The organism is Myxococcus sp. MxC21-1 (assembly GCF_032612255.1).
GTDB classification, from domain to species: domain Bacteria; phylum Myxococcota; class Myxococcia; order Myxococcales; family Myxococcaceae; genus Myxococcus; species Myxococcus virescens.
In genome coordinates this window covers 6897396-6954521 of sequence record NZ_CP123278.1, presented here as the reverse complement: position 1 = coordinate 6954521, position 57126 = coordinate 6897396, and the positions used below count along the sequence as shown (strand labels likewise).

45 protein-coding genes and 9 pseudogenes (2 of these 54 running past the window's edge) are annotated in these 57126 nt (G+C 69.9%); 35 read left to right on the top strand and 19 right to left on the bottom strand.

The window, feature by feature from the left end; translation table 11 throughout:
* Window positions 1–409 (top strand): annotated as a pseudogene (locus QEG98_RS30910) (phospho-sugar mutase); it begins 1318 nt to the left of the window's first position.
* A gap of 65 nt (window positions 410–474) precedes the next feature.
* Window positions 475–1116, top strand: a complete 642-nt coding sequence (locus QEG98_RS30905; protein ID WP_316563849.1) for a hypothetical protein — start codon at window positions 475–477, stop codon at window positions 1114–1116.
* Here the strand turns inward: QEG98_RS30905 and QEG98_RS30900 are convergent, their stop codons facing one another.
* From QEG98_RS30900 to QEG98_RS30880, 5 genes and pseudogenes are all read right to left on the bottom strand, one after another.
* Window positions 1117–2286 carry a sensor histidine kinase gene (locus QEG98_RS30900; protein WP_090490276.1) on the bottom strand — a complete coding sequence of 390 codons (1170 nt, stop codon included), beginning with the start codon at window positions 2284–2286 and terminating at the stop codon, window positions 1117–1119.
* Between the two features lie 348 nt (window positions 2287–2634).
* Entirely contained in the window at window positions 2635–3564 is a 930-nt protein-coding gene (locus tag QEG98_RS30895) for an ABC transporter permease (RefSeq protein WP_090490275.1), read from the bottom strand.
* A pseudogene (locus QEG98_RS30890) lies at window positions 3557–4671 on the bottom strand (ABC transporter permease). Before QEG98_RS30890 ends, QEG98_RS30895 begins: the two are co-directional and overlap by 8 nt.
* On the bottom strand, window positions 4664–6118 hold the full coding sequence (locus QEG98_RS30885) for an ABC transporter ATP-binding protein (RefSeq protein ID WP_316563848.1): 1455 nt from the start codon (window positions 6116–6118) through the stop codon (window positions 4664–4666). The pseudogene QEG98_RS30890 and the gene QEG98_RS30885 overlap by 8 nt, the downstream one beginning before the upstream one ends.
* 65 nt (window positions 6119–6183) lie before the next feature.
* Complete coding sequence (locus QEG98_RS30880) at window positions 6184–7374, bottom strand: BMP family protein (protein WP_141621745.1); 1191 nt, start codon at window positions 7372–7374, stop codon at window positions 6184–6186.
* A gap of 74 nt (window positions 7375–7448) precedes the next feature.
* Between QEG98_RS30880 and QEG98_RS30875 the strand changes: the two are divergent.
* Window positions 7449–8752: pseudogene (locus QEG98_RS30875) on the top strand (thymidine phosphorylase).
* 68 nt (window positions 8753–8820) lie between these two features.
* Here the strand turns inward: QEG98_RS30875 and QEG98_RS30870 are convergent.
* Window positions 8821–9507, bottom strand: a complete 687-nt coding sequence (locus QEG98_RS30870) for a DUF4328 domain-containing protein (protein WP_316563847.1) — start codon at window positions 9505–9507, stop codon at window positions 8821–8823.
* A gap of 349 nt (window positions 9508–9856) precedes the next feature.
* On the opposite strand from QEG98_RS30870, the gene QEG98_RS30865 reads away from it, so the two are divergent.
* From QEG98_RS30865 to QEG98_RS30850, 4 genes are all read left to right on the top strand, one after another.
* Window positions 9857–10267, top strand: a complete 411-nt coding sequence (locus QEG98_RS30865) for an SET domain-containing protein-lysine N-methyltransferase (RefSeq protein WP_090490269.1) — start codon at window positions 9857–9859, stop codon at window positions 10265–10267.
* Window positions 10268–10565: 298 nt separating this feature from the next.
* Window positions 10566–10931: a TIGR02266 family protein gene (locus QEG98_RS30860; protein ID WP_228560323.1), complete on the top strand. Its 366-nt coding sequence runs from the start codon at window positions 10566–10568 to the stop codon at window positions 10929–10931.
* Between the two features lie 34 nt (window positions 10932–10965).
* Window positions 10966–11370 (top strand): cytidine deaminase, encoded by a 405-nt coding sequence (locus QEG98_RS30855; RefSeq protein WP_011555658.1) that lies wholly within the window; start codon window positions 10966–10968, stop codon window positions 11368–11370.
* Window positions 11371–11390: 20 nt separating this feature from the next.
* Window positions 11391–12737 (top strand): 5'-deoxyadenosine deaminase, encoded by a 1347-nt coding sequence (locus QEG98_RS30850; RefSeq protein WP_141254986.1) that lies wholly within the window; start codon window positions 11391–11393, stop codon window positions 12735–12737.
* Between the two features lie 3 nt (window positions 12738–12740).
* Here QEG98_RS30850 and QEG98_RS30845 read toward each other — a convergent pair whose 3' ends face one another.
* Entirely contained in the window at window positions 12741–14108 is a 1368-nt protein-coding gene (locus tag QEG98_RS30845) for a HAMP domain-containing sensor histidine kinase (protein ID WP_316563846.1), read from the bottom strand.
* Between the two features lie 261 nt (window positions 14109–14369).
* Between QEG98_RS30845 and QEG98_RS30840 the strand changes: the two genes are divergently transcribed.
* The 11 genes and pseudogenes from QEG98_RS30840 to QEG98_RS30790 all read left to right on the top strand — a co-directional run bounded on the left by QEG98_RS30840 (window position 14370) and on the right by QEG98_RS30790 (window position 28245).
* Window positions 14370–15107: a PspA/IM30 family protein gene (locus QEG98_RS30840; RefSeq protein WP_011555655.1), complete on the top strand. Its 738-nt coding sequence runs from the start codon at window positions 14370–14372 to the stop codon at window positions 15105–15107.
* 10 nt (window positions 15108–15117) lie between these two features.
* Window positions 15118–16303: pseudogene (locus QEG98_RS30835) on the top strand (ABC transporter substrate-binding protein).
* A gap of 15 nt (window positions 16304–16318) precedes the next feature.
* A complete protein-coding gene (locus QEG98_RS30830) occupies window positions 16319–17122 on the top strand; it encodes a hypothetical protein (RefSeq protein ID WP_011555653.1) in 804 nt (267 codons plus the stop codon).
* A 121-nt stretch (window positions 17123–17243) separates the two neighbouring features.
* Window positions 17244–18898 (top strand): annotated as a pseudogene (locus tag QEG98_RS30825) (hypothetical protein).
* Entirely contained in the window at window positions 18895–19596 is a 702-nt protein-coding gene (locus tag QEG98_RS30820; RefSeq protein WP_316563845.1) for an ABC transporter ATP-binding protein, read from the top strand. Before QEG98_RS30825 ends, QEG98_RS30820 begins: the two are co-directional and overlap by 4 nt.
* Window positions 19593–20875, top strand: a pseudogene (locus QEG98_RS30815) (ABC transporter permease). Before QEG98_RS30820 ends, QEG98_RS30815 begins: the two are co-directional and overlap by 4 nt.
* Complete coding sequence (locus QEG98_RS30810) at window positions 20872–21651, top strand: hypothetical protein (protein ID WP_090490262.1); 780 nt, start codon at window positions 20872–20874, stop codon at window positions 21649–21651. The pseudogene QEG98_RS30815 and the gene QEG98_RS30810 overlap by 4 nt, the downstream one beginning before the upstream one ends.
* Window positions 21652–21751: 100 nt before the next feature.
* Window positions 21752–24274, top strand: coding sequence for a protein kinase domain-containing protein (locus QEG98_RS30805; protein ID WP_316563844.1), 2523 nt, complete (start codon window positions 21752–21754; stop codon window positions 24272–24274).
* A 75-nt stretch (window positions 24275–24349) separates the two neighbouring features.
* The gene (locus QEG98_RS30800) at window positions 24350–26107 is read left to right on the top strand and encodes an ATP-binding protein (protein ID WP_090490260.1); all 1758 of its coding nucleotides are present in this window, start codon (window positions 24350–24352) and stop codon (window positions 26105–26107) included.
* 119 nt (window positions 26108–26226) lie between these two features.
* Entirely contained in the window at window positions 26227–26724 is a 498-nt protein-coding gene (locus QEG98_RS30795) for a gamma-glutamylcyclotransferase (RefSeq protein WP_410477866.1), read from the top strand.
* A 69-nt stretch (window positions 26725–26793) separates the two neighbouring features.
* Window positions 26794–28245 (top strand): DNA/RNA non-specific endonuclease, encoded by a 1452-nt coding sequence (locus QEG98_RS30790; protein ID WP_316563843.1) that lies wholly within the window; start codon window positions 26794–26796, stop codon window positions 28243–28245.
* Between the two features lie 46 nt (window positions 28246–28291).
* On the opposite strand, the gene QEG98_RS30785 is transcribed toward QEG98_RS30790, so the two are convergent.
* The 4 genes and pseudogenes from QEG98_RS30785 to QEG98_RS30770 all read right to left on the bottom strand — a co-directional run bounded on the left by QEG98_RS30785 (window position 28292) and on the right by QEG98_RS30770 (window position 33556).
* The gene (locus QEG98_RS30785; RefSeq protein ID WP_316563842.1) at window positions 28292–29284 is read right to left on the bottom strand and encodes a L,D-transpeptidase family protein; all 993 of its coding nucleotides are present in this window, start codon (window positions 29282–29284) and stop codon (window positions 28292–28294) included.
* Window positions 29285–29348: 64 nt separating this feature from the next.
* Window positions 29349–31463, bottom strand: coding sequence for a LysM peptidoglycan-binding domain-containing protein (locus QEG98_RS30780; protein WP_316563841.1), 2115 nt, complete (start codon window positions 31461–31463; stop codon window positions 29349–29351).
* A 151-nt stretch (window positions 31464–31614) separates the two neighbouring features.
* A pseudogene (locus tag QEG98_RS30775) lies at window positions 31615–33167 on the bottom strand (multiheme c-type cytochrome).
* A gap of 5 nt (window positions 33168–33172) precedes the next feature.
* Window positions 33173–33556: a PleD family two-component system response regulator gene (locus QEG98_RS30770; RefSeq protein ID WP_002634498.1), complete on the bottom strand. Its 384-nt coding sequence runs from the start codon at window positions 33554–33556 to the stop codon at window positions 33173–33175.
* A gap of 182 nt (window positions 33557–33738) precedes the next feature.
* Between QEG98_RS30770 and QEG98_RS30765 the strand changes: the two genes are divergently transcribed.
* The 8 genes and pseudogenes from QEG98_RS30765 to QEG98_RS30730 all read left to right on the top strand — a co-directional run bounded on the left by QEG98_RS30765 (window position 33739) and on the right by QEG98_RS30730 (window position 42597).
* Window positions 33739–35397 carry a mechanosensitive ion channel family protein gene (locus QEG98_RS30765; protein ID WP_316563840.1) on the top strand — a complete coding sequence of 553 codons (1659 nt, stop codon included), beginning with the start codon at window positions 33739–33741 and terminating at the stop codon, window positions 35395–35397.
* A gap of 121 nt (window positions 35398–35518) precedes the next feature.
* A complete protein-coding gene (locus QEG98_RS30760; protein WP_090490253.1) occupies window positions 35519–36085 on the top strand; it encodes a hypothetical protein in 567 nt (188 codons plus the stop codon).
* A 15-nt stretch (window positions 36086–36100) separates the two neighbouring features.
* On the top strand, window positions 36101–36928 hold the full coding sequence (locus QEG98_RS30755) for a hypothetical protein (RefSeq protein ID WP_090490252.1): 828 nt from the start codon (window positions 36101–36103) through the stop codon (window positions 36926–36928).
* Window positions 36929–36942: 14 nt separating this feature from the next.
* Window positions 36943–37551, top strand: coding sequence for a penicillin-binding protein activator LpoB (gene lpoB / locus QEG98_RS30750; protein ID WP_090490447.1), 609 nt, complete (start codon window positions 36943–36945; stop codon window positions 37549–37551).
* Between the two features lie 15 nt (window positions 37552–37566).
* Window positions 37567–38823: a COG3014 family protein gene (locus QEG98_RS30745; protein WP_090490251.1), complete on the top strand. Its 1257-nt coding sequence runs from the start codon at window positions 37567–37569 to the stop codon at window positions 38821–38823.
* A 30-nt stretch (window positions 38824–38853) separates the two neighbouring features.
* The gene (locus QEG98_RS30740) at window positions 38854–39642 is read left to right on the top strand and encodes a ZIP family metal transporter (protein WP_090490250.1); all 789 of its coding nucleotides are present in this window, start codon (window positions 38854–38856) and stop codon (window positions 39640–39642) included.
* Between the two features lie 9 nt (window positions 39643–39651).
* Window positions 39652–40536 (top strand): class I SAM-dependent methyltransferase, encoded by an 885-nt coding sequence (locus QEG98_RS30735; RefSeq protein ID WP_141592631.1) that lies wholly within the window; start codon window positions 39652–39654, stop codon window positions 40534–40536.
* Window positions 40537–40874: 338 nt separating this feature from the next.
* Window positions 40875–42597 (top strand): annotated as a pseudogene (locus tag QEG98_RS30730) (sigma-54-dependent transcriptional regulator).
* Window positions 42598–42615: 18 nt separating this feature from the next.
* On the opposite strand, the pseudogene QEG98_RS30725 reads toward QEG98_RS30730, so the two are convergent.
* From QEG98_RS30725 to QEG98_RS30705, 5 genes and pseudogenes are all read right to left on the bottom strand, one after another.
* A pseudogene (locus QEG98_RS30725) lies at window positions 42616–43292 on the bottom strand (heme oxygenase (biliverdin-producing)).
* 122 nt (window positions 43293–43414) lie between these two features.
* Entirely contained in the window at window positions 43415–43669 is a 255-nt protein-coding gene (locus QEG98_RS30720; RefSeq protein ID WP_316563839.1) for a hypothetical protein, read from the bottom strand.
* A 5-nt stretch (window positions 43670–43674) separates the two neighbouring features.
* The gene (locus tag QEG98_RS30715; RefSeq protein ID WP_316563838.1) at window positions 43675–44295 is read right to left on the bottom strand and encodes a GDYXXLXY domain-containing protein; all 621 of its coding nucleotides are present in this window, start codon (window positions 44293–44295) and stop codon (window positions 43675–43677) included.
* Window positions 44295–45392 (bottom strand): DUF4401 domain-containing protein, encoded by a 1098-nt coding sequence (locus tag QEG98_RS30710; RefSeq protein WP_316563837.1) that lies wholly within the window; start codon window positions 45390–45392, stop codon window positions 44295–44297. The genes QEG98_RS30715 and QEG98_RS30710 overlap by 1 nt, the downstream gene beginning before the upstream one ends.
* A gap of 1 nt (window position 45393) precedes the next feature.
* A complete protein-coding gene (locus QEG98_RS30705; RefSeq protein WP_316563836.1) occupies window positions 45394–46248 on the bottom strand; it encodes a DUF2157 domain-containing protein in 855 nt (284 codons plus the stop codon).
* A gap of 294 nt (window positions 46249–46542) precedes the next feature.
* Between QEG98_RS30705 and QEG98_RS30700 the strand changes: the two genes are divergently transcribed.
* Both QEG98_RS30700 and QEG98_RS30695 read left to right on the top strand, forming a co-directional pair.
* The gene (locus QEG98_RS30700) at window positions 46543–47235 is read left to right on the top strand and encodes a fimbrial protein (protein ID WP_316563835.1); all 693 of its coding nucleotides are present in this window, start codon (window positions 46543–46545) and stop codon (window positions 47233–47235) included.
* Window positions 47236–47408: 173 nt separating this feature from the next.
* A complete protein-coding gene (locus tag QEG98_RS30695; protein ID WP_316563834.1) occupies window positions 47409–48560 on the top strand; it encodes a hypothetical protein in 1152 nt (383 codons plus the stop codon).
* 432 nt (window positions 48561–48992) lie between these two features.
* Here QEG98_RS30695 and QEG98_RS30690 read toward each other — a convergent pair whose 3' ends face one another.
* Window positions 48993–50342, bottom strand: coding sequence for a sigma 54-interacting transcriptional regulator (locus QEG98_RS30690; RefSeq protein ID WP_316567990.1), 1350 nt, complete (start codon window positions 50340–50342; stop codon window positions 48993–48995).
* 465 nt (window positions 50343–50807) lie between these two features.
* Here QEG98_RS30690 and QEG98_RS30685 point away from each other — a divergent pair, with 465 nt between their 5' ends.
* From QEG98_RS30685 to trxA, 3 genes are all read left to right on the top strand, one after another.
* The gene (locus QEG98_RS30685; RefSeq protein WP_316563833.1) at window positions 50808–51464 is read left to right on the top strand and encodes a hypothetical protein; all 657 of its coding nucleotides are present in this window, start codon (window positions 50808–50810) and stop codon (window positions 51462–51464) included.
* Entirely contained in the window at window positions 51398–51760 is a 363-nt protein-coding gene (locus tag QEG98_RS30680; RefSeq protein WP_316563832.1) for a hypothetical protein, read from the top strand. The genes QEG98_RS30685 and QEG98_RS30680 overlap by 67 nt, the downstream gene beginning before the upstream one ends.
* A gap of 141 nt (window positions 51761–51901) precedes the next feature.
* Complete coding sequence (trxA, locus tag QEG98_RS30675; RefSeq protein ID WP_316563831.1) at window positions 51902–52288, top strand: thioredoxin; 387 nt, start codon at window positions 51902–51904, stop codon at window positions 52286–52288.
* A 73-nt stretch (window positions 52289–52361) separates the two neighbouring features.
* On the opposite strand, the gene QEG98_RS30670 is transcribed toward trxA, so the two are convergent.
* Together QEG98_RS30670 and QEG98_RS30665 are read right to left on the bottom strand one after the other, a co-directional pair.
* Entirely contained in the window at window positions 52362–52709 is a 348-nt protein-coding gene (locus tag QEG98_RS30670; RefSeq protein ID WP_316563830.1) for a hypothetical protein, read from the bottom strand.
* A 151-nt stretch (window positions 52710–52860) separates the two neighbouring features.
* Window positions 52861–53751, bottom strand: a complete 891-nt coding sequence (locus QEG98_RS30665) for an alpha/beta fold hydrolase (protein WP_316563829.1) — start codon at window positions 53749–53751, stop codon at window positions 52861–52863.
* Between the two features lie 195 nt (window positions 53752–53946).
* Between QEG98_RS30665 and QEG98_RS30660 the strand changes: the two genes are divergently transcribed.
* The 4 genes in view from QEG98_RS30660 to QEG98_RS30645 are tightly spaced (at most 30 nt apart) and all read left to right on the top strand, a layout consistent with a single transcriptional unit that may run on beyond the window.
* Window positions 53947–54936, top strand: coding sequence for an AAA family ATPase (locus QEG98_RS30660; RefSeq protein ID WP_316563828.1), 990 nt, complete (start codon window positions 53947–53949; stop codon window positions 54934–54936).
* Between the two features lie 30 nt (window positions 54937–54966).
* Complete coding sequence (locus QEG98_RS30655) at window positions 54967–55848, top strand: DUF58 domain-containing protein (protein ID WP_090490236.1); 882 nt, start codon at window positions 54967–54969, stop codon at window positions 55846–55848.
* A complete protein-coding gene (locus tag QEG98_RS30650) occupies window positions 55845–56855 on the top strand; it encodes a hypothetical protein (protein WP_316563827.1) in 1011 nt (336 codons plus the stop codon). Before QEG98_RS30655 ends, QEG98_RS30650 begins: the two co-directional genes overlap by 4 nt.
* Window positions 56830–57126, top strand: the 5' end (the start) of a protein-coding gene (locus QEG98_RS30645) for a vWA domain-containing protein (RefSeq protein ID WP_011555616.1). 714 nt of this gene lie beyond the right edge of the window; the window shows 297 of its 1011 coding nt (coding positions 1–297); its start codon is at window positions 56830–56832; the stop codon falls past the right edge of the window. Before QEG98_RS30650 ends, QEG98_RS30645 begins: the two co-directional genes overlap by 26 nt.

The following is a 57126-nucleotide window of genomic DNA, read 5'->3' as shown; positions in this document are numbered from 1 at the left end:
CTACCTGGAGGAGATTCAGCGCGCGCATGGCCTGTACGTGGGCGCGCAGCGCAACTTCACGTTCCCCGGCGCGGCGGGCGCGCAGGTCATCCGCGGCATCATGGACGCGTTCCGCGCCTCGCCTCCGAAGGACATTGGCGGTGACGCCGTCCGCGCGGTGAGTGACTACAAGAAGGGCGAGCGGGGCCTGCCTCCGTCCAACGTCGTCGCGCTCGAGTTGGAGAGCGGCGGCCGCGTCACGCTGCGCCCCTCTGGCACCGAGCCGAAAATCAAATATTACTTCGAGCTGAAGGAGACGCTCGCGGACGGTGAGCCCCTGGCTCAGGCCCGTGCGCGCGCCGAGTCCCGGCTGGCCCGCTTCATCGATGCTTTCCTCGGCCTCGCGCGTGAGCGCGGGCAGCCGGCATGAGTCTAGAGACGCAGCACCGCACCCACCGCCCGCCCTCCTCGGCGGCCCTCGCAGAAAGGTACCGTGTGAAGCGACTGCTCCCCGGAGTCCTCCTCGCTTGCTTCCTGGCCCTCCCGGCCACCGCGCTGGCGCAACGCGGTCAGGGTTGGTCTGTCCTCGCCGGTGAAACGCTGGGAGGGGGCAACACCGCCTTCCATGGCCAGATTGGCTGGCCCGGCATCTCCCTGGGCCTGCTGCACGGTGGCTCGGAGCGCTTCGACATCGGCGGCAAGTTCAGCTTCAACTGGGGCCGCGAGGGCTGGGTCCGCTACACGGACCCGGGCATCAAGCTCCAGGCGTGGATGCGGTTGCAGCTCGTCAAGGAGCGCAACTTCTCGCTGGCGCTCACGTTCCAGCCGGGCCCGTTCTTCTACTTCAACCGGCATGACACCGACGTGGGCCTGGCGCTGCCCCTGGGTCTGGTGGTGGGCATCCCCGCCGGCAGCGCCGTCATGGTGAACCTGGGCCTGGACATCCCCTTCCACGTCTACTTCGGCGAGGGAATCGGTCCGGTGTTCCCCATCCTCGTGGGCGGCGGCCTGGAGTACTTCGTCAACCGCCAGCTGGGCGTCACCTTCAACGTCCGGCTGGGGCCCGCCGTCATCCCGGACATCGACGACACCGAGTTCACGCTGGAAGCGCTCTTCGGCGTCGCCTACCGCTTCTAGCTACCAGGACGACGTCTGCTCGGGCAGCTCCACCGTGAAGGTGCTGCCCAGGTTGACGCGGCTGTGAACCGTCACCGCGCCGCCCATGGCTTCCACCAGGGTGCGCGCGACGGTGAGGCCCAGCCCGGCGCCCTTCTCGGGCGCCTTCGTCGTGTAGTAGGGCTCGAAGACGGCCTGCAGCTCGTCCTCGAAGATGCCGATGCCCGTGTCCTTCACGTACAGGCGCGGGCCGAAGTCCCCGAAGATGTCCGGAAGCTCCACGCCCACATGGATGCGACGCGGGCGGTCCGTCACGTCCTCCACCGCGTCCACCGCGTTGGCCAGCAGCTCCACCAGCACCTGCTCCAGCTGACGGCGGTTGAAGACGACGGCGATGGCCTCGTCCGGCAGCTGCACCTTCACCTCGGCGGTGCCGAGGCGGCCGGCGTCACGCATCCGCTCCACCACCGCGGGGACGAGGTCGCGCAGGTCGAAGCGCTGGATGTCCTTCGGATTGGTGGTGCCCAGCGACAGCAGGTGCTGGCCGTGCAGGCGCATCTGCTCGCCGGCCACGCCCAGCTTCTTGAGCTCGTCTGCGTCCGGCGGCAGGCCCTGCAGCGCGCGCGTGCGAACGTGCTCCAGCGCCCGCTGGAGGCCTTCGCCCACGCGGCCCAGGTTCTGTGCCACGTCCGCGGCCAGCGTGCCCACGCGGGCCAGCCGCTCCATCTCCACCCAGCGGACGCGCGGGTCCTGCAGCGCTTCGGCGCGCTGGCCACCGCGCTCGCGGTGCGCCTTGAGTTCCAGCAGCGTGTGGATGCGGACCTTCAGCTCCAGCGGGTCCAGGGGCTCGGTGATGAGCAGGTCATCCACGCCCGCCTCCAGCACCTCGCGGCGCGTCTCCCGGTCCGCGCTGGGCGTCAGCATGAGCACGGGGAGGGCCGGGCTTCCCAGCGCGTCCTGAAGGCGCCGGTACGTCGCGAGGCCGTCCGTGCCAGGACGCTCCACGTCGAGCAGCACCAGGTCCGCGGACTGGTGGGCCGCCGCGGCCGCCGCAGCCGCCAGCCCGCTCGCGGTCAGCACGTCATAACCCGCCGGCGCGAGGATGGAGCACAGCCGCTCCATGCCGCCCGACTCCACGTCCACGGCCAGAACTCGGGGCCGATACGTCGCGGTCTCCGTCGTCTCCAGCATCACGCCACCCCTACATGGTGACCAGGTGAGCTTCACCCGGGTGTTCCAGGCCGTCCTACGGACCCCTCTCGCCCTGGATGGAGCTCCTCCGGGCACCTGCGTCCAGTCCGGTACGTGATCCGATACCGCGCTGTGTCTATGCGAGGCTCATGCCGCGCTTCGTCCTGGCGCGTCGGAGCCGCCCATTGCACCACCAACGGTGGAAGCCCTGTAACGTCAGGGGGTTGAATCGTTGCGACACTGGAGAAAGTTAGCTCAACTGGAATCCGGCCAACGAAAGACGAGGTCGCTCCTGACCCGAAATCGGTTTTCACCCGGGTGCGAAATGACCTCCTTGCGCGCGAAGTGTCAGCGCGACTCTTGCTCGTACGGCGTGCCGAGCGCGGCGGGGGCGCTGCTGCGTTGGCCCTGGAGGGTCAGCACCACCAAGGTGAGCAGATAGGGGAGGGCCAGGAGGACGCCTTGGGGGATCAGCTCGACCAGTCCGGGGGCGCTCGACACCAGGCCGATGCGCAGCGCGTTACCGAAGGCGAAGAAGGTGGCGGCGAGGAAGGCGCCCACGGGCGTCCACCGGCCGAACACCATGGCGGCCAGGGCCATGAAGCCCAGGCCCGCGGGGGTGTGCTGCTCGAAGCGGTCCAGCACGGCGGTGGACAGCACCGCGCCGCCCAGGCCCGCCAGCAGCCCGCTGCCCAGCACCGCGCCCCAGCGCAGCCCCGGTACCGACAGGCCCAGCGTCGCCACGGCCTGGGGCTTGTCGCCCACCGCGCGCAGCCGCAGGCCCAGGGGCGTGCGGGTCAGCAGGCCCTGGAAGGCGAAGGGCAGCAGCAGCGCCAGGTACGTGGGCGCCGAGTGCCCGGACAGCGCGCCCAGCACCGGCACGGAGCCGAGCCCGGGGATGTTCCAGCGGGTGAGCTGCTGGATGGGCGGGGTGCCGTTGGGGCCGTAGAGCGACTCCAGCAGGAAGGTGCCGCCGGCCAGGGCCACCAGGTTGAGGGCGATGCCGGACACCACCTGGTCCGAGCGCCAGCGGATGCTCAAGAATCCATGCACGCCGGCCAGGGCCGCGCCCGCGAGCATGCCCATGACGACGGCCAGGGGCGTGGGCATCGTCAGCGCCGCCACCGCCGCGCAGAAGGCGCCCACGCGCATCATCCCCTCCATGCCCACGGCAATCACGCCCGCGCGCTCGGAGAGCACCGCGCCCAGGGCGGCGAAGATGAGCGCTGGCGCCGCGTCCAAGGTGGAGAACAGCAGCGAGTGGAGGACATCAAGCACGGGGCACCTCCGCCGACGCCGCGGGCGCCACGTTCCGCCGGCGCAGCAGCGCCAGCCACACCATGCGCCCGGCGACGAAGAGCAGCGCGAGGCCCTGGATGAGCTCGGGGAAGCTCTTGTGCACGCCGAGCAGCTGCATGCGCGTTCCGCCCGCGCGCAGCACGCCGAAGAAGAGCGCGGAGACGGTGGCGCCCAGCGGGTGGTTGTTGCCGATGAGCGCGATGGCGATGCCGTCGAACCCGTAGGGCGCGCCCAGTGTGCCGGGGTAGCGCCCCTCCGTCCCCAGCACCAGCACCGCGCCCGCCAGCCCCGCCATGGCCCCCGCGAGCGCCATGGCCGGCCCATGCGCCGGGCCACGGGGATGCCCGCGGCGCGCGCGGCCTCGGCGCCCAGGCCCACCGCGCGCGTCTCGAAGCCGGAGCGCGTGCGCGTCAGCCACACCCACACCGCCAGCGCCGCGGCGAGCGCCAGCGGGAAGCCCAGGTTGAGCCGCGAGCCTTCCCCCAGCAGCCGGGGCAGCACCGCGGTGGCCTGGATTTCGGCGGTGCCGGTGATGGACTGGCCGCCTTCGGCCGCGCCGCGCAGCGGGCCCACCACCAGCCAGTTGTCCACCAGGCTCAGCGCCACCCAGTTGAGCATGATGGTGGAGATGACCTCGTGCACGCCCCGGTAGATGCGCAGCAGCCCGGCGATGCCCGCCCACGCCGCGCCCGCGAGCGCCGCGCCCAGCAGGGCCGCGGGCACGTGCAGCACGCCGGGCAGTGACACCTGGGCGCCCACCACCGCGGCGGCCAGCGCGCCCAGCAGCATCTGCCCCTGCGCGCCGATGTTGAACAGGCCCACCTTGAACGCCACCGCCACGGACAGGCCGGTGAGGGTGAGAATCGCGGCCTTCATCGCGGACTCGCCCAGCGGGCGGGTGATGACGGTGGCCGCGGCGCCGTCCAGGTACGCGGGCCAGTTGCCGATGCCACCCCACAGCATCTGCAGATAGGCATCCGTCGCGGTGCCCGGCTCCATGGTGAGCGCGATGAGCGCCCAGCACACGCCCAGCGCCAGCAGCACGGAGAGCACCGACGGCAGCATCTGTCTCACGCGCTCAGGCATGGCCCGGCTCCGTGGTCCCCAGCATGCGCCGTCCCAGCTCGCGTTCATCGAACTCGTGACGGAGGAAGTGGCCCGTCACACGGCCTTCGAAGAAGACATAGACGCGGTCCGACAGGGCCAGCACCTCTTCCAAATCGAGTGACACCAGCAGCACGCCCGTGCCCTGGTCGCGCGCCTCGCGCAGCTTCGCGTGGACCTGCGCCACCGCGCCAACGTCCAGCCCGCGCGTGGGTTGCACCACCACCAGCAACCGGGGCCGCGCATCCAGCTCGCGCGCTACCACCACCTTCTGCTGATTGCCCCCGGACAGGGCCCGCAGGGCGACCTCCGGGTCGGGAGGCCGCACGTCGTAGGCCACGGTCAGCTCGCGCGTGCGCTCGCGGCGGCCCTTGAAATCAATCCACGGGCCCTTCGCGAAGGGCGGCCGCGTGTGCCGGCCCAGGGCCACGTTCTCCTCCACGCTGAGCGCCTTCACCACCGCGCGGTGGAGCCGGTCCTCGGGGATGTGTCCCACGCCGCGCGTCCGCGCCTGGGCCGGCGTGAGGCCGCTCAAGGGGCCTCCCAGGAGCGCGCCGCCCCCAGACGTCAGCGGGCGCAGGCCGGTGAGGACCTCCGCCAGCTCGCGCTGTCCGTTGCCGTCCACGCCCGCGATGCCGACGATTTCACCCGCGCGCACCTCCAGGTCCACGCCGCGCAGGGCAGGGCGCCCGTTGTCGCCGGTGGCCTGGAGCCCTCGTACGTCCAGCAGCGACTCGCCGGGGGCCTGGGACACGGCCGGGGTGGAAGTGGCGGCCGGAGCGCGCTGTCCTTCACCCACCATGAGCGCGGCGAGCTGTTCGGCCGTGGTGTCGGCGGCGCGGACCTCCGCCACGCAGCGGCCCCGGCGCATGACGGCGATGCGGTCCGCCACGCCGAGCACCTCCTTCAGCTTGTGGCTGATGAGCACCACGGTGTGGCCCTGCGCGACCAGTCCGCGCATGACCCGGGCCAGCTCGTCGGATTCCTGCGGCGTGAGGACGGCGGTGGGCTCGTCGAGGATGAGCACCTGGGCGCCGCGGTGCAGCGCCTTGACGATCTCCACCTTCTGCTGCGAGCCCACGCTGAGCGTGTCCACCCGCGCCCGGGGCTCCAATTGGAAGCCGAAGCGGGCGCAGGTGGCGGACACCTCCTGCACCGCGCGCTCCAGGTCCAGCAGTCCGTTGCGGGTGGGCTCGCGGCCCAGCACCACGTTCTCCGCCACCGACAGCGTGGGCACGAGCATGAAGTGCTGGTGCACCATGCCAATGCCCCGCGCAATCGCGTCCCGGGGGCTCTTGAAGCGCACGGGCTGGCCGTCCAGCGACAGCACGCCCGCGTCCGGCTGGTAGAGCCCGTAGAGGACGTTCATCAGGCTGGACTTGCCCGCGCCATTCTCGCCCACCACGGCGAGCAGCTCGCCACGGCGCACGTCCAGCGACGCGTCCGCCAGCGAGACGCACGTGCCGAAGGCCTTGTGGATGTTCTGGAGGGAAATCAGGGGGCGGCAGCCTGGAAGGAGGCGAGGTCCGCCGGGACGGCAGGGACCTGGAGCGTCCCGGAGATGATGCGCTGACGCAGGGCCTCCACCTTCTGGAGCGCCTCCGCCTTGCCGGGGAAGTCCACCCGCACCTCCGCCATGCCCACGCCGTTCTCTTTGAGGCCGAGCACCTGCTCACCCGCGGAGAACGTGCCGTCCACCAGGTCCTTCGCCGCCTGATACACGGCCAGGTCGGAGTACTTCATCATCGACGTGAGGATGGCGTCCGGCGCCACGTGCGACTGGTCGGAGTCCACGCCAATGGCGTACACGCTCTTGCCCGCGGCGCGCGCTTCCTTCACCGCCTGGATGACACCGATGCCGTCCGCGCCCGCGGCGTGGAAGAGGACGTCCGCGCCCTTGGAGATGAGGTCCTGCGCCACCTGCTTGCCGGCGGCCATGTTGTTGAAGCTGCCCGTGTAGACGGACATGAGCGCCTGGGATGCCTGGGCGTTGGTCGTCTTCACGCCCGCGCGGTAGCCCACCTCGAAGCGCTGGATGAGGGGGACCTCGATGCCGCCCACGAAGCCCACCTTGTTCGTCTTCGTCACCAGCCCGGCCAGCGCGCCCACGAGGAAGCTGCCCTCCTGCTCCTTGAAGAGGACGGTGCGCACGTTGGGCAGCTTCATGGCCTTGCCCTGCGCGTCCAGCACCTGACTGTCGATGAGCAGGAACTGGGCCTTTGGGTTTTCCTGGGCGGAGGTGCGCACCGCGTTGGCCAGCATGTAGCCATTGCCCACGGTGAGCCGGGCGCCCTGGTCCACCAGGAGCTGGAGATTGGGGACGTAGTCCTCCTGGGCCTTGCTCTGCAGGACGATGGGCTGGATGGCCAGCGCCTTGAAGCTGGCGGCGTCCGCGCTCAGGTGGGGCGGCAGGGACTGGCGGACCTCATCGGGGGTGGCGTCCACATACTTGCCGCCCTCGTAGCGCTTGCCCGCGGCCCACAGTTCCAGGCCGCGGAGCGCCGCGTCATTGAAGGAGTGGTCTCCGCGCCCGCCCACGTCGATGACGAGCCCCACGGGGAGGGCCTTCTTTTCCGTCTTCCCAGCGGCGGGGGGTTGGGCGCCGGAGGGGGGCGCTTCTTCCTTCTGCTTGGAACACGCGCACAGGAGGGCGGTGAGGGCAAGGACGTGGAGGCGGAGCATCATGAGGCGTCTATCTACCAGATGCCCGCCCTTTCCCGGAGTGCATGAAGGGGGGGTTCCTGCTATGGGCTCGCCTCGTGCAACCCTACGAACTCATCAAGGCCAAGCGGGATGGCGGCCGGCTGGAACCGGCGGACATCCGTGCGTTCATCGAGGCGTATACGGCGGGGACGGTGGCGGACTACCAGATGGCGGCCATGTGCATGGCCATCTTCTTCCGGGGCATGGACTCCCGGGAGCTGGGCGCCTGGGCCCGCGCCATGCTGGAGTCCGGTGAGGTGCTGGACCTGTCCGACACGCCGGGTGTGAAGGTGGACAAGCATTCGACGGGCGGGGTGGGTGACAAGGTCTCCCTCAGCCTGGCGCCGCTGGCCGCCGCGTGCGGAGTCCCGGTGCCCATGATTTCGGGCCGGGGCCTGGGGCACACGGGTGGGACGCTGGACAAGCTGGAGTCCATCCCCGGCTTCAACGTCAACCTGCCGACGTCGGAGTACCGGCGGCTGGTGCGCGAGGTGAACTGCTGCCTGATTGGCCAGACGGCGCAGGTGGCCCCGGCGGACAAGAAGCTCTATGCGCTGCGGGACGTGACGGCGACGGTGGACTGCATCCCGCTGATCGCGTCCTCCATCATGAGCAAGAAGCTGGCGGAGGGCATCGACGCGCTGGTGCTGGACGTGAAGGTGGGCAGTGGCGCCTTCATGAAGCGCGACGAGGACGCGCGCACGCTGGCGAAGACGATGATTGGCCTGGGCGCGGAGATGGGGAAGAAGGTCGTGGCCCTGCTCTCCGACATGGACCAGCCGCTGGGCCGCAAGGTGGGCAACGCGCTGGAGGTCATCGAGGCGGTGGACATGCTCCGCGGCAACGCGCCGGAGGACTACACCGAGGTGACGTATGCCCTCACGGCGGAGATGCTGGTGCTGGGCAAGAAGGCCGCCACGGTGGAGGAGGCGCGCGAGAAGCTGCGCAAGGTGGTGGAGGACGGCAGCGCGGTGCGCAAGCTGAAGGAGATTGTCCAGGTGCAGGGCGGAGACCCGCGCTCCATCGACGACTACTCCCTGCTGCCCCAGGCGAAGGCCACCGTGGACGTGGTGGCGCCCCGGGACGGCTTCGTCACCGGCATCGACACGGAGGGCGTGGGCCGGCGGCGGTGGCGCTGGGCGCGGGCCGGCAGCGGACGGACAGCAAGATCGACCCGGCCGTGGGCTTCACGCTGCTGAAGAAGTCGGGCGAGTCCGTGAAGCAGGGCGAGCCCTTGGTGCGCGTCCATTACAACGACGCGGCCCCGTTGGAGAACGTGAAGGCGCGCCTCTTGGCCGCGTACCGGTTCGGCGACGTGGCCCCCGTGGCCCGGCCGCTCATCCGCGAGCGGGTGGAGTAGGGCGCCGAGCCGGGTGGTGACTTGGGAGCCCCCGCCAATGCCGTGGCATGGCGTGGGGCTTCGTGTTTTCAGGCGCTGGTGCGCGCGTCCGCTCGGGCGATGATGGCGTCCAGGCCCGCGCGGCGGCTCACGAGCATCGACTCGATGTCCTTGATGACGCGGATGCAGAGCACCGCCGCCAGGACATTGAGGGCCTCCGCGATCATCCCGGCGATGAGCAGGACGGGGATGATCTTCGGGATGCTCTCAATCATGTTGAACATCGACGCGCTGGCGTTGCTCGTTCCATTGCTGATGAGCCAGGCGGCCCACCACCCCAGCAGCAGGACCTTCCGGGCAGGGGCGCCCCCCAGGTTCAGCCACAGGTCGCGCATGACCGCATACGGCTTGACCAGGTTGTAGATGGGGATGAACCAGACCACCATGGCCCAGCGGGGCTCCTCGGTACTGACGCCGGTGGCCCGGGCGACTTTCACGCTCAGGTACTGCCACCGGAGGAAGCTGATGGCGGTGACGATGCTCACGATGGAGCTGGCCAGGACGAGCTGGGCATTCAGGGCGTCGAAGGTCTCCGCGTTCTCCTGCGAGGGCGTGAAGCCGCCCTCCAGGCCCAGATAGAGCCAGACATGGAGAAGCCCTGTGAGCGCGGCCACCGCGACGCCGGTGTAGAGGCCACCCAGCGTCCACTTCGCCCGGCCTGTCGTGTGAGGCAGCGACTGGAGCTGCCTCGCATGACACGGGACGCAGACGCCCACCTGCGGTTGGGCGCATTGCTTACAGAGGAATCGGCCGCACCGCTCACACGTCCCCGTGGACGGTTCGCCATCATGGTCAGGGCAGACGGGGGCTGTTTCGGGAACGGCGGATTCGGTCAGCATGGTGTTGTCAGGGCAAGGGCAGGCCGCCGCGCACGCAACGCGCGTTGGGACGTGTGGGGGGCGGGCGGGGAGGAACTTCGGACGCGCACTCTAGCGGCCTGACGCACCGCCGCACAGAGGTGGTCCGGACCCGCCCCGGCACCGGGGGCATGGCGGCAACTTGTGGCTTCACCCCGCACCGGGAAGGCGCCATCCTTCTGCCCTGAGCCATGCGGGGCAGGGGGCCATGAACCAGGGCGCGGCGCTGTACATCCATCCGGGCGTGAAGGTCCGTCCGTGCGAGTGGGGCTACGGCGTCTTCACGGACGCCTTCATCAAGGCGGGCGACCTCATCGAGGAATGCCACTACCTCAAGCTGCCGCGCGCCCTCTCGCAGAACCCCCAGCTCCAGGACTACGTCTTCCTGCTCCAATGGGCGAAGCACGAGGTGCCCCGCGAGGGGGAGTGGGTGGCGCTCGTGCTGGGGTACGGGATGATCTACAACCACGCCCGAGAGCCCAACACGTCCTATCACCGCGAGGCGACCCGGGACGTCTTCTGCTACCACGCGCTGCGGGACATCCACCCCGGCGAGCAGCTCTGCATCAGCTACGGCGAGGACTGGTGGGCGTCCCGGGATCAGGGGGTCCCAGCCTGAGCGCGACCCCAGGTCTCACGGGGCCAGCACCGGGCGGGGGGCGCCGGCAATCCGCCAGATGGCCCCGCCTGGAACGATGGGGGCCCCAATTTTTCCCAGCCTCGCGGGCCGGTGTTCCCCCGTATGATGGACGGGTGACGGGGCGTCGTGACAAGGCGGGGCGGGTTGTCGGAGGGGGGAACGTCGCCTCGGACGAGACGGCGGCACGCGTCTACGGTATGGGCTCGCGGGCCAGGACCCACGTGGGTTTCCAATGACGGGCGGTGGCGCGAGCATGAGCGGCAGGGAGGTAACGGCGATGGCCGAGAGGAACGACTCGATGAGCGACAAGGCCGAGGACCGACGGGATTCGCCCCGGGTCCCCATGCGCCTGAAGGTGCGCCGGGAAGGCAGCTCGGGGGACTTCGAGCAGCATGAGGGAGACCTGTCCCTGGGCGGCTGCGCCTGGCAGGGCTCCGGTTGGGAGCAGGGGACGCGCGTGGAAGTGCGCTTCCGGCTGCCCATCCTTCCCGATGAGGTGGAAGCGAAGGGCGAGGTGCTCCAGGCCGCGCCGGGCGCCAACGGTCCGGCGGCGCGGGTCCGCTTCGTGGACCTGCCGGTGGAGTCCGAGCTGGCCATCGCGCGCCACCTGGATGATGTGCAGAGCGGCACGGCCCGCTCGTAACGGACTTCAAGCCAGCTTCGTGTAGGAGGGCGTCATGGCGGACGAGATTCCCTGGGAGCGCCTGTTCGAGGAAGCCGCGCGCGTGCGAGCGCGCGCCCACGTGCCCTATTCGCGGTTCCCCGTAGGGGCCGCCGTCCTCTTTGCGGACGGCGCCGTGGTGGCCGGCTGCAACGTGGAGAACGCCACCTACGGGCTCACCGTCTGCGCGGAGCGCAATGCCTTCGCGGCGGCCGTGGCGCAGGGGCACACCCAGCCGGTGGCCGTGGCCATCGTCGTGGACACCCCCGAGCCCTGTCCTCCGTGTGGCATGTGCCGCCAGGTCATGGCCGAGTTTGGCGGGCAGGAGCTGCCCGTGCGCAGCCGGACGCCTCAGGGCGGCGAGGCGCGCTACACCCTGGGAGGCCTGCTGCCGCATGCCTTCACCAAAGACTTCTTCTAGCGAGAGAGCCTGAGCACGCCGTGGATTTGCTCCTGACTGGTGGCACGGTTGTAACGATGAACCGCGAGCGCGAGGTGCTCGTGGATGCGGACGTCCTCGTCCAGGATGGTCGCATTGCCAAGGTGGGCCGGGGCCTCAAGCCTCGCGGCACCCGGCGGGTGGTGGACGTGACGGGAAAGGTGGTGCTGCCGGGCCTCATCCACGGCCACCTCCACGCTTGTCAGACGCTCTTCCGTGGCCGCGCGGACGGGCTGGAGTTGCTGGACTGGCTCCGCGAGCGCATCTGGCCCTTCGAGGCCTCGCACGACGCCGCGTCCATGCGGGCCTCGGCGGACCTGACCTTCGCGGAGCTCATCCGCTCGGGCGCCACGGCGGCGCTCGATATGGGCAGCGTGTACCACTACGACGCCGTCTTCGAGTCGGCGCGGGACTCCGGCTTCCGGCTGGTGGGCGGCAAGGCGATGATGGACGCGGGTGCGGGCGTCCCCGCGGGCCTGCGCGAAAGCACCGAGGAGTCGCTGCGGGAGAGCCTGGCGTTGAAGGAGCGCTGGCACGGCACGCACGGCGGCCGGCTGCGCTACGCCTTCGCCCCGCGCTTCGTGCTGTCCTGCACCCCGGAGCTGCTGCGCGAGGTGGCGCGGCTGGCCAAGGAGCACGGGCTGCGCATCCACACTCACGCCAGTGAGAACGCGAAGGAGACGGACGCGGTCCGCCAGTACACCGGCGGCGAGGACAACGTGGCCTTCTTCCACACGGTGGGGATGTCCGGCCCGCACGTGACGATGGCCCACTGCGTGTGGCTGTCCCAGGAGGAGCAGGACATCCTGCGCGACACCCGCACGGTGGTGTGCCACTGCCCCGGCTCCAACCTCAAGCTGGCGTCGGGCATCGCCAAGGTGCCGGAGCTGCTGGAGGCCGGCGTGGCGGTGGCGCTGGGCGCGGACGGCGCGCCCTGCAACAACACGCTCGACATCTTCTACGAGATGAAGCTCGCCGCGGTGATGCACAACCCGCGCGTGGGGCCGTGCGCGATGACGCCCATGCGCGTGCTGGAGATGGCCACGCTGCACGGCGCCCGGGCGCTGGGCCTGGAGGACGAGGTGGGCTCGCTGGAGCCCGGCAAGCGCGCCGACATCACCGTGGTGGACGTCAGCGGCCTGCATGCGGGCCCCACGCCGGAGGACGTGCTGGTGCCGCTGGTGCACTCCGCGCGGGGCAGCGACGTGGCGCACGTCTTCATCGACGGCCAGCCGGTGCTGCGTGATGGGGTGCTCACCACGTTGGACGCGCCCTCCGTCCTGGCGAACGCGAACGCGCAGGTGGCGCGCATCCTCAAGCGCCGCCAGAAGAAGGCGCGCAGCGGCTGAGGCTCAGGCCGGCAGCCGCAGCACGAAGGACGTGGACCAGCCGGGCGCGTCCTCCACCGCCAACCGCCCGCCGTGGGCCTCCGCGGCGAGCCGGCAGAAGTAGAGCCCCAGGCCGTAGCCTCGGCGGCTGTCCCGCTCCGCGTCGGCCTGCTCGTACTTGTCGAAGATGCGCCTGCGCGCCTCTTCGGAGATGGGCGGGCCGTCGTTGCGCACCGCGAGCCAGCGGCCGTTCACATCCGCGCCGGCTTCCAGGCGCACCCTCCCGCCCGACGGGGCGTAGCGCAGGGCATTGGTGGTGAGGTTCTCCAGGACGCGGACCAGCAGGTCGGCGTCGCCCTCCAGCTCCAGTTGGACGGGGACCTCCGCGTCCAGGGTGAGCTTGCGCGCGCGGGCCACGCTCTCCAGGGAGCGGCGCACGTCTTCCACGATGCGCGTGGCGGGGAAGGTGGTCCGCTGCGGCTCCAGCCGGCCTTCCTCCAGGCGGGGCACGTCCAGGAGGTCGGAAATCATCCGGTCCAGCCGCGCGGTGACGGCCAGCCCTGTGCGGACGGACTCGCCGAGGATGCCCTGCTGGGGCACCTCCTGCTCCATCCACGACAAGGACAGCGTCAGCGCCGACAGGGGCGAGCGCAGGTCGTGGACCAGGAACTCGGTCAGCTGCTCCTTGTCCCGTTGCAGCCGCTGCAGTTCGGCGTTCTGGGCCTGGGCGTCCGCCAGCATGCGCTCAATCGTGCGGCGCGCCTCCTCCACTTCCTGGAAGCGGCGGGCCTCCAGCGCCCGGTCCACTTCCAGGCGGGAGAGCGTCACCGCCAGGTTGCGCAGCCGCCCGGTGCCGTAGTGGCTCACCACGGCCACCAGCACCAGCGCCACCACGGCGATGGCCACCGCGCCCCAGCCCACGTCCGCCTGCCGCATGAGCGCCGCCTGGGCCACGGCGGACAACAGTGCGGTGCCGTAGACGACGGTGCCTCGCATGCCCAGCCCGCTCAGGGCGACGACGAGCGCGAACAGGCCCAGGCTGAAGCCCGCCACACCCGCGGGAAAGGGCGAGACGGGCAGGGCCGTGGACTGAAGCCAGTACACGAGCCCCACGTCCACCAGGGACTGCACCGCGCCCAGGCCCCGGGCCACGCGCCGCTGGCGGAGCATGAACAGCACGCCGGCGACCGAGGCGTAGAGCCCCAACGCCGGTGGGTACATCCCCCAGTCCCGGCCTCCGGCCAGCCACAGGGTGGTGCTGATGGCCAGGAACAGGGCCGCGCCGACGAGCCGCACCGCCGCGCCCGCGCCGACGACGCTCCTCCGCTGGGCGTCCATGGCCCGGGACATCGTCTCTTCGAGCGGGCCGGGCACGGGAGGTGGAGACGTCACGGGGCGTGGTTTTTCCCTGCTTCCTTCGTGGCTTGCAAGCCCCGCTGCCTATCGTGCGGAAGCGGACGGACGGGCGGGCGTAGCGCGGGCGGGCTCCATTTTCCGACGTGGATCCGTCACGTCACGCTTTTGGAAACGCCGCAATCGCCTTAGGTAGAAGCGCGTAAGTACTGAGAAGACATTGGGACTGTGTCTGCTTGCTCGCCCCGGGGATCGTGTAAGGTGGCTGCAAGTAGGTCTGGACGGAGGTAGACCGCCGATATGTGGCAACGATTCAAGAGAGCAATGCGTAGCTTCGCCGGGTTCTTCGTCTCCTCCATCGAGGACCCGGAGTTGATTCTCGAGCAGAACGTCCGTGACCTGAACGACCAGGTCCCGAAGATGAACGAGTCCATCGCCATGGTCCGGGCGAACGTGACGCTGCTGGAGAAGGAGAACGCCAAGTACCAGGACGACGTGCGCTCGCTGACGGCCAAGGTGAAGGCCGCCATCCAGGCGGGCCGTGACGACCTGGCCGCGCAGTACGCCTCCAAGCTCCAGATTGAGAAGGACGCGCTGGCCCGCAACGAGCAGCAGCTGGCCACGGCCCGCCAGGCGTACGAGAAGGCCCTGTCGGTGAAGAAGGCGTTCATGCGCGAGAAGGAGCGCAAGACGCAGGAGGCCATGAACGCCATCCGCGAGGCGCGCCGCGCCAAGTGGCAGGCCAAGGTGGCCGACACGATGGAGTCCTTCACCGTGGCGGGCATCGACTCGACCCACGATGAGATGCTGCGCAAGGTGCAGGAGAAGTCCGCCATCAACGAGGCCCGCATGCAGATGGCCCTCGAGTCGGTGGACCACACCGCGGCGTCCATCGAGGAAGAGGCCGAGAAGATCCAGGCCAACGAGCTGGTGAAGCAGTTCAAGATGGAGATGGGGCTCGTCAGCAGCCCGGCGCCGGTGTCCGAGGTGGGCAGCGGGCCGGAGAAGACCATCGGCAAGAAGGTCGGCGTCGAGTAGTCCGTCTTGAATGAGGCTCCACCGCGGTCCAGGTCTCTTCCTCTTCCTGTTCCTCTGTGTGCTCGGCGCGAGCTATGCGCTCGCGTCGCGCATGGGGTACCTGGACCGCTTGCAGGAGCGGTACTTCCCGTCCACGCGTGAGGCGGTCCGCCTGTCGCCGGGAGACTTCCCGGCCGGCGTGGCGGCCCCGGTGGCGGACGTGGCCTCCGTGCCCCTGCGGCCGGTGCTCATCGGCTTCAGCCCGCGCGGTGCCTCCGCGGGCCTGCTGGTGGCGACGGGTGGGGCCACCACCCTGGACAACCCGGTGCCTCCGCCCGGCGCGGCGCAGGGGCTGCTGAAGACGGCCTATGCGTTGGACGCGCGGGCGGTGCTCTTCGCCAAGGAAGAGGACCTGCGCCACGCGCTGTCCATTGGCGCGGAGAACGGCGGCGTGGACATGGCCACCCTGTCCGTCGACCGGCTGGCCGCGTGGGCGCCGTTGCTGCGGGACGCCGCGCCTCGCACGCTGCTGCTGGTGGGGCGCAGCCGGGGGCAGGAGGCCCTGGCCGCGGTGGGCGTGCCGGACCTCGCCTCCCTGCGTGGCAGGCGATTGGGCGTGTACCCGTACGGCTCGTCGCACTACTTCGCGCTGTGGTTGCTGTCGCGCGTGGGGCTGCGCATCACGGACGTGCGCTGGGTGGAGCTCCCCACCACCTTGGATGCGGGGCGGGCGTTGCGCGAGGGCCGGGCGGACGCCGTGGTGGGGCTGTGGGGTGACGTGGAGCTGGCGGCTCGGGACCGAGGCGGCGCGGTGCTGGCGACGACGGCGGATGCGCCGCACCGGTGGCCACGGTGCTGGTCGCCAGGGGGACTTCGCCGCCCGCTACCCGGATGCCGTGCGGCGGGTGCTGCGGGGGCTCCTGGACGCGGGGCAGAGCGTGTTGAAGGACCCGACGGCGGGGGCCCGGATGCTGGGGGAGGTGGCGCCGTACCTGGGCGACCCCATTGAAGCCATCCGCAGCGCGCCGCCTGCCACGTTGGCGGACAATCGGGCCTTCTTCGGGCTTTCCGGCGAGGCGCCTGTCACCTATGACGAGCTCTTCCAGAGCGCCGCGGCGCTCTTCCAGAAGTTGAAGCAAGGGCCTCCGGTGCCTCCCGCGGAGGACACGAAGGATTTGGGGGCCTTGAAGTACGTGTCGGAGGCTCGCGGCCCCTGACGCTGGAGGACGGACGTGGCGAAGTCGCCGAACTACATCAAGGCCGCCTTCATGATGCCCGCCAACCTGGTGGGGCTGGGCACGGCGGCTGCCTCGGCGGCCATGACGGGTGAGCCGCTGCCCATGCTGGTGGCCCTGGGTCTGGAAGGCCTCTACCTGGGCGTCATGTCGTCCATGAAGCGCTTCCAGCGGGCGGTGCGGGCGAACACGCTCGACGACCCGGAAGCGGCGCGCAAGGCGCTGGACGCGCTCCAGGCGGACCTGGCGCCCTCTCAGCGCGAGCACTACCAGCAGCTCGTCGGGCTGAAGGAGAAGATCCTCGCCAACTACCGGAAGCTGCCGGGCGGCAAGGTGCTGGAGGCGGACAGCGAGCCCCGGTTGGATGCGCTGCTGACGTCCTTCCTGCGGCTCATCTCCACGCTGAACCAGTACCGCACGTACCTGAACAGCTCCGACCGCGAGCACCTGCAGCGCGAGGTGGCGGAGCTGGAGGTGGACGTGGCGGGGGAGACGAACCCGCGGCTGAAGGACGTGAAGCAGAACCGCGTGGACATCCTCCGCAAGCGGCTGGCGCGCTTCGAACAGGCCGGTGAGAGCCGCGAGGTGGTGAGCCACCAGCTGGCGGGCATCGAGGACCTGATGCGGCTGACGCACGAGCAATCCGTGGCCATCCGCGACCCGGAGGTCGTCAACCGCCAGCTCACCATGCTGAGCGCGGAGGCGGAGGCCACCGAGGAATCCGTGCGGCAGATGGAGCAGTTCCTCGAGTTCTCCGAGGAGACGCGGGGCCCGCTGCCCCACGGCAGCCGGGTGCGTTGAAGCTCCACGGCCGGGGGCCGTCTCCTGGCCGTCGCCTGCCCAGCCTCCGGGCTCCTGGACTGGCGCTGGGGGCCCCCACGAATCGGTTGACTCTCCGCCCCAGGCAGCCTGAGGTGCCCGCATGCTCCGCCGAGTCTGGCTTCCGTCCCTCCTCCTCGTGCTCGCCGTCGCGGGCTGCTCCCGTTGTGGCAAGGACGTGGACCCCGCCGCCCCGGCTCCGACGGCGGGGGTGGCCCGCTACCTGCCGCGCGACGCGCAGGCCGCCGTGGTCATCAATGACCTGGGAGCGCTGGGAGAGAAGCTCGCCCGCTTCCAGAAGCTGAAGGCCGCCTCGTTCGCCGCGCAGCTCCAGAACTTCTCCACCGCGGAAGGCTACGTCTCCGCGGTGATGCGCCAGATTGGCGTGGACCTGCGCAGCCGGCAGGCGCTCGAAACGGCCGGCATCGCGCCAGAGCTCGGCGCGGGCGCGGCGTTCCTCGGGGGCACCGAGCCATCTCCGTGGTGGGCGTCAAGGACGCGGGCAAGCTCGAGGAGACGTTCGGCAACTTCGCGCGCAGCCGCCTGGGCGCGTCCGACAAGAAGCAGTCCTCCGTGGACGGTGGGGACCTGGTCACCTTCAGCCGGCCCGGCAGCGCCACGCCCGCGCTGGGCATCTTCTTCGTGAAGGGGACGCGCTTCGCGCTGCTCGGCGCGGGGCCCACCGCCGCCACGTTGGGGACGCTGGCCACGCAGCCGGAGGAGCGGTCGCTCGCGAAGGAGCCGGTGATGGCGGCGTCGCTGCAACGGCTCCCGGCCCAGCGTGACTTCCACGTCTGGCTCCCAGGCGGCGCCGGGCTCGTGCCGCCGGGCACCGTCCAGGGCGTCACGCTCACGGGCCGCATCGAGGACCGCGCGGTGACGCTGAACGCGGACGCGCCCTGGCCGGATACCCAGGCGTCCCTGGCGGCGCTGGATGCGGTGGCGCCCGCCGCGAGCACGCTCCTCACCGCGCTGCCCGCCGACAGCTTCCTGGTGGCCCGGTTCCGCGGGGACGCGTCGCACCTCGACGGCGTGTGGCCCTATCTGGCCGGCGGCTACCTGACCCGGGCGGTGCAGAACAGCGGCCTCAACGTGAAAACGGAGCTGCTCGACAACCTCAAGCCGGGCACGGTGCTGGGCCTGTCACTGTCGCCCACCGTGAATCTGGGCGCGGGCATGCCGGTGCTGGATTTGCGCCGCACCAACCCCTTCCGCTTCGTCCACCTGGTGGCGCTCGCGGACGCCGAGGACGCTGCGAAGATGCAGTCCACGCTGGAGCAACTGCCGCGCATCGCGGAGAACTTCGGCGCGAGGGTGGAGGCGTCGGAGCTGAGCGGCCAGCGCGTGTACCTCACGTCCTACCGCGCGGGCGAAGGCGCGCACTTCGCGCTCGCGCCCAACGGCCGGCTGGTGGTGGCCTCGCCCAAGGCGCGGCTGGAGTCCACGCTGGCCTCGCTCGCGAAGCCCTCGGGCGACGGGCCGGTGGCCGCGGACCTGAAGGACGCTGGCAAGGACGCGGCCTTCAGCGCCGTGCTGGATTTGCGGCGTCTGTCGGACGCGGTGAAGAACCTGCCGTCGGAGGCCTGGGGCATTGGCGGCTTCGCCATCAAGGCCACCACCGTGCGCTGGCTGGAGGCCGTGGATGACCTGCGCGCCGTGACGCTGGCCGTGTCCCGCAAGGACAAGGCGCTCCAGGCGGAGCTGTCCCTGCGCCTGGCGCCCTCCGCCGCCACCTCTAGCCCGTCGGCCGCGCCGTGATTCAAGCCCGGGACGTCGTGAAGACGTACGTGGACGGCGACGGCACCCAGGTGCGCGTGCTCGACGGCATGTCGCTGGACGTGGCGCAAGGGGAGTTCGTCGCGGTGGTGGGCTCGTCCGGCAGCGGGAAGTCCACGCTGCTCCACCTGCTGGGGGGCCTGGACATCGACTACCGCGGCGACATCCGCGTGGGCGGCGTGACGCTGCGAGGACTGGGCGACAAGGCCCTGGCGCACTTCCGCAACACACATGTGGGCTTCGTCTTCCAGTCCTTCCACCTCATCCCCAACCTCTCCGCGGTGGAGAACGTGCTGTTGCCGTCGCACTTCGGCGTGGCGCCCCCGGATGCCCGCAAGCGCGCGGAGGCGCTGCTGGAGCGCGTGGGCCTGGGCGCGAAGAAGGACCGCGCGCCGGTGCGCCTGTCCGGCGGCGAGCGGCAGCGCGTGGCCATTGCCCGCGCCCTGTTCGGCAAGCCCCGCCTGCTGCTGTGCGACGAGCCCACGGGCAACCTGGACGCGGCCACGGGCACGGGCGTCATCGCCTTGTTCCAGGAGCTGCACCGCGAAGGACTCACCGTGCTGTGCGTCACCCATGAAGAACGGATGAGCGCGGCGGCCGGGCGCGTGCTGCGGCTCAAGGACGGGCAGCTCGTGGAGGAGCGCGCGGGGCTTCAGGTGGCCACGGGAGGTGCGCCATGAGGCTGGACGCACTGTCCCGGCTGGTCCGGCTGAGCCTCGCCCGCGAGCGCAAGGGGGCGTTCTTCTCCGCCTTCGGCGTGGCCATGGGCGTGGGCGCGCTGGTGTTCTTCGTGGGCCTGGGCCTGGGCGTTGGCCGCGTCATCAAGGAGAAGGTCTTCCCCACGGACGCGCGGCTGGTGGACGTGGTGCCTCCGGCGGTGTCGCTGGGCTCGCTGCTGGGCGGTGGCCAACTGGACGCGCCCACGGTGGAGCGCCTGCGCGAGCTGCCCGGCGTGGAGGCCGCCTACCGGAAGATGAACGTGCGCGTGCCCGCGGTGACGCGCTACGACGGCGTCTTCTTCGGCACCCGGCTGCGCATGGGCATGGAGGTGCTGGCCCTGGGCGTGGAGCCGGCGCTGGTGCAGGGCGACGTGCAGCTGGGCGAGTTCAAGGACGCGGGGAGGGGCAGCCGATTCCGGCGCTCGTGTCCACGCGGCTCCTGGAGCTGTACAACAAGACGTTCGCTCCGGCGCGCAAGCTGCCCCAGCTCTCCGCCAACATGCTGGTGGGCTTCGGTTTCCCGGTGGAGTTCAACCGCTCCTACGTGGCCGCGGCGTCCGCGTCGGGGCCCACGCAGTCCGGGCAGGCGCAGGTGGTGGGGGCGTCGGACCGGGCGCTGCTGGCCGGCATCACCATTCCGCTGGATGCGGCCATCCGCCTCAACCGCGCGTTCGGCGTGGACGCGGAGAACTACTCCGGTGTCACGCTGGTGGCCACGGACCCGTCGCAGGTGCCCGTCATCGTGGACGCGGTGAAGGGCATGGGGCTGGAAATCGACGACCAGGAGCGCCGGATGGCGGAGAACTCGGGCGCTGCGGTGGCGCTCACCACGTCCGCGCTGGCGCTGCTGTCCCTGCTCATCTGCATCCTCGCGGCGGTGAACATCGCCCACGCGCTGTCCGCCTCCGTCCGGGCGCGTGCCAAGGAGATTGGCGTCATGCAGGCGGTGGGGGCCTCTCGCGCGGACATCCGCGCCATCGTCCTGGCGGAGGCCGCCGTGGTGGGGCTCGCGGGCGGCGCCGCGGGAACCATCGCCGCGCTGCTGCTGGCCCTGGGCGTCAACCGCCTGGCGGCGGGTTACCTGCCCAACTTCCCCTTCAAGCCCGACAGTTTCTTCTCCTTCCCCTGGCCGGTGGTGGCCGGAGGTGTCGCCCTGGGGCTCGTCGCCGCGCTCGCGGGCGCGTACTTCCCCAGCCGCCGCGCCGCCGCCACCGACCCCGCACGCACGCTCGCCGGATGACACTTCCTTCTCGCAAGACGCTGCTTGGCAATGCGCTGAGCTTGATGGCCCTCGCCTGGATTTACGGAGGCGACCTCTCCGACGCCGTGCGCGCCCGCACCGCGGACGTGTCCGCCTTCATGACGGTGCCCTCCCTGGAGCGGCCCGCCGTGGTGCTGGCCGTGGCCGCGGTGGCCGCGCTCGCGTTCGTCGTGGGCCTGCTCCAGCGCAAGGAGGAGGGCTTCAAGGGCTACCGGCTGCTGCCCATCGTCCTGGTGGGCGCGCTCTTCGTGGACCTGGTGCTGTCGGAGAGCCGCACGCCGCTGACGTCCACGGACATCGCGTCCATGGCGCTCCAGCGCTTCCACCAATCGGCGCAGGAACGGACCTCCGCGCTGGAGGTACCGGATGACCCGCGCCTCCTCCAGTCCCTGCTGGAGGAACTGGGCCGGCCACCGTACCTCGTGCGAGGGGAGTCACTCCCGGCGTACACCCTCCAGGTCAGAAAGGACTGCGAGGGGCCCGTGCGAGATGCGCCCGGCGTGCGTGCCGGGACGATTCTCTACTGCGTGGCGCCAGAGCGGCAGGGCGCCTGGGTGACGATGGTGGGCCTCCCCGCGGAGGAGCGCTTCGGGCCGCCGGCCGTCGTGTCCGTCGCGGGCGAGCCGCGCTTCCTGCTGGTTCGCCCCATTCCACCCGATGAGGCGGAGCCAGGAGCCGCATTCCGCGACAGCCTTGCTGCCCCACCGTCACCCGCTGGTGACACGGACGCGGGTTCTCCTCGGGCCGGGCCCTGATCCACCGCCTGCCTGCCTGGTCAGTTTGGGCGGGGCTTTCACGAGGTTGACCCCTTGGAGCCCCGGTCGATAGGCTCGCCGAGAACGGACCCTCCCCCACGTGACGACCACTCAACCGAAGCGGCAGCCCATCCCGTTTGGGAAGTACCTCCTTCTGGACCGCATCAACATTGGCGGCATGGCGGAGGTGTGGCGCGGGAAGCAGTTCGGCGCGAGCGGCTTTGAGCGGCTCGTCGCCATCAAGCGCATCCTCCCCAACATCGCGGAGGACGACGAGTTCATCTCGATGTTCATCGACGAGGCGAAGATCAGCGTCCAGCTGACCCACGCCAACGTCGCGTCCATCTACGAGCTGGGCAACATCCTCGGCAGCTACTTCATCTCGATGGAGTACATCCCCGGCAAGGACATGCGGGCCATCTTCGACCGGTGCCGGAAGAAGGGGGAGCCCGCTCCGGTGCCGCTGGTGGCCTTCTGCGTGTCCAAGATGTGCGAGGGCCTGGACTACGCCCACCGGAAGAAGGACGGGATGGGGCGGGACATGAACATCGTCCACCGCGACATCTCGCCGCAGAACGTCCTCATCTCCTATGAGGGCGAGGTCAAGGTCATCGACTTCGGCATCGCGAAGGCGGCCGGCAAGGCGACCAAGACGCAGGCCGGCATCCTCAAGGGCAAGTTCGGCTACATGAGCCCGGAGCAGATCCGCGGCCTGCCGTTGGACCGGCGCTCGGACGTGTTCGCCATTGGCGTGTGCCTCTACGAGATGCTGACCGGTGAGCGCCTCTTCGTGGGCGACAGCGACTTCAGCGTGCTGGAGAAGGTGCGCAAGGCGGAGGTGCCGTCGCCCAGCACGTACAACCGGCGCATCCCGGAGACGCTGGAGCGAATCGTCCTCAAGGCGTTGGCCAAGGACGTGGACGAGCGCTACCAGTACGCCAGCGAGCTGGGCGACGACCTGCAGCGCTTCCTCATCACCAGCGACACCATCTTCAGCCGCAAGGACCTGGCGCAGTACATGAAGTCCACGTTCGCGGAGGACGTGGAGCGGGAGAAGCAGCGCCTGCTGGACTATGCGGACATCAAGCCGCCTGAAGGCATGCAGGCCGCGCTGGAAGCTGCGTCCTTCAACAGCCCCATCATGCCCTCCGCGCCGCCGCCGGCGCCCGTGCCGGTGGTGCAGCCGGTGGCGCCGCAGCCCCGGATGACGGGCTCCATGCCGACGGTGCCTCCAGGTGGCGTGCGCCGCTCGCCCACGCTGGCCGCGCTGCCGAAGCTGACGGCCGCCACCGCCGCGCCCCCTCCCGACGAGGACGAGGGCGGGGCGACGCAGCTCGTCTCCAGCGACCACGAGTTCGCGGACACGCCAGAGCCCACCACGCAGCCGGGGGCCGCCGTCGGGCGTGCCATCACCCCGCTGGAGTTGCCGTCGACGCCGGGTCACGACGCGGACGACGAGCCCGTCAGCGGCAGGACGGCGGTCATTTCGCCGCCCGCGCCCCTGTCGCCTCCCGTCGGCCCGCCGCGGCTGTCGCACGCGAACATCCCGGTGGTGCGGCCGTCCATGTCCGTGCCCACGCTGTCGCCCTCGGACGCGCCGCCGCCCGCCTCGGGGTCCACGCCCCGGACGAGCCGGAGTGGGGGCCTGCCGCGGATGACGCGGGATGTGCAGGTGCCCGACGCCTCGCAGGCCGCGGCCCGCCCGTTGTCGCCACCGGCCCCCGTGGCTCAGCCCGCGCCGGTGGCCCCCGCGTATGACGATGAAGACGACGGGGACGCCCCGGAGCGGACCACCGGCGCGACGCCGACCGTGGGCGGCCGAGCGCCCATTCCCAGGAAGGTGCTCTTCGGCGGCATCGGCGGGGTCGCCGTGCTCGTGCTGGCGCTGATCGGCTGGGCGGTGTCGGGGCCCGGTGTGGGCTACGTGCTGGTGGACCTGCAGGGCGTGCCCTCGGAGGTCCGCAACCGCGTGCAGGTGCGCCTGGACACGCAGCTGGTGCCCCTGGAGGGTGGCAGCGCGACGCTCCTGCGCGAGGTGCCCGCCGGCAAGGTCATGGTGGTGGTGAGCGCGGAGGGCTACAACACCTTCACGAAGACGGTGGAGGTCGCCGAGGGGAAGGACGTCACGCCCGTGCAGGCGGTGCTGGAGAGCCTGGTGCGCACCTCGGCGTTGGTGCTCACGACGGAGCCCGCCACGGCCGAGGTGAAGGTGGATGGCCGGGTGGTGCGCGAGCAGGGCAAGTCGGCGGCCTACATCAAGGACGTGCCCTTCAGCGGGTCGGAGTGGGTGGTGGAGGTGAGTGCGCCTGGCCACAAGCCCGCGTCCAAGCGGGTGCCGGTGTCCGGCGGTGGACCGGTGGAGGTGTCGCTCAAGCTGGAGCCATTGGTGACGCGGGTGTCGGTGAAGGTGGAGTCCAAGCCGGCCGGTGCCACCATCTTCGTGGACGGCAAGGACATGGGCGCCACCACGCCCGCCGTCGTGCAGGTGCCACCCAGCGCGCGGCAGCTCACCCTGAAGCTGAAGTGCCACAACGAGGCCGAGGTCGACGTCCCGGACGCAGCGCCAGGCAATGAGCCGGCCACCGCGAGCGTTTCCCTCAAGCGGCAGCCGCGCTGCCGTTAGCCGAAGGCCCGCTTCCCGCGAAGGGGGCGGGCGCGCCAGCTCCCCTGTGGGTGGAGCGAGAGGAGGCGGGAGTTCGTGAGCAAGGTGCGCAAGGTGAACAAGGCGGATCCCCTGGCGGATCTTCCTCGCTGGGCCCAGCAGCTGGCCCGGAAGTACTACACGAAGACGGTCAGCGCCTTCCTGCTGTACGGGGCCGTGCGGGACTTGCAGCCCCTGCAGTTGGAGGATGGCGGCCGCGGCTTCGGCACGCTGAAGACGTTCCTCTCCGAGGAGCTCTTCGGCGGCCGGGACCACGTCATCTTCTATGACCGGTCGTCCGGCATCCGCTCCGCGACGCCGGAGACGCAGAAGGACCTGCAGCGGGCCATGGCGGGCTACGACGCCATGTACGGCACCGACTACGCCAAGGTCATGCCGAGAGACCCGGGCCGCGCGCTCCAGATTCTGGAGAACTTCATGCGCATGCGCCTGAGCGAGGGCCGCTCGCTGGCGCTCATCGTCGACTTCGCGGAGACGCTCGTTCCCGGCGGGGAGATGAGCCACCTCTCCAGCGAGGACCGCTTCGTGGTGGCCACGTTGGACAAGTGGGCGCACGACCCGCAGTTCCTCGCGTCCGACGTGTCCGTGGTGCTGCTGGCGGAGAACCTGGCGGACGTGTCGCCGCGCATCAGCCGCAACCCGTACGTGGCGCCCATCGAGCTGCCCCTTCCCACCGAGGAGGAGCGGCTGGAGTACGTGCGCTACAAACTGGAGGGCAAGCGGCTCCAGTCCGTGTCGGACGTGCCGCTGGCGGGCCTGGCGAAGATGACGGCGGGTTTGTCCCGCATCAACCTGGACCGCGTGCTCACCGAGGCCATCGAGCGCGAGGTGCGCATCACCTCCGAGCTGCTCAAGGAGAAGAAGCGCGAAATCATCCAGGCGGAGTGCCACGGCCTGCTGGAGTTCATCGAGCCGGTGCACACGCTGGACGCCGTGGCGGGACACGCCAAGGCCAAGCAGATGCTGCGGCAGGCAGCCGGGGCCCTGAAGAAGGGGCGCCTGGAGGTCATGCCCATGGGCTACCTGCTGTCGGGGCCCGTGGGCACGGGCAAGACGTTCATGGTGAGCTGCTTCGCCGGGGAGATTGGAATCCCCGTGGTGAAGTTCCTCAACTTCCGCAGCCAGTGGCAGGGCGTCACCGAGGCGAACCTCGAGAAGATCTTCAACCTGCTCAAGGCCCTGTGGCCGGTGGCGGTGATGATTGACGAGGCGGATACGTTCCTCGGCAACCGTGACTCCGGCGGAGACTCCGGGACGAGCAGCCGCGTGTTCGGCTCCATCGCCTCGTTCATGGGCAACACGTTCTACCGCGGGAAGATTGTCTGGTTCCTGATGACGGCGCGGCCGGACCTGCTGCCCATCGACCTCAAGCGGCAGGGGCGCGCGGAGGAGCACCTGGCGCTCTTCTATCCGCAGACGGACGCGGAGCGGGACGAGCTGTTCCAGGTCATGTCCAAGAAGACGGGCGTGTCCGTGGAAGGCATCGAATCCTTCTCCACGCTGATTCCGGAGGGCGTGCGCGCCTTCAGCGGCGCGGACATCGAAGCCGTCATGGTGCGCTCGAAGTTCCGCGCGCTGGCGGAGGGCCGCGAGGCGGTGACGAAGGACGACCTGGCCGCGGTGCTCGCGGACTTCGTGCCCCCCAGCTACCCGCTGGAAATCGAGCTGCAGAACCTGGTGGCGGTGCAGGAGTGCACCAGCCGCGAGCTGCTGCCCGAGGGCTTCCGCCAACTGGACCGGGACTACATCACCCGGCGCGTGCGCGAGCTGAAGGCGCTGCTGGAGTCGCAGTAGCCGATGCCGCCTCACGCCCAGGCGCTTGTCCTGGGCGCACGGCCCGCTGAGACTGGGGACATGGCTGCTGGCCCCACTGCTCCGCGTTCCTGGTTCGCGTACTCCTCGACCTGGCCCCGGTGATTGCGCACGAGCGCCTCCCGGGGCTCCCGCCCATTCCCGACGTGCTGGAGGGCGAGCTGGCCGAGGCGCTCGACGTGGACGTCGTCTACGACGTGGCGTCGGCGGCCTGGGGCGGGAAGGTGGCCCGGCTGGTGGATGCGCCGGGCCACAAGCTCCCCGGCATGCTCCGCCGCGTTCCCGCGGACGCCTGGGACGCGCTGGTCCGCCTGGAGTCCGCGATGGCGGGCGCCACCGAGGTCCGGCAGGTGAAGGTGCGCACCTTCACCGGGGCCGTGCTCAGCGCCCACGTCTTCACGCCCACGGCTCCCGCGACGCCCGCTCAGGGGCTCGTGAGTGAGGCCTTCCTCGTCACCCTGGCGCTGTCGGCGGAGGAGGCCGGACTGTCCCCGGACCACGTGGAGCGGCTCCAGGCCGAGGCCCGTATCGTCCAGGCCCTCCAGAAGGCGGGCCCGGAGGCCCTGAGCCTATCGAAAGCCCCTGGAAAGAAGGGTTAGGCGGGTATCCAGGTGCAAAACGACCCCCAGGTTCTTTTTCTTCGTAAGAAAACGGAGCCGTGACGCAACTTGGCGCGCCGAACGGCCGACGATGGGAGAAGGGGCTCCACCTCGTGCCTCACCTCGTCGGCCCCGAGGACATTCAGGATGACGCTGCGACCCACCACGACGCGAGCCGTTCCCCCGCGCCCGACATCGGCCGCTTCGCCCCTCAATGCCGTCACCACGCCGGGAGGAAGCTGGAGACGCTCGACGGCCCGCGAGGTGCCCATCAACGAGCTCCAGGAGAAGTTCGGCTGGAAGGATGACAGCTGGCAGGTGGGGGTGATGCAGGCCGCCGACGCGGCGGGCAGCAAGACGCGCGGTGGCAACGGGCAGGTGTCCGCGGCGGAGCTGGAGAGCTACCTGGCCGCGCCCGAGGACGGGCAGTACCTGACGTCCACCGCGCTTCAGCAGAAGCGCTCCTCGCTGGACGCGAAGCTCGCTCAGGGAAATGGCTCCGCGGTGGGCGTGGACGCCTTCGAGAGCGGCTGGCAGGCCACGGTGGCCCGGCGCGCGGACCTGCTGGGGGGCAATGGAGACGGCCAGCTCAGCGCGGAGGAACTGGACGCGTTCATCCAGGCGTCGAAGGCGGGCAAGCACGCGGACACCCGCTGGGTGCCGGACCAGCAGATGGCCGCGTTCCAGAGCCGCGTGGCCGAAGCGGCCGGAGAGCTGGACCCACTGCGCCCCGCTGGAGCGCTGGGCTCGGAGGGGCTCAGCCTGGTGAAGGCGTATTCGCGCCTGGCGCTGGACCAGGGGGCGAACGTCCCCACCTTCGTGAGCTACATGCTGTCCGCGTCGGACATCCAGGAGACGCCCGCGACGGTGTCCCGGCTGGAGAGCACCTTCGTTCGCGACCCCGAGCTGGGCCGCACCGGCGTCACCGACTCCGACTACACGCGGACGGGCTTCGACCGGGGCCACATGAAGCCGGCGGAGGACTCGCCTACGCAGGAGGCGATGAACGAGAGCCACCTGATGACCAACATCGCCCCCCAGCATGGCAACCACAACCAACAGGTGTGGCGCACGCTGGAGCAGGGCGTCTCCGGTCTCGTGAACTCGCTGGGCGGCAAGGCGTACATCCTCACCGGCAACCTGTACCTGGATGACAAGGGACAGCCGCTGCCTCCGGAGAAGCGGGAGACGACGGGGGCGGGGGAGCGCCGCATCGCCGTGCCCACGCACAACTTCAAGACGGTCCTCCATGAGCTGCCGAACGGCAGCCTCACGATGTACGCGTACCTCGTGCCCAACATGAAGGACGGGCCGTCGAAGAAGGAGGACATCCTCCCGCTGCTCGATTCGCACCGCGTGCCCGTGGACCGCATCGAGGAGCTGCTGGGGCAGGACCTCTACGCAAACCTGCCCCAGCGGGTGCAGGACAAGCTGGAGACGGGCACGTCGGCCGAAGGCGTCTTCCAGCGCAACAGCCTGTACTTCGCCGCCAGCCTGTTCCGTTTCGCTCCCGGCAACTGACACGGGGCTTCGCGGCCTGGGCCTCGCTTCCGGGGGAAGCACGGGCTCACGCCACGGGGCGCGGTACGCCCAGGTGCGGGTCGTCCACGTGCTCGACGACGGCCACGCGGTCTCCCACGGAGAGCGCGTCGTGCAGCACGCGCACGGCCTCGTTCGAGTGGCGGATGCAGCCGTGCGAGACGTCCGTGCCCAGGAGGGCGGGGGCGTTTGTTCCGTGCAGCTCCTCACCGGAGTGCCGGCCATCCGCCCAGGAGAGGTCGAGCATGCGCACGCCGAAGACATGCCGGTCATTCCACAGCCGTGCGCCGGCCGCTTCGGTGGCCAGTTGATCCAACTTCGTGCGGACCACCTTGAGCCCGGTGCGGGTAGGGGAGGCCGTGGCGCCCGTGGCGTTGGGGAAGATGTCCACGAGTTGCCCACGGGTGTCGAAGAGGAAGGTCCGGTGCTCCCGGAGGGCCACCACCACGCGGACCTGTTGTCCGTCGAAGAAGGCGGAAGGCAATCCCCGTGTCTGCCCACGCGCCCCTGGCGCTGGCGCCAGGGCATCCAGCGCGCGCAGCGTGGCGGCATCCAGCGCGCCCGTGGGGAGGACGGCGGGGAAGGTGCGCGAGGCGTGGACCTGGAAGTTCCGCAGCGCTCGGCCCGTGTGCGGGCCGTGGCGTCCGTCCGCGCCGCCGTGCAGGGCGAAGCCCATGTCGAGCAGGGTGGCTTGTACGGCGCGGAGGCCCTCGCCCTGGCTGCCGGGGCCGAGGACCTGGGCCCCTGACGCGACGTCCGCCAGTTGGGGCAGCCCGGTGAAGCGCGCGTTGTCAGGGGGCGCTGGAGTGCGCGCGGGCCGGTCCACGCCTTCCGGAGGCAAGGGCGTCCCGGACCGTGGACGTGCATCCAGCGCGGGCTGAGGACCTTGGCCGACGGTGACTCGGGAGGCGGGCTTGGGACTGCGTGCCGTCTTGCCGAGGGCGGGTGTTGATGCCGCGTCCGAGGCGTCAGGCGGAAGGAACGAGATACGTGACTCTGGTGGCGAGATGGATGAGGTCATCCCCGGCCTCAGTGCAAATCGCTCGCCCGACGCAACCACGCGAGGCCTGCCGTCGCGCCGGAGACTACGGCGCGCTGAGGAGCAGCACCTTCCCCGTGGGAATGGTGCGGTTGTCCTTGATCTTGTTCCACCGCATGATGTCGTCCACGCTGACGCCGTAGCGCTGCGCGACGGACCAGAGCGTCTCGCCCTCGGCCAGCGCGTGGACCTTGCCGGCCTTGCCCGCGGGCTTGGCGACGCTCACCGAGTGCTTCGCGAGCACCGTGCCGCCGCGCTCCTGCACGCTGGCGGTGGCCGTGTTGCCATCGGGCCAGATGAACAGCGTGGAGCCCACCTGGAGCGTCGGGTTGCGCCGCTTGAGGTTGTTCCACTGCTTCAGCGAGTCCACCGACACGTTGAACTTGTTCGCAATCACCCAGAGGCTGTCGCCGGACATCACGCCGTACGTCACGCGCGTGCGCCCGTTGATGGTCTCCTTCTTCACGGGGCCCGCGGCCACCGGGCCTTTGGGCGTACCCGCCGGTACCTCGTCCTCGGGCCGCACCACCACGCCGCTGCGGCGGGCCTGCGCCACCTTCGTCGCCAGCGCGCCGCCCGAGCTCTTGCCGGCGGGAATCGGAATCACCAGCTCTCCGCCCACACGCAACGTCCGGGCCGACTTCAGCTGGTTCATCTGGAGGATGGCCTCGGACGCCGTGCCGTACGTCTCCGCGATTTGCGACAGGGTGTCGCCGCGCTTCACCTTGTGGATGCGGAAGGTGAGCCGCTCCGCGGGGCTGATGCGCTTGTAGTTGTCCGCGAACTGCGTCCCTGCCCCCTTGGGAAGCCGGAGCGTGTAGGGCTTCTTGGCCGTCGCCGGCGGGGTGCACCAGCGCTTCAGCTCGGGGTTGAGGTCCTGCACCACCTTGACGGGCACGCCGGCCGCGCGGGCGACGACGTCCAGGTCCGCCGCGTCGGTGAGCTGCACCTCGTCGAAGTCGAGCACGGGCTCGGGGTCGAACTCGTTCTCGTTGAAGCCGAACGCCGCCGGGTGCTTGGCCACCAGCGCCGCGGCAATCAGCTTGGGCACGTAGTGCTTCGTCTCCTTCGCCAGGCCGCGCTCTTCGGACAGGAGCCAGAAGTTCGTCGTCCCGTGTCGCTCCACCATCCGCCGGACGCGCCCGGAGCCGGTGTTGTAGCCGGCCCACGCCAGGTACCAGTGCCCCAGCTCGCGCTTGAGGTCCTTCAGGTAGGACGCCGCGGCGTGGGTGGCCTTGATGGGGTCCCGCCGCTCGTCCACCCAGAAGTCCTGCTTCAGCCCGTACTGCTTGCCAGTGCTGGAGATGAACTGCCACGGCCCCGCCGCGTGCGCCCACGAATAGGCATGCGCCGAAAAGCCGCTCTCAATCATCGCCAGGTACACCGTGTCCTTCGGCAGGCCGTACTGCTCCAGGATGGGGTGCATCACCGGCACGTACCGAGCCGCGCGCGACATCCACTTGCGGAACCAGCGTCGCCCGGGCCCCTGGAAGAACTGGACGTACTGGGCCACCAGCGGCTGCATCTCCACCGGGATGTCGTAACGGTCCTGAATCTGCGCCACGTCGAAGGTCGCCAGGTCCGTGATGAGCGGAATCTCCGGCAGCTCTTCGTCCTCGCGGAAGGTGTGCTCGTCGAGCGCGTCCAGCATGCGCATCCGCAGCGGGTTGGCGAGCCCGAGCCGTCGCAGCGACTGCATCACCTCCGCGGTGGAGCGCGACGCCGGGTCCAGCGCGGCGCCTTCCAGTGCGCGCAGTTCCTCCAACTCAGCGGACTCGGACTCAACCGCGTCGCGCGTGGCCTCACCTTGCTCGGAGGCGTCCTCGGCCACCATCGGCGTGCCGGGCTCCAGCGGCTCCAAACCGGGCTCATCGACATCATCGGTCGCGGTATCCGCGGCGCCACCTGCCGTGGCGGCCGTTGGTGCCTTCTCGCCACCAGCCACCGGCGACGGAGCCTCGCCTGCCGGCTTTACGGCAACGGGGGCCGCTTCCAGGCTGGCCGTGGGCGCCTTCTCGGCCGGTGACTGCGCCGCGGGTGCCTGTGCACCCTCGGATGCCTCCACCTGGGCCTTGGCAGGAACGGGCCCCACGGGCGGTGGGGTGAGCCCCGAGGCAGGGGCTGAGGCCAGGGCGAGCAGGAGCAGAGGTAGAGGCGGCATACAGTCGCGGGAACGGGCGCCCGGAGGCAGGCGAAAGCGGGAAGTAATCGCCCTTTTCCTTGACAGTCAAACAAGGAGTCGCGGCATGCGCGTCTTGTTCGGACGCCGGGTAGAAGCAACCGCCCAGGCGAGGGCCTGGATTCCCGGATGACTAGGGCTTCCCGTGTCCCGGCCCCACGATGCGCGGCAGGTATGTCGCGAAATCGAAGTGAGGCGAGTTCTCCGGGTTGTGACAGGTGACGCACACGCTCTCGCCCGGCGAGGCGATGATGTTGTGGGTTCCAGGCGCGTCCGCGTGCTCCGAGCCCGGACCGTGGCAGCTCTCACAGCCCACGTCCTCGCGGCCCGCCACCTTGTCCAGCCGGCAAACGCCGCCGGGCTGCTCCCAGCCGGTGACGTGGCACCCCACGCAGTTGAGGTGGAACTGCTTGCCCACCTGTTCCAGCGTCTCCCAGGCGTGGTGGTGCTTGGACTTCTCCCAGACGGGGAAGGCGTCCTCGTGGCAGGTGCGGCAGGGCTCGTTGCCCACGAAGCCCGCGCGGCCCGGCGCCGGAGGGGGGCAGTCCTGTCCATGGGCCTTCGCCCAGGCGAGGTTCATCTTCCCCACGTCCGCGTCGTAGGCGGACACCAGCGCGACCGCCTCCGCGTCGGAGGGAAGGCTGGACTCCAGGGGCACGAAGCGCAGCGTGAAGGCGTTGACGCCGTCGGGGGTGACGGGCGGAGCGTCCAGCAGGGCCTGCCGGCGCGCCACCAGTTCGTCGCGCTTGCCCTGCTTGAGCGCCTTGAGCTTCGGGTCCGTGCCGGGGAGGTTGATGTCCTTGTCCAGCAGCGCCGTGCGTTGCTCCAGGGCGGCGGCCTCACGCTCCAGGTCATCCTGACCCTTCTGCAACGCAAAGGGGCCCGCCTGGGGCGCATAGGCCAGGTCCACGCGCAGCAGCGAGCGTCCCTTGCTCTGCAGCGCCACCACCGGCACCGCGGACCGCACCAGCCGGTTCTCCTCGCCGCTGAACTCGGTGGCGGTGCGGGTGGCCACCACCACGTCGGCCTTCAAACCCGGCTGCTCCACCGCCTGCTGGGCCACGTCCAGCGTGACGTCCAGCAGGCCCACCACGAAGTCCGCTCCCTGCGCGCGGGCCTGGGCGCTGGCCTCCACGAGCTGCGCGGACGTGGTCGCCGCCACCACGCCCACCTTCCGTTCGCCCGCGGGCAGCAGCTTCACCGCGCCCGGCGCCAGCTCCGGCAGCCCCAGGCCCTTGCGGAAGTCCACGCCCTGCGTGTCGTCCAGCGGGCCGGTGGCGCGCACCGCCGGCCCATGTGCCGCATGGCGTCCGCGAGCGCCTTGGCCTTGCGCTCCTCCTGGGGCACTTGTCCCGGCTTGAGCCGCTGCTCGCCGAAGAGGCTGTTGCCGCCATCCACATAGAGGACCGGCAGCGAGCCTTTGCGCGCCGACTGCACCTGTGCGGCGGCGCGGGCAATGCCGCCTCGCATGTTCTCGCTACAGCCGCACGGGCCCAGGTAGCCACGCGTGTCGGCGGAGAGGAAGAGGATGGCGCCCGAGCCCTGGCTTGCCACCACGGCGGGCTTCGCGGCGGCGGTGGCCGACGAAGCCGAAGCGTCTGCTTCCGCGGGCTTGGGGGGCGGGTCCTTGCGTGCACAGCCAGCGAGCGACGCGGCCAGCAGCGCCGCGGCGAGGAAGGCACGCATGGAATTCACCAGAGGATGCTCTGCACCAGTTCGTCGATCTTCTCACCCATGGCTTCCAGTCCGTTCACCTTGGACAAGGAGCCGTCTGCCCCCACCTGTTCGGCCAACTTGGACAGCTCGTCGTCCGGGAGGCTGGAGAAGAGGACGATGGGGATGTCCTGCGTGCCGTACTCGTTCTTGAGCGTGCGACAGATATCCGTGCCCTTGGCTTCGGGCATGTGGATGTCGGTGAGGATGAGGTCCGGACGCCAGGTCTGCAGCGTCTTCTCGAACTCCATGAGCGTGGAGGTGGCGATGACCTCGTAGCCGCGCGCTTCGAGCACGGCCTTCTCCATCGCGAGCGTAATCTCGCTGTCATCAATCAGGAGGATTCTTCGCTTCTCGGACACGGCGACCTTCCTTCACTCCTTTATCTATCCTACCCCCACGCGCCGCACCAACGCTTTCCCGTGCGCTCCCGGGGCCGGTGTTTCCCTGATTTCGGATGTCCACCGCCGCACGCTCGCCCGCCGGGTCTCCGGGGACGACTTCTTTCCAGTGAGACATCGAAAAAGGGATATGGAAGTCAGCCATGATGCACCGTGACAGATGGACCCTGAGAGCACTCGTCCTGGGACTGGGGCTGCTGTGGAGCCTTCCTGCCGCCGCGCTCAACGCGGGTCTCAACCCGCCGCCCCCCTCGGTGGACCGGAAGACGCCGCAGGCCACTGTGCAGGGCTTTCTGGCCGCCGCGCACCGGGGGGACTACGCCCTGGCGGCGCACTACCTGGACCTGGACTACATCCCGCGCGCCCAGCAGGCGGAGCGGGGCTTCCAGTTGGCCCGCGCGCTCAAGTTCGTGCTGGACCGCAAGCTGCCCGTGGACGTGAGCGCGCTGAGCAAGGAGCAGGAGGGCGACCCGGCCGACGCGCGCTACGACCAGTTGGGCACCATTCCGTTGCAGGGGAACAACGTCCCTGTCCGCGTCCAGCGGGTCTCCTCGACTGAGGGGGAGCTGGTCTGGGTCTTCAGCGAGTCCACGGTGCGGCAGGTGGACCCGCTCTTCGCGGAGTATGGCCCCCGGCTGGTGGGCCTCCTGCCGGCCTTCTTCTTCAGTGACACGGTGCTGGGACTGGAGCCCTGGCAGTGGCTGGGGCTGCTGGTGACGGTGCTGGGCAGCCTGGGCCTGGCGGTGCTGCTGGAGCGCCTGGTCCTGGCTTTCGCCCGCCGTGTGGCGCGGTGGACCCGGTTCACCTGGGAGGAGAATGTGGTCTCCTCGGGGAAGGGGCCGCTGAAGCTGCTCACCTTCTCCGCGCTGCTGGTGGTGGGCACGCTGCTCTTGCGGCTGCCTCGTCCGGCGCAGGGCGTGTTCATCCGGATTGGCTATTCGTTGAGCGTCGTGGCGCTGGCCTGGGCCGTGCTGCGCATCCTCCACGTCTCTGTTGCCTTCGTGCAGAGCCGCGTGTCGTCGGAGATGAAGGACGCGGCCCGGGCGCGCAGTGTGAGCACGCAGTTGGTGGTGCTCCGCGCCATCTTCGAGGTGGCCACCTACGTCATCGCAGCGGCGCTGTTGCTCATCCAGTTCGAGGTGGTGCGCAACGTCGGAGTGTCACTGCTGGCCTCCGCCGGTATCGCCGGCCTGGTGCTCGGTCTCGCGGCGCAGAAGTCCATTGGTACGCTGCTGGCCGGCATCCAGCTCTCCATCACCCAGCCCATCAGCATTGGCGACACCCTCATCACCGAGGGCGAGTGGGGCACGGTGGAGAAAATCACGCTCACCTACGTGGTGCTGCGGACGTGGGACCAGCGCCGGCTGGTCATCCCCATCGTCCAGTTCCTGGACAAGCCCTTCCAGAACTGGAGCAAGGGGAACCCGGAGATGCTGGGGCCCGTCATCCTCCAGGTGGACTTCCAGACAGACATCGACGCGCTGCGCGCGGAGCTGCGCCGCATCCTGGAGAACGAGGGCAAGGCCCTGTGGGACGGCCGCGTGGCGACGGTGGTCGTCCTGGACGTGCTGGACCGGACCCTCACGGTGCGCGCGCTGGTCAGCGTGTCGGACTTCAGCAAGCTCTTCGACCTGCGGGCCCTGGTGCGCGAGAAGCTGGTGGCCTTCCTGCGCGCCCACCCGCTGTGGCTGCCCGTCACCCGCACGGAGGCGCGTCCCTTCCCGCCGCCCGAGCTGGATCCAGCGCGGCTGTCCGCTTCCCCGGATTTGCCGCCCGCGCCGCCCGTGTCGCCTCGGGCGTGAAGGCGGGCTGCTCCCCAGGCGCAGTGAGCCCTTGCCTGGGGGCATGGGGTTTTGAATAGTCGGCGCGCCGCGCCGTCATAGCGCTGGAAATTCGCACCTACCGCCCGGGGGAGTCTTCGAGATGATGCGTCATGTCAGGTTGTGTGGGGCCCTTGCGATGGTGGCCGCCACCGTGCCGCTGACCGCCAGTGCCCAATCCGGAGGCCGTACGGACGGTCCAGAGGAGTCCGAGTACGGCAAGGGTGGCTACAGCGGCCCCGGAGGCCGGAGCGTGTCGCTCCAGCTCGACTGGGGCGCGGCCATCAACTCCCGCAAGCCGCCTCGGGGCGCGCCGGAAGGCCCGCCGCTGTTCGTGGGCGCCACGCTGTCGCTGTGGGGCGCGGACTGGTACCAGCTGGACGTGAGTGGTGCCTACGTGTTCGACGGGGGGCGCTTCGTCGGCATGGTGGGCCCGCGCTTCCGGACCTGGGGCTGGCCGCTGGTGTTCACCGCGGGCCTGAAGGCCGGCGCCATCGTCATCCCGGAGGGAGAGGGCCTGCGCTTCGGCATCTCCCCGCAGCTGGGTGCCGAAATCCTCCTGGGGGACCGGGAGAACATCCTCATGGCCCTCAACTACACCCCGGACATCCCCATTGGCGGTGGCGGCGTCACGCACCGGCTGGGCATGTCCGTGGGCTACAAGTTCTAGCAAGGAGGCTTCGACATGATTGCCCAGCTGCTTGCCGCCACGCTGGCGTTGACCTCCAGCCAGGCGCCCGTCTCTGTTTCCGGCCGGGGAAGCCCGCAGGTGAACCTGCCGTTTCCGGCCGGAGACGTGCAGACCTACAACATCATCCAGTGGGACCCCAACCAGCTCCCGCGCATCTACGAGCGCTCCGACCAGCTCCCCCTCACCGACGAGGAGCTGACGAAGCTGTCCCAGGCTGGCTTCGAGCCCGCCCAGCTCGTGAAGATGATTGAGGAGCGCCGCTGCGCCTGCGACGCCAGCGCGGACGGCCTCATCCGGCTCAAGAAGGCCGGCGTGGACAAGGACGTGCTGGCCGCGGTGTCCCGGCACGGCCTGGCGCCCAACCGCGGGTTGAACCTGCTGGTGACGTTGGACTTCACCGGTGAGAGCCGCACCGCGCGCGAGGCGTTCCTCTACTTCTTCGTGGACGACGGGGACATCACCCGCGTCTTCACCGCCAACATCCCGGAGCTGCTGCGCCGCCGCAACAGCCACGAGACGACGGTGGACCGCAGTGACATCCTCGTCGCGCGCACCGTGCGCCGCGTCCAGCTGGCGGGCCAGGTGCCCCTGCGCACCTACGGCAAGCACAACGTGCTGGTGGTCGCCAGCGCCAGCCCCACGCTCACGCATCCGTCCCAGCTCACCGCGCAGGAGCTGTCGCGGGCGCAGCGCTACACCTTCGACTACCCCCGTGCGTCGCTGCAGAACGTCTGCCGCCTGACGGCGGGGTACCGCCGCGACGCGGTGCTCGCCTACAAGTGGAACTTCGAAGGCAGCCGCTTCGAATGCGAATGGAACTAGGAGTGACCCGCACCATGAACACCCGCCGCCTGCTTCTGTCCGCCTGTCTCGCCGCTTCGCTGTCCGCCTGCACGGGCCCGCGCGCCTTCACGCGTGGCACGTACGAGGACCCGAACACCATCGAGATGCTGTCGGACCGCTTCAACGAGAACGACCTGCAGCTCATCGCGAAGAAGATGGCGGAGTCGCTCGCCACCTCGCCGCGCTTCTCCCAGCCCCGGCCGGACGGCTCGCTGCCCATCGTCCTGGTGGGCAAGCTGAAGAACAGCACCTCCGAGCACATCGACATGCGCTCGCTGGGCGACAAGATTCAGACGGCGCTGGCGCAGACGGGCCGCTTCGCCCTGGTGGACCAGCAGGCGCGCCAGGACATCGCGGAGGAGTACGAGTACCAGCAGTCCGGCTACGTGGACCCGAACACCGCCAAGGGCCCGGGTCAGCAGACGTCGGTGGACTTCCTGATGACGGGCGACCTCGCCTCCATCATCCAGGAGGTCGGCCGGGACAAGCTCGTCTATTACAAGATGACCGCGAAGCTCAGCAACGTGCGGACCGGCCTCATCGAGTGGACGGATGAGAAGCAGATTCGCAAGAAGTTCGAGAAGCGCGGCGTGAGCTGGTAACGGGCGCACCCTTCCATGTCCATCTTCTCCCGCAGCCCGGTCCGCCTGAGCGGGTGGGGCGCGCTCGCGCTCGCGAGCGTGCTCCTCCTGTCGTCGGGCTGTGCGGGTGACTATGTCGCGCGCACCCGGGGCGTGCGGTCCGCGTACCAGCAAGGGGACTATTCGCGCGCGCTGTCCTCGCTAGAGGCCGCGGCGAAGGAAGGGCCCGAACAGGACCGCCTGCTGGTGTTGATGGACAAGGGCATGGTGTTGCACGCCGCCGGGCAGTGGGCGGAGAGCAACGCCGTGCTCGAGGAGGCGGAGCGGCTCAGCGAGCAGATCGACAGTGTCTCCGTCAGCGAGGAGGCGAAGACGCTCGTTACCAACGAGCGTCAGCGCACCTACCGTGGGGAGGACTTCGAGAAGCTGATGATTTCCGTCCTCCAGGCGCTCAACTACGCGGAGCTGGGCGACGACGAAGCCGCCATGGTGGAGGTCCGCCAGGTCAACGAGCGCCTGGAGAAGATGATCGCCGAGGAGAAGAAGCCCTACGAGCAGCTCGCGATTGCCCGCTACCTGGGCGGCGTCATCCGGGAGGACCAGCGGGACTGGGACTCGGCCTACATCGACTACGCGAAGGCCTATGAAATCGCGCCCCGCAAGGACGCGCTGGCCGAGCCCCTGCTGCGGCTGGCGAAGAAGGTGGGCCGCGACGACATGTACGCGGAGCTGCTGGCGAAGTACCCGGACGTCCCGCACGAGCCGCTGGCGCCGGACGAAGGGCAGCTCGTCGTCGTGGTGGAGGCGGGCCTGTCTCCCGAGAAGCAGCGCGGCTCCAGGGACCCGGGCGGCGGTGGCGACCTGATTGAAGTCCCCACCTACCGGAACCGGGGGCTCGCGCCGCCCGTGAGTGTCGCCCTGGAGGGCCAGTCCCAGCAGGCGGTGACGGTGACGTCCCTGGCGGACGTGGCCGTGGTCCACCTGAATGACCGGATTGGCCGCATGTTGGCGAAGCAGCTCGCGGGCGTGGCAGTGAAGGCGGGCGTGGCGGCGGGCGTGGGCGCGCTGACGAAGAGCGATGAGCTGGGCGTGCTGACCTTCCTCGTCCTCAACGCGATGAATGCGCCAGACCTGCGTTCCTGGCTCTCCCTGCCCGCGGAGTTCCAGGTGGCGCGCTTCCGCGTGCCCGCGGGGAATCACACCGTGCGTGTGACGAGCTGGGGGCAGGTGACGGAGCATCCGGTGGAGGTGAAACCGGGCCGGGTGGGGTTGTTGGTGCTCCGGCGCTACTGATTTGGTTTTTTGATGTAGGGTGCGCGCCCCATGTCGCCGGTCCTGGCCACGGTGGCCCTGTATTCCCTCATCATCGTCCTCGGCGCGCTGGCTGGCGCAGTGGTCGTCGTCTTGAACGACCGGCCCACCCATCTGGTGCGCTTCCTGGCTTTCGCCGCGGGCGTGATGCTGGGCGCGGCCTTCTTCCACATGCTGCCCGAGGCGTATCTGGGTGGCGGATGGTGGGCCTTCGCCCTGGTGCCCGCGGGCTTCGCCTTCCTGCTGGTGCTGGAGCGCTACCTCGTCGCGCACGCGGGCGAGGACATCTCCCACGGAGACACCATGGCGGGCACCGGGCACTCAGTGCATCCGGGACACGTGCTGGGGCTCACCGCCTTCCTGGGGCTGTCCACGCACACGTTGTTCGACGGGATTGCCCTGGGGTCGGCGGTGGAGGAGGGCGTGGGGGGCATGGCGCTGCTGGCCATCGTCGCGCACAAGGTGCCCTCCGCGCTGTCGCTGGCCTCCATCCTCAAGACGGAGGGGCGCTCGAAGGCCTCCATCCTGTCGCTGTCCACGCTGTACGGGATGATGGTGCCGGCCGGCGCGCTGCTCTACTTCCTCTTCGACGCGATGCTGCAGTTCGAAAGCCTCGCGGCCAAGGCCCTGGCTTTCTCCGCGGGCACGTTCCTCTACATCGCCGTGTCGGACCTGCTGCCCCACGTGCACCGGCACGGCAAGGACCAGCCGGGCCGCAACGTGCTGGCGCTCTTCGCGGGCCTGCTGCTGATGTTCCTGCTCGCGCGGCTGATGGGGCACCCCGAGCACCCCGGCCACTGAGCGCCCTTCATGGAAAAACGCACCGACTGGTACGAACACCCGCAGTACTACGAGGCCATCTTCGGCACGGACACCGTGCGCGAGGTGGACTTCCTCCAGACGCTCAGCGAGCGCTTCGGCACGGGCGGCAAGCTGTGGCTCGAGCCCGCCTGCGGCGCGGGGCGGCTCGTCGAGGAGGCATCGAGCCGGGGCCTGCGGGTGGTGGGCTACGACATCTCCGAGGCGATGCTGGCCCATGCGCGAAAGCGCCTGACGCCGGCGCAGCGGCGGCGCGTGAAGCTGGGGCCGTCACGCATGGAGTCCTTCGCCGACCCGTCGCTGGAGGGGCAGGTGGACCTGGCGCACTGCCTGGTGTCGACCTTCCGCTACCTGGACAGTGAGGCCGCGGCGCGCCAGCACCTGCTGGGGACGCGGCGGCTCTTGAAGCCGGGCGGCATCTACGTGCTCGGCTTCCACCTCACGGACTACGCGCGCGCCCGGCCCGAACACGAGCGCTGGGTGGGGCAGGTGGGGGAGGACCGCGTCGTCTGCAACACGAACGAGGGCCTTCCGGAGCAGCGGGCGCGGCGCTCGCCCATGCGCAACCGCCTGCGCGTCACTGGGCCGGACAAGGATTGGCTCATCGAAACCCAGTGGTACTTCCGCACGTACAGCAATGCCCAGGCGGCGAAGCTGTTCCGTGACGCGGGCATGCGGGTGCTGGCCGGGTACACCTTCGACTACGACATCAACGCACCTGTGGAGCGGGGCAGCCTCCGGTTGGACCGAGTCTTCGTCCTCCAGCCGGACCCCGAGTCTCCCTCCGTGGACCCTGCCGAGCCTGGGCGTGCGTCCGCGCGGAAAGCGCCCAAGAGGGCCTCGACGCCCCAGAAATCGCGCAAGATTTCACGATGAGGGCGTTTTGAGAGGGCTGGAGACGCACTCTTGGTGAATTCTGGGCGGCCTGCGTTCTGGTGGGACGCGGGCGCGTCCTGCTGGAACGCAAAACAGGCCCCTCGTGGTGGCCGCGTTCACCCATCTCCTTGGAATCACACGAATGTCGCGTTTGGCACGGGACGCGCATGTCGTTTTGCCGTGGCGCTTCGGGAAACCGGGCTGCCCCGCAGTATCGGAGTTTCGGGAACGCGGAAGGAGGGGCCGCTCCTTCCGCGTTCTTCATCTCCGCTACACTCCGTCCCCCTGATGTGGTTCCTGACAGAGCCTGTCGGAGGGCATTGGACGGAGGCGAGTGGATGCAAGACGAGATGGCGCAACTCCTCACGGATTTGCGGGGAGCCAAGGACTTCGAGGCTGCGGCTGCCGCAACGCTCCGGCGGCTGCAGGCCGTCGCCCAGGAGGCCGTTGCGTCCAGTCGGTACGCAGCCCGGGGGCGGGTGCTGCGAGGCATTGTCCACCTCCGTCCCGGCGAGGCCTACCGCAGTCTGGCCGCACTGGAGGTAGGGGCTGCGGAGATTACGGATGCCAGTGTAGGCACGCCCTTCTTCACCTCCGCCACGGCCTGGCGCGCGGTGGTGGAGCACCGGTGCGCGGTCTCCATCGACGTGAATGTCGGGACGGTGCAGCCCCATGCGCCCAACGCCCCCGTGACGGGAGACCCGAGCCTGGCGGGCTTCAACAGCCATGAGAGCCGGCAGCGCTTCCTGGGCCGTCATGCGACACACGTCTGCGTGCTTCCGCTGCGCACGCCGGGTGGGGACATCGAGGGCATGATTTCGCTGGAGGCGGACTGCCTGGCCGCGATGGGGCAGGACTTCGTCTGGCTGGAGGCGGGAGACCGGCTCCAACTGCTGGCGGACGTGGCGGCGCCGTACCGGCCCGGCTGCCGCAGCGGCCCGTGGCCCGGCCGGAGGTGGATGAGTTCCTCCCGGTGGTGGGGCGCTCCATGGCGGAGCTGCTGCCCATCCTCCGTGTCTTCGCGCTGCAGGATGAGACCATCCTCATCAGCGGCGCCACGGGCGCGGGCAAGTCACGGCTGGCGCGCTGGTGCCACGAGCGCTCCAACCGCCGCGGCAAGCCCTTCGAGACGCTGGACCTGGTGACGGTGCCGGAAGACCTCCAGATGGCGGAGCTCTTCGGCTGGAAGAAGGGCGCCTTCACCGGCGCGGTGCGAGATGCCCCCGGCAGCGTGGCCCGCGCAGAGGGCGGCACGCTGTTCATCGACGAAATCGACAAGCTGTCGCTCAAGGCCCAGGCGGGGCTGCTGCACCTGCTGGAGTCGCGCAGCTACCGGCCGCTGGGCGAGGGCACCGGTGAGCGGCAGGCGGACGTGCGCTTCATCATCGGCACCAACGCGGACCTGCACGCGGAGGTTCGCGCCGGCCGCTTCCGCGAGGACCTCTACTACCGCGTCAACGTGCTGCCAGTGCGCATGCCGGCCCTGCAGGAGCGCCAGGACGAAATCCCCCTGTGGGCGCAGTACATGGTGAACCGCAGGCACCGCGAGCGCTCGCCAGACGGCCACGCCCGGCTGATGAAGGAGGCGGAGCGGTTGCTGGTGGGGAGCCCCTGGCCGGGCAACCTGCGGCAGCTCGACAACATCGTCCGCCGCGCCTACACGCTGGCCATGGTGGAGCACGCGGACGCCTCGGGCGAGCTGGTGCTGCACGAGAAGCATGTCGCGCGGGCGCTCGACTATGAGCAGGCCCCGGGAGCCCGGCCGCTGCCGGAGGCGCTGCGTGCCGCCGCGCAGGCCTTCGTCGCCGAAGCACGCCGCCGCAATGCCCCGTTGGATTTGGACCGGCCGATGCCTTCCGCGGCATGGTGCTGGGGCTCGCCATCCGCCAGGTGGGGCGGGACGAGGGCTTCAAGCTGCTGGGCCGCGAGAGCCTGGTGAAGAACCGCAACCACCACAAGGCGCTCAAGCGCGAGCTGGAGAAGGTGGACTCGCTCTACAAGGCGCTGGGCGAGGAGGGCTCGCCCTTCTCCGACTTGCTGTCGGAGGTCGAAGCCGTCTGAGTCGCGGCGCCCGGGAAGCTACCAGGCGTCGGCGTGGGGGCCCGCGGCGATGCCCGTGGCGCCCCGGGCCAGCTCGTTACACACGAGCGCGTGGAGCCGGAAGGCCATGCGCGCTTCCTGCACCACCTCTCGCGCCTCATCCTCGTCCAGCTCCAGCCCGTCGATGCGCGAGTGGAAGCGGACGCGGAAGGCCGCCAGCTCGGCCTCGGGCACCGTGCCGTAGAAGGTGGTGCCCTGGCCTTCGGCCAACTCGAAGGCATCCGTGATTCGCCGCGCCCGGCGGTGCCCGCTGAAGACGTCCAGCACGCAGCGCGCGTAGGCGTGCGCCACCAGCAGGTGAGGGCCTCCTCGGCCACCTCCCGGATGCGCTCGGCGTGCAGCCGCGTCTCCACGCAGGCGAAGGTGTCCGCCCGGGACTCGCCGCAGAAGTACGTCAGGTCCGCTTCCAGCGCAGAGGCCAGCCGCAGCTCGGGCAGCAGCAGCGCGGTGGTGAGCGTGGTGCCCATGACGTGGGGCAGCGCTGCTTCGAACGCCGCGTAGAGCGTGTGGAGCTGCCGCAGGTGGCTCACGTAGTGCTGCGCCCGGACGTACTGGCCGTAGATGCCGCCCTCCCACGCGTCGAAGAAGAGGGACTGGATGAACAGCGAGCGCTCCGCCTGCTCGGCCAGCTTCGCCGTGCCTTCCGCCAGCAGCACGGACAGGGGCGCCGGGGTGGCGGCCTGGGGCTGCTCCGGGGACGCAGGGAGCTGGGGCTCCGCCAGCCGCTTCACACGCGCGGACACATCCGTCCGCGGCAGCCGCAATGTGCCGGTGGCGCTCACTGTTTCCACCCGCCACCGGCCAGCGTGCTCATCGCCAGGGGCCCGGCGTCCTCGTTCGACAGGGCCTCCAGCGGTGTCCCCAGTTGCTGGAGCGCCTCCGCCAGCGTCATCCCGATGGCGCGGAGGACCTCCTTCTCCACGCGAATCGTTACCGGCCCCATGGCCAGGTGGATGTGCCCGCACGAGCACTGCGTCACTTCCGCGCATGGACCTCGCGCCAGTACCGTCTTGCCGCATCCCTGACCGGGCATCGTCGCTATCCTTGATTTTGATTTTGAATATCGAAATCAAAATGAATGATGCACCAAAGGCCGGCGGAGAGCAAGCCCCGGCCTTTTCTCGACGTGCTCCGAGTGTGGGGAAGGAGATCGGCGTGGGACAGCGGGGCGTCAGCGGCCCAGGGGCTGGCGCTGCGCGTCCTCAGGCCCACCAGCACGCTGGAGCCGCTGTCCGCCACGCGCAGCTCGCCGTAGCGGGCGCCCTCGTAGCGGTCGGCGTGACCTTCCTGAAAGAAGAAGGTCTCCGCGCCCAGGCGGAAGCGCTCCTTGCGCAGGCGGTACCGGAGCTTGAACTCGCCGGGCGCGAGCGGGGTGCCGGGCGTGTCGAAGCGCACGAAGGAGCCCACGCCATTCGCGTCCAGCCGCAGCACCATGTTTCCGTCCTTGGCGGTGGTGACGGGATTCGCGTCCCGCTCGCGGCTGATGGCGTAGTCCAGCACCATGTAGTCGCCCTGAATCAGCGAGCGCGGGTCGACGGGGGCCAGCTCCAGCAGCACCGGCGTGCCCGAGCGCAGCACGTGCTCCTTCTGGACGACGAGCCCCGCGGGGACGAGCAGCGCGAAGGCCAGCCCGCCGAAGATGACCGCCGTGCGCACCATCACCGCACCTCCGATGCCGGGGCGGGGAAGCGCCGCAGCAGGAACGAACGCAGGCCCAGGAACACCAGGCCGCTGCCCATCAACGCCAGCGACTTGGCCAGCAGCGTGAGGCCCAGGTCGTAGTAGTACCAACTGCCGGACGCGAGCAGGTACGCCACCGCCAGCCCCAGCAGCACGCTGCTGCGCCGGTGGAAGCCGAGCGCCAGCATGCCCACGGCGGTGATGACCGCCGGTGTATGGGGCGTGAGCACGGCCACCAGCGTCAGCGCCGCGAACACCGCCGCGCCCGCCACGCCGGTGGGCTCCAGCGCCAGCTCACGCAGCACCCGCCACGCCGTGTACAGCGTCAGGGCCGTCAGCCCCAGCGTCAGCACGGCATCCGGGAGGGCGGAGACGGTGTCGAAGAGGTGCCGAGCCACGTCCCGCATGCCGCGCGCCAGCAGCACGCCGGGGATGGCGCACGCCAGCGCGAAGGCCACCGGCCCCACCAGCTCGCCCGTGGTTCCCCGTCGCAGCCGGGCCTGCTCCAGGAAGAGGAAGTACATCAGCGCAGCGCAGCCCAGAATCAGCAGGTCCAGCGCGAAGCCGCCCACCACGTGCCATGCGAGGAAGCCGGCCGCGCCCACCACCCCCAACGTGCTCAGGAAGCGGAGGATGGCGTCTGGGTAGACAAACATCAGCACGCCACTGATGACCATCACCAGCGCCGCGGCGACGTTTTCGTTCTCCGTTTCGATGCCGAAGCTGGCGGAGGCCATGGTGGCGCCGGCAAGACACAGCGCCAGCGCGAGCTGCTCCACGAAGACGCCGCGCAGCGTGCGGCGCAGCATCGTCGCGCCCGCGCACAGGCCCAGGCCCACCACGCCCATCACGACCTGCTCCTCCCAGAGGCCCGCGCAGGCGAAGAAGCTCAGCACGAAGATGGCGGACAGCCAGGCGCCGACGCCAGCGAAGGCCTTCACGAACCAGGGCACGGCCACGGACTGGCGCTGATGGGCTTCCAGGGCCACGCGGGCCCGGTCCACGGCGTCGGGCTCGAGCTGGCCTTCGGCCTGGAGCGCGTTCAACACGTCCTGCAACGAGGGACGCAGGGCCATGTCAGGACTCCTCCGTGGCGACGGTGACGCGGGCTTCGTGCCGCAGCCACCACACCGCGAGCGCCACCTGGGCGATGACGAAGAGCGGCAGCACGAAGAGGCCCAGGACTTCCACGTCCTGATAGGAGTCGAAGACGATGCTGACGGCGCCGGAGGTCAGGAGCGTCATCACGCTCACCGCGCCGAGCGTGAGCATGAACAGCTCGCCCTTCAGGTGCCGGTGCAGGGCGTACTCGGCCGCGAGCGAGGTCAGCACCAGGAGGAGCGCCACCACGGCGCCGGTGGGGGCTCGCGCCGGGTGCATGATGAATGGCACCGAGGCGATGAGCACCGGGGCCACCGCCATCACCGCCATCACCCGGGGCACCCAGCGCGCCTGGAGCCAGGACACGCGCAGGTTGGCGAAGTGCTCGTAGGTGGCCCAGGTGAAGCCGTTGAGCCCGCCCAGCACCACCGCCAGCCAGTAGGTCTGGTCCAGCTCCGTATCCAGCACCTGCTCCCAGAAGAGGAGGATGCCGGTGTTGACCAGCACCAGCGCCAGCAACCCCAGGGGCGCGAAGCGGGACACCGCCACCCAGGGAAGGATGAGCACGGCCCAGCCGATGAACAGCTCATACGGGTCCGCGCCCGTCTGATACGCCTGTCCGTACACGGCCAGCAGCGCGCCCACGAGCACCGAGGCCGCGAACAGGGACAGTTGCCCGCCCAGCGTCGCGCCTTGCTTCCAGGCGCCCACGGCCGTGCCGGTGATGGCCGCCGCGATGAGGCCCAGCTTCGCGAAGCGGTGCATGTCCGCCCAGTTGTACGCGAAGAAGTAGATGACCCCCGCGAGCACCAGCAGCGCGCCCAGGCCCATCAGCGTGGTGGAGAGGAAGCGCCGCCGGCCTGCCGCGGCGGGGTGGCCACGGACAGGTGCAGCGCGCGTTCCAGGGTGGTCGGCGTCAGGATGCCAGCGTCCGCGAGTGCCCGGAGTCGTTCCGGCGTCGCGTCAAGGTCGAGCAAGGGTTTCAACACGGGCGCAGTCTAGCTGTCCGGCAGGGTGGCGCGTCCATTCGCGTGCCTGCCGCGCCTGTCCGAAGGTCGGCCCGTGGGCCATGCTAGGCTGCCCGCCCTCGTGCGCGGCTCGCACGTGTGCCAAGGGGCCCTGTCCATGGCGGCGAACCTGGAGTGCCCGAAGTGCGGCAGCGAGCTCGACGTAACAGGGCGGGGCCCGGGCGCCATCATTCGCTGTGCCTGCGGGAACCTGTCAGCCGTCCCGAAGCGCTCCTATTGGGCGAGCCCGCGCGGCGTGGCGCTGGCCCTGGGGGTGTTCTTGCTCTGCCCCTGTGTGGGCGTCCTGGCCGCCATCGCCATCCCCAACTACAACAAGCTTCCGGTGCGCTCCAAGCAGCAGGAGTGCAAGGCGAACCTCCGTGGTCTCTACGCCGCCCAGCGCAATCACAACGCCGAGCACGGGACGTTCGAGCCGCGCATCGTGAATGCGGGCTTCATCCCGGAGCGAGGCAACCGCTACGCGTACTTCACGGGCACGGGGCCGCTGGTGACGCGTGACGCGGAAGAGGACGCGGTTCCGGCGGACGCGGAGGGTGTTGGCGTGGACCGCTCGCGGGACACGAGCCGCCGGGCCATCACCCTGGCGGACCTTCCCGCGTGGGTGTCCCGGCAGGTGGGCGTCTTTGGGACGTGCCCGGATTGCTACGTCACCATGGCCTGCGCGGGGAACATCGACATCGATGACACGGTGGATGTCTGGCTCATCTCCACGAGGCCGCTCAAGGATGAGTCCGGCGAGGCCGTTCCTCCCGGCACCCCGACGAATGTCGTGAACGACGTCGACGGTTGACGGGCCCGGTCCGCCGGGAGCCGTCGCTTCGCCCGGCGAAATCGTCGTGGGCGGACGACCCGAAAATCCCGCGCTTTACGTATCTGACTCTGAGAGCGACGGACGGATGGACGGGCCTGCGTCCCGTTCCGCCTCGCTCGCCAATCCACAGAAAGGTTTCAACCGTGCGCTCGATGATGAAGCGTCTCTCCCTGGGTGTATGCATTTCCACGTCGATGGCGTTGCTGGGGTGCGGCGGCGAGATGATGGACGCCGACGCCATGGCGGACATGGCGCTGCCCGAGGAGGCCGTGGGCACCACCGCGTCCGCGGTGGAGACGGCCAGTGACTTCCGCTTTCGCACCGCCAACCGCTACGCGGGCATTCACGGCTACGCGGCGGGCTTCGGCAACTTTCATGAGGCCAACTACGGCGCGGGCGTGGTGCGTGGCACCATCCTGCTCAAGCCGGGCACCGTGGCGCACTACCTCGCGGTGCCCCGCTCCTCCCTGGGCAACACGGCGCTGAGCAACATCCCGGAGTTGTTCCGCCGCGCGCAGGACTACGGCAACGCGCACGGGTTGGGTATCGCGCTGCCCGCGTTCGAGCAGGGCCTCAACGGCTCCATCGTGGAGTACGGCATCCACTTCCTCCACCCCAGCGTCGTCGAGTTCCGCGACGTCCCGGGCTGGGCCATTGGCTACCCGGATGTGACGGACGCCGGGGCCATGATGCGCGCCGCCAACGACTACGCCTCCTCGAACGGCTTCGCCGCGGGCCTGCCCACCTTCCACTCCGCCATCTACAGCGGCACGAGGGTGTACGGCATGCACCTCATCCGTCCGGGCTACGCTGATTCGCGGGACGTGCTCGCGGACGTGCTCGCGATGCAGGACCGCTTCAGTTCCGACACCGCCACCGTCACGGGCGAAAACTGGGCCCGGACGCTGCGGCGCCACGAGGCAGCGCAGGACGCCATCCAGACCTGCACCCACCTGACCACCCTGGAGAAGGCCGCGCTGCGCAGTGCCTATCGCAAGGCCATCCGCCACTCGGGCACGAACGAGGCCGGCATCAACGCGCGGGCGGAATTGGGGGGAGACGATGTCTGGATCAACTTCGGCGTGCTCTTCCCTCAGGGGGACACGGAGATTGCCCAGACGCTCATCCACGAGATGATGCACATCGCCGGTTACTCGCACCCGGACCGCCGCAACGGCATCGACACTCCGTATGACGGTGGCCCGTACTACAACTCCGCGCCGCTGCGCGCCGAGCTGTGCATCGCGGGCTTCCAGAGCATCCACTCGACGCGCGAGTCCAGTCGCGAGTCGCAGACGCGCTGAGCGGAGACGGCCTCGGCCGTGGGGGGACTGGGGTTTGAACAGGGGGCTCCGCGCGGTCCAGGCGGAGCCATCCTCCCAGTCAAGCAGCCGCAGGTCCGCGGAGGAATCGCGCGACGTGAGGGGGGCAGACCACGTGGCGACGAACCCGGCCTTGAAGGCCATCAAGTTCGGCGAATTGCCGGTGCTCGTGGCCAAGCAGGTCGGCCTTTCGGGGGGAGTGCCCTGACTGTGCCATCACGGCCGCCTGTGTCGCCAATCTCGACCGGGATGGCGACCTGGACGTGTGGCTCATCTCCTCCAAGGAACTCACCGGGCTGGATGGACAGCCTGTGAATCCTGGTGAGCCCCTCCACTTCATGAACGACCTGAAGGACTGACGCGCGCTTTCGTGAGCGGTCATGCGCGGACGGGCGGTCGCATGCGCCGTCTCACTCAATCCCGTGCGTCGTCCTCGTCCACGAGCATCATCCCGTGCTTCGTGAGCAGCTTGCGCAGGTACACCCGGGCGATGCCTGCCTCGCGGGCCGCGCGGGAGATGTTCCGGTCGCAGCGCGCGATGAGGCCCTGGAGGTAGTCCCGCTCGAAGACCTCGATGAGCCGCTCCTTGGCCTCCTTGAAGGGCAGCTCCGCGTCGAGCGCACCTTGTGGCGACCGGATCGAACCGGAGGGAGCGTCCATGGGCGGCAAGGTGTCCTCGCCCAGATGGATGGCCTGCTCCACCACATTGCGCAGCTCGCGCACGTTGCCGGGCCAGGGATACTGGGCCAGCAGGGCGCGCGTCTGTTCGGACAGGGCGCTGGGCGGACGGCCCAGTCGCTCCAGCATGGCGTCGATGAGCAGCGGCAGGTCTTCCACCCGCTCCCGCAGTGGGGGCGGGATGACCTTGAGCACCGCGAGCCGGTGATAGAGGTCCTTGCGGAACCGGCCCTGTTGCACGGCCTGCTCCAGGTCGACGTGCGTGGCCGCGACGACGCGCATGTCCACCGTGCGGTAGTCGTTGGCGCCCACGCGCTTCACCTGCCGGCGCTCCAGCGCGCGCAGGAGCCGGGGTTGCAGCTCCAGCGGCAGCTCGCCGACCTCATCCAGGAAGACGGTGCCTCCCTGGGCACGCTCGAAGGCCCCGGCGCGCTCCGCCTGGGCGCCCGTGAAGGCACCCTTCACGTGCCCGAAGAGCTCCGACTCCATCAAGGAGGGCGGAATCCCGGCGATGTCCACGATGATGAAGGGCCCACCGGCCCGGGCGCTCTCCTGGTGAATCGCCTCCGCGCACAGCTCCTTGCCCGTCCCCGTCTCGCCTTGGACGAGCACGTCCCCGCCACCCGCGGCCACCCGCTCCAGGACGGTGAACAGCTCGCGCATCCTCACGCTGGCGCCCACGAGCGCGCCGAAGCTCCGCCGCGAGGACAGCGGTAGAGGCCGCTCCCGTGAGTCCTCGGGCACCACCTTGAGGACGACGGTGCCCAGCGTCAGCGACGCCCCGGGCCGCACCTCCAACTCGGTGAAGCGCACCCCTTCATGGAAGGTGCCGTTGCGCGAGCCCAGGTCGGTGGCCACCACCCGTTCGTCTGTCACCTCCAACTGGAGGTGCTGTCGGGACACGACGCGGTCCGTCAAGACGATGTCGCACGTCGAGGACGTGCCGAGTCGGACCACCCCCGGGCGCAGGACATGGCTGTGTCCCGCCTGCTCCCCGGAGAGCACCAGCAGCTTCAACCGCAAGGGGCCGCGCCGCGCCACCGGGACGGGCGCCGTCTGGACCAGCGCGTCCATCTCCGTGTCCATGTCACCTGGGTCCGCCACGGCGGGCAGGCTACCACCGCACCCAGGTAGGGGAGGGGGGGTGACAACTGTTGTTGCCACCTGACAACCGCGGTTACCAGGCCCGCCGGAGCGCCTTGCCGGGCGTCCTCCTCTAGGGCGCGCGCCTCGCATTGGCTCCGGAGGCACTGGAGGGCCCTGGCACACCCACTGCAATGGCCTGGGGCCGCATCGAGAACGACACCACCGAGCCGCCCACCCGCGATGTCTTGCCTTGAATGGCAAGGCACTTTGCGGGTGGGTTTGTTTGTCTTTGTTTTGCGCTCGTTTCCCTCGGAAGCGCGCGAAAAATAAATGAAAACACCGCACGAAACACCGCGCGTATCCGACAGAGAATGTTCATGTAGTCTGCGCGCGGGGCTTTCGGCTGAAACAGCCAGCTGCCCCCAATCCAAACCATCGTAGCAATCGCTATCAGGAGTCACGACCATGAGCCTGTCCATCGCGAAGTCCATTCTGTGCAACGGCTTCTCCGGCAACACCCGTGGCTGCGGCCCCACGGACCGCTACCAGGCGGCTTATCAGTCGATGGACCCGTCCAAGGCGGCGCAGACGGTGCTCAAGCACTTCGACGCCATCGAGGGCGTGGGCATGAACGCCAGCGGCAAGGGCGCCGGGGACAACAACATCGGGACGTCGGAGCTCAAGCGCGTGGCGGACCCGAACAGTGGCTTCCCGCCCGACGTCCGCGCCGCCGCGAAGTGGATGCTCGACCACCCCATCGCCCTGCGCTCGCTGGACCAGGGCGCCAGCAAGGCCCATGGCGGCAACAATGAGGTGCACCTGAGCAAGGCGGACCTCCAGGCGCGCGCGGGCAATGCGTCGGACTCCGGGGCTCCGCAGCGGCCGGCTTCCCGCCGCGTCCGCCGCTGTTCGGCTCCGGGTTCGGCGGCGGCTGCGGTGGCGGACTCGGTGGCCCGGGCGGCCTGCCCAACCCCCACCGTCCCAACCTGCCGCCGCGGCTGGACCTGTGCGGCCCGCAGTCCCGCCCGCCCTTCGGCGCTGGCCGCCAGGAGCCCATGGACGTCTACAAGGCGGCCCAGACGCTCAAGGACCACTTCAACTTCGCCGAGGGCGTGGGCATGAACGCCAGCGGCAAGGGCGCGGGGGACAACAACATCGGCATGTCGGAGCTCAAGCGCGTGGCGGACCCGAGCAGCGGCGCGCCGAAGGAGCTCCGTGAGGCGGCGCAGTTCCTGATCAACCACCCCACGGCGTTGCGCTCGGTGGACCAGGGCGCGAGCAAGTCCAAGTCCAGCAAGGAGGTCCACATCAGCCTCCAGGATTTGGAGTCCTTCACGGCGAAGGCGCCCCGCCGCGAGACGCAGTCCAACCGCCTGGACCTGGCGCAGTTCATGGGCCGGGCGAGCGTCTGGGGCTGAGCCCGCCCGCTGTCCCGGCGGCCCACCCGTCATGGGCCGCCGCGCTGCGCTGGAGGTGACTGGGAGCCGGGCCCTGGGGGGAGCCTGGCTGGCCACATCCTGACACTGGCGCCTCCGGGGGGGAGGGCCCAGTGTCAGGGCATGGCAACCATCGACATCACCAAAGCCAACTTCAAGGAAATCGTCTCGAAGGAGGGAATCGTCCTCCTCGACTGGTGGGCCGAGTGGTGCGCACCGTGCCGCACCTTCGCGCCTGTGTTCGAACAGGCGAGCGCGAAGAATCCGGACCTCGTCTTCGGCAAGCTCGACACCGACGCAGAGGCGGAACTCGCGGGGGCTTTCGCCATCCGCTCCATCCCCACGCTGATGGTCTTCCGTGACGGCATCATGTTGTTCGAACAGGCGGGAGCGCTGCCGGCCAACGCGCTGGATGACCTCATCCGCCAGGTGCGCGCGCTCGACATGAACGAGGTGCGCAAACAACTGGTGGATCGCCAGGCACAGCACGGCGCGCCGTCCCAGGCCTGAGACGGCACGCCTCTGTGCCGCGTGAAGACGGGCGGGGCCTCTCGGGGGAGAGGTCTTCCGCCACGTCTTCGTTTCAGCCCAGGACCTGCACCTTGCCGTGGTCGTCGCAGTGGCCGTCGTGCGGGTGATGCAGGTGGCCGTCCACGAGATAGTCCATGTGGTCTCCGTGCGGCGCGGCCGCGTGGCCACACGAGGGGCCGTGGCGGTGCGTGGCTTCATGGGCACCACAGGCATGCTGCGGCGTGCATTGCGCGGGGTTGCGTGCGTCTTCGGCGAGCGTGCACTCGTCCGTGTGGTCCGAGTGCGGGTGGTGCAGGTGCCCGTCGTGCAGATAGTCCACGTGGTCCTGATGCTGGATGGCGGGGTGGCCACAGCCCTTGGCATGGACGTGGTCATGGCGCTCGTGCGTCTTGTGATTCATGGCAGCCTCCCTGGCGGCGGTGTCCCTGGATGACACAGCGGGACGGTCGCCATCCAGGAAGGCCAGGACAAGCGCCGCCAGGACGAGCTCCGACTGCCGGACGAGGCCGTGTCACCCGAACGCCGTCGGGCGTCTGCCTGCCGGGCGCCCGCTAGTGCTCCTGGGGCGCGGCGAGGAACGCCTTCAGCTCGGGGAGCACGCGCTCCGGACGTTCCTGGTGGGGGCTGTGGCCCGCGTCCAGGCGTAGGAGCCGGGCCCGGGGAAGGCGCCGTGCCGCCCGCTCGGCGATGGAGACGGGCAGGGTGTCCTCGTGCTCGCCCCAGACGAGCAGCACCGGCGCCGTGATGGCGCCGAGCTTTTCCGCGCGATGAAAGACAGGCCCGGCCACGGGCACGAGCCGGTTGAAGGCCCGCGTGGCGTCGGGGCTGGCACCCGGGCGGGTGAGCAGCTCGTACTCCAGGGCGCCCAGTCGCTCACCCAGCGGCGTCGGGGGCGGCGGCATCATCTGAGCCCAGGCCCATGGCCCCAGCGAGCGCGCCAGCCGTTCGGGACCGGCGCGGAAGAAGAGGCGGGCTTTTCGCGTCATCTCCGGGCCCAGGCCCATGGCATCCACCAGGGCCAGCCGCTCCACCGGTACCCGGCCGCGCAGCGCGAGCTCCAGCGCCACGAGCCCGCCCAGCGAGTGGCCCACCACGGCCACCGGGCCCGGGGCGAGCTGGGACAGCAGCGCCTCGATGGGAGCGGTGAAGAAGGCCGCCGCGTCCTCGCCGGTGGCCAGCGGGCCTTCGGGGGTGGACGACATGCCGAAGCCCGGGAGGTCCACCGCCAGCACGCGGTGGTTCCGGGCGAGGACCGTCAGGTAGGTGAACCACTGGGAGGCCGCGCCGCCTCGCCCGTGGAGAAGCACCACCGTGGGGCCGGCGCCCGCCTCCAGGACCCGGAGGGCCCCGCCGCCCGGTAACCAGTGAACCGTCGCGACCACCGCCGGGGCCAGCTGGGCCAGCAGCGCGGCTTCCACCGGCCCCACCGAGGGGGCCTTCATGCCGCCTTCCTCGACACCGGCGTCCGCCGGGAGTGGAACAGGGGTTGGCGTGGCGGCTGTGAGTGGTACATGGGGAGGACACTCCAGGAGGGGCGGACGGGCGGGCAACATACTGGAATGCGCGGCCCTCAGCGGTGTTGAGCCGGATACCCTGTAAACCCTAGGCTGCCCGCCGCCAGTCCGACACGAGGCGACATGAACACCGACATTCGCGCGCTCACCGAACGCGTGCAGCAGGAAAGCAGCTTCGTCGAGGTCCTCAACCAGGAAACCAGCAAGGTCATCGTCGGGCAGCGCTACATGCTGGAGCGCATCCTCATCGGCCTGCTGTGCAACGGGCACGTGCTGCTGGAGGGCGTGCCCGGCCTCGCCAAGACGCTGACGGTGCGCACCGTGGCGGATTCGCTCAGCGCCACCTTCATGCGCATCCAGTTCACCCCGGACCTGCTGCCCGCGGACGTGGTGGGCACCATGATCTACAACCAGCAGGCGGCGAACTTCACCGTCCGCAAGGGGCCCATCTTCGCCAACATCGTGCTCGCGGACGAAATCAACCGCGCCCCGGCGAAGGTGCAGTCCGCGCTCCTGGAGGCCATGGCCGAGCGCCAGGTCACCATCGGCGACCAGTCCTTCCCGTTGCCCGCGCCCTTCCTGGTGCTGGCGACGCAGAACCCCATCGAGCAGGAAGGCACCTACCCGCTGCCCGAGGCGCAGGTGGACCGCTTCATGCTCAAGGTGAAGGTGGGCTACCCGACGCGCGACGAAGAGAAGGTCATCATGGACCGGATGTCCGGTGGCTCGTCGCCGCGCGCCCAGCGGGTCATCGACCTTCAGCACCTGGTCCGTGCGCGCGAGCTCGTCCACCACATCTACATGGACGAGAAGGTGAAGGAGTACATCCTCAACGTGGTGTTCGCCACGCGCGAGCCCAGCAAGTACGGCCTCAAGGACCTGGCGGACTACATCCAGTTCGGCGCCTCGCCGCGCGCCACCATCGCGCTGGCCCAGGCGGCGCGCGCGCATGCCTTCCTGCGCCACCGCGGCTTCGTCACCCCCGAAGACGTGAAGGCCATTGCCTTCGACGTGCTCCGCCATCGCGTCGCCATGACGTACGAGGCGGAGGCGGAAGACCTCACGCCGGAGAAAATCATCCAGCGCGTGTTCGACCGCGTCGAAGTCCCCTGACCCTTCCTCCTCGAGCCCGCCAGGCGCCCCGTGCTTCCCAAGGACCTCATCCGCCGCATCCGCAAGCTGGAGATTCGCACCCGCAAGGTGGTCTCCGACATGCTCGCCGGCCAGTACCATTCGGTCTTCAAGGGCCGGGGCATGGCCTTCTCCGAGGTGCGCCAGTACCAGCCCGGTGACGAGATTCGCATCATCGACTGGAACGTCACCGCGCGCATGGATGAGGCCTACGTCAAGGTCTTCACCGAGGAGCGCGAGCTGACGGTGATGCTGGTGGTGGACGTCTCCGCGTCGAAGGAGTTCGGCTCGCGCGAGCGCACCAAGTCGGAGATCGCCGCGGAGGTCGCGGCGCAGATTGCCTTCAGCGCCATCGCCAACAATGACCGGGTGGGGCTCGTCCTCTTCTCGGACCGGGTGGAGAAGGTGGTGCCGCCGCGCAAGGGCCGCACGCACGTGCTGCGGCTGGTGAGCGACATCCTCACGTTCCAGCCGCAGGGGCGTGGGACGGACCTGGCCGCGGGGCTCAACTACCTGACGCGGGTGGCGAAGCGGAAGGCGGTGACGTTCCTCATCTCCGACTTCCAGGCGCACGACTACGAGAAGCCGCTGCGGCTGGTGGGGCGCAAGCACGACCTGGTGCCAGTGGTGGTGGCGGACCCGTTGGAGGAGGCCTTCCCCCGGCTGGGCCTGGTGGACATGGAGGACCCGGAGACGGGCGAGCGCTTCGTCGTCGACACCAGCGACCCGCGCGTGCGGGGCCGCTTCGCCCGGGCCATGCAGGCCGCGCGCGACGAGCGGCGCAAGCTGTTCAAGAAGCTGGAGCTGGACCACGTGGAGCTGCGCGCGGGTGATGACCACGGCAAGGCGCTGGCGAACTTCTTCCGCGCGCGGGCCCGGAGGATGGCGGCATGAACCGGCTCATCCCCCTGCTGGCGGTGTGGCTCGTGGTGGCGGCGCTGGTGGTGGCGGCTCCCGCGTGGGCCCAGGCTCCGGCCCCTGCACCGGCGGCCGCGACGACGGAGCAGGTCGAACCGCGGAACCTGTCCGTGCGGCTGGAGCCGGAGCAGGTCCGCATCGGTGACCCCTTCGTCTACGAGGTGGTCATCACCCATCCGAAGGACCACCGCTACGAACTGAAGGTGCCCCAGGAGACGGGGGACTTCGAGTTCCTGGACCAGACGCGCCAGCGCCAGGACGGGCAGGAGTCTGCGACCACCACGTTCCGGGTGCGGATGTCCGCCTTCGCCCTGGGCTCGGTGGCGGTGCCGGCACTGCCCTTCGACGTGGCCACGCCGGAGGGGCCCAAGGCGTTCACGGTGCCGGGCCGCACGGTGGAGGTGACGTCCACGCTGCCGCCGGACGCGGAGGGGCAGGGCGCGGACCTCTTCGACTACAAGCCGCCGGAGGAGGTGCCCATCCGTTCGTGGCGTCTGGTGCTCACGGTGCTGGGCGTGCTGGCGGCGGCGCTGCTGGCGTGGGTGCTCTTCCGCTGGTGGAGGAACCGGCCCAAGCATGTGGAGGTGGTGCCGGCGCTGCCCCTGGACGTGCGCACCCGCAAGGCGCTGGACGCGCTGAAGGCGGAGGACCTGCCCTCGCGCGGCCGGGTGAAGGACTTCTACTTCCGGCTGTCCGAAATCGTCCGGGGCTACCTGGGCGAGCGCTACGGCTTCGAGGCGCTGGAGTGCACCAGCTCCGAGCTGATGGCGTCGCTGCGGCGCATGTCCACGCCGGGGCTGCCGGAGGACAAGCTGATGCGCTTCGTGTCCGAGTCGGACATGGTGAAGTACGCACGCGCGGATGCCTCCGCTGACGCCTGCCGCGACGCGCTGGCCTTCGGCTACTCGCTCATCGACACGACGTACGTTCCGCCACCGCCGCCCCAGGCTCCCGACAATGCCGCCGCTCCCCGCGTTCAATAACCCCGAGGCGCTCTGGGGGCTGCTGCTCGTGCCGCTGCTGCTCTGGCAGGCGTGGCGGGAGCGGCGCGCCCGCGCCACGCTGCGCTTCTCCGCGGCGCATGTCTTCGCCCGGGGTGGCCGCGGCTTCCGCGCGTACCTGCTGCCGCTGCTGCCGCTGCTTCGCGTGGCGGCGGTGACGGCGGCGGTGCTGGCCATCGCCCGTCCTCAGGTGCGTGACTCGCGCGTGCGGGACTTGTCGGTGGAGGGCATCGACATCGTGGTGGCGTTGGAC

Excerpts from the sequence above, each read along its gene's own strand:
- QEG98_RS30900 (WP_090490276.1), bottom strand. The coding sequence starts at position 2,286 with ATGCTGGAGACGACGGAGACCGCGACGTATCGGCCCCGAGTTCTGGCC.
- QEG98_RS30880 (WP_141621745.1), bottom strand. The coding sequence starts at position 7,374 with ATGATGCTCCGCCTCCACGTCCTTGCCCTCACCGCCCTCCTGTGCGCG.
- QEG98_RS30865 (WP_090490269.1), top strand. The coding sequence starts at position 9,857 with ATGAACCAGGGCGCGGCGCTGTACATCCATCCGGGCGTGAAGGTCCGT.
- QEG98_RS30860 (WP_228560323.1), top strand. The coding sequence starts at position 10,566 with ATGGCCGAGAGGAACGACTCGATGAGCGACAAGGCCGAGGACCGACGG.
- QEG98_RS30855 (WP_011555658.1), top strand. The coding sequence starts at position 10,966 with ATGGCGGACGAGATTCCCTGGGAGCGCCTGTTCGAGGAAGCCGCGCGC.
- QEG98_RS30840 (WP_011555655.1), top strand. The coding sequence starts at position 14,370 with ATGTGGCAACGATTCAAGAGAGCAATGCGTAGCTTCGCCGGGTTCTTC.
- QEG98_RS30810 (WP_090490262.1), top strand. The coding sequence starts at position 20,872 with ATGACACTTCCTTCTCGCAAGACGCTGCTTGGCAATGCGCTGAGCTTG.
- QEG98_RS30785 (WP_316563842.1), bottom strand. The coding sequence starts at position 29,284 with ATGACCTCATCCATCTCGCCACCAGAGTCACGTATCTCGTTCCTTCCG.
- QEG98_RS30780 (WP_316563841.1), bottom strand. The coding sequence starts at position 31,463 with ATGCCGCCTCTACCTCTGCTCCTGCTCGCCCTGGCCTCAGCCCCTGCC.
- QEG98_RS30765 (WP_316563840.1), top strand. The coding sequence starts at position 33,739 with ATGATGCACCGTGACAGATGGACCCTGAGAGCACTCGTCCTGGGACTG.
- QEG98_RS30760 (WP_090490253.1), top strand. The coding sequence starts at position 35,519 with ATGATGCGTCATGTCAGGTTGTGTGGGGCCCTTGCGATGGTGGCCGCC.
- QEG98_RS30755 (WP_090490252.1), top strand. The coding sequence starts at position 36,101 with ATGATTGCCCAGCTGCTTGCCGCCACGCTGGCGTTGACCTCCAGCCAG.
- lpoB (WP_090490447.1), top strand. The coding sequence starts at position 36,943 with ATGAACACCCGCCGCCTGCTTCTGTCCGCCTGTCTCGCCGCTTCGCTG.
- QEG98_RS30745 (WP_090490251.1), top strand. The coding sequence starts at position 37,567 with ATGTCCATCTTCTCCCGCAGCCCGGTCCGCCTGAGCGGGTGGGGCGCG.
- QEG98_RS30740 (WP_090490250.1), top strand. The coding sequence starts at position 38,854 with ATGTCGCCGGTCCTGGCCACGGTGGCCCTGTATTCCCTCATCATCGTC.
- QEG98_RS30735 (WP_141592631.1), top strand. The coding sequence starts at position 39,652 with ATGGAAAAACGCACCGACTGGTACGAACACCCGCAGTACTACGAGGCC.
- QEG98_RS30720 (WP_316563839.1), bottom strand. The coding sequence starts at position 43,669 with ATGCCCGGTCAGGGATGCGGCAAGACGGTACTGGCGCGAGGTCCATGC.
- QEG98_RS30715 (WP_316563838.1), bottom strand. The coding sequence starts at position 44,295 with ATGGTGCGCACGGCGGTCATCTTCGGCGGGCTGGCCTTCGCGCTGCTC.
- QEG98_RS30710 (WP_316563837.1), bottom strand. The coding sequence starts at position 45,392 with ATGGCCCTGCGTCCCTCGTTGCAGGACGTGTTGAACGCGCTCCAGGCC.
- QEG98_RS30705 (WP_316563836.1), bottom strand. The coding sequence starts at position 46,248 with ATGGGCCTGGGCGCGCTGCTGGTGCTCGCGGGGGTCATCTACTTCTTC.
- QEG98_RS30700 (WP_316563835.1), top strand. The coding sequence starts at position 46,543 with ATGGCGGCGAACCTGGAGTGCCCGAAGTGCGGCAGCGAGCTCGACGTA.
- QEG98_RS30695 (WP_316563834.1), top strand. The coding sequence starts at position 47,409 with ATGATGAAGCGTCTCTCCCTGGGTGTATGCATTTCCACGTCGATGGCG.
- QEG98_RS30690 (WP_316567990.1), bottom strand. The coding sequence starts at position 50,342 with ATGGACACGGAGATGGACGCGCTGGTCCAGACGGCGCCCGTCCCGGTG.
- QEG98_RS30685 (WP_316563833.1), top strand. The coding sequence starts at position 50,808 with ATGAGCCTGTCCATCGCGAAGTCCATTCTGTGCAACGGCTTCTCCGGC.
- QEG98_RS30680 (WP_316563832.1), top strand. The coding sequence starts at position 51,398 with ATGGACGTCTACAAGGCGGCCCAGACGCTCAAGGACCACTTCAACTTC.
- trxA (WP_316563831.1), top strand. The coding sequence starts at position 51,902 with ATGGCAACCATCGACATCACCAAAGCCAACTTCAAGGAAATCGTCTCG.
- QEG98_RS30670 (WP_316563830.1), bottom strand. The coding sequence starts at position 52,709 with ATGAATCACAAGACGCACGAGCGCCATGACCACGTCCATGCCAAGGGC.
- QEG98_RS30665 (WP_316563829.1), bottom strand. The coding sequence starts at position 53,751 with ATGAAGGCCCCCTCGGTGGGGCCGGTGGAAGCCGCGCTGCTGGCCCAG.
- QEG98_RS30660 (WP_316563828.1), top strand. The coding sequence starts at position 53,947 with ATGAACACCGACATTCGCGCGCTCACCGAACGCGTGCAGCAGGAAAGC.
- QEG98_RS30650 (WP_316563827.1), top strand. The coding sequence starts at position 55,845 with ATGAACCGGCTCATCCCCCTGCTGGCGGTGTGGCTCGTGGTGGCGGCG.